This is a genomic window from Natrinema amylolyticum (assembly GCF_020515625.1).
Lineage (GTDB): Archaea > Halobacteriota > Halobacteria > Halobacteriales > Natrialbaceae > Natrinema > Natrinema amylolyticum.
Map to the genome: position 1 here is coordinate 1 of NZ_JAIWPJ010000004.1, position 57671 is coordinate 57671.

Consider the following 57671-nt stretch of genomic DNA (forward strand, 5'->3'; position numbering starts at 1 on the left):
GTTCGACACCGAACTTCTCTAATTCTCGAACGGTATTCGAAAGCGAGAGACCAGCAAGATGGAGTCGAATACCGAGTTCCATTAGCTGGCGCGGTGTCCGCTCTCGCTCCACAAAACTCAAATCGATCCAGTCGCTACACCCACTGAGGCGGCGGATTTTTGGCATGGACACCACAAAATCGTGCCGCCTCACTTTTCACGCTTAACGAAACAGCGCCGATAGCGTTCGCAGTTATTGGGATTATCTTGGTTACCCGATAGAGTAGCCTACGCGATTATTGGGCATAGGATAGTACTCTTGAAAAAAGCGAGTCAAGGCGCGTCTTCTACTCGAAAAAATAAACGAACAGCCCCAAAACGTTGTTCTTAGTAGGTATTTGAGGAAGCAAAATTCTTCTCGTTGCTGGATTATCTGTATCCACTAGTCCGGGTGGAATCATGGTGAGAACTGATCGATTCAGAATCCAATCCCACTACAAAACGGGCCGGGAACCCAATATTCTCTCGATTTGCTCTTGAGTGGGGGTATTGGCTAACTCTCACAAAGCGCTAAATTAGTTCGGATCCTACGAAATATATGGCCTAGTTGATGGTCTGTAGAAATCGGCACGGTCTAGTTCTGCACCTCCTCGACTGGCACGTTTCCATCGAGAGCTTGATGCGGTCTCTGGTGGTTATAGTACTACACGAACTGTTCAAGGCGGACGGCGAACGCCCTGAGGGGCGACGCCGTCCGCTCATTCTCCCACGATTCTTCTAAATCCGTCTCATAGCTCTCGCTGAGCAGGTCTGCGAGCACCAACCAACTCAACAGTACGACCTGCTCACTTCTCAAACTGACTCAATTAGACAGTGCCATCCAGCCAATATCACCTGGGCTCCGACATGATGATCGTCGCGCTGGGTGGAACCTACCTCTAGAAATATGGTGATTTCACTGATGATTCGATTCCACTGATTAGGGGGTTCGTTTTCCGGGGCACTGACGAGCAGCCTTGGCCTAGGATTGTCGGTCAAGGCACTCACTGAAGCCGCTCACGCCGGGTACCAGATCAGGGGCGTCCGTAATCGTTTGTGAGTCGTCGCCGCCCACTATTGGAATCTCAGGAATCATGTTCCGTAAAGGCAGCACCGGCATCCTTCGCCATCTCTTTGGCTTCAATGTGTGAGTATGACCGTCGGACTACCTCCTCGCTGTTATCCAGTAGGCGAGCGGCGGCGGTGAACCCACGCTGGCGGACCATTACCTCACCGGCACCCCGGCGGCCGCCGTGCGGCGCGAGGTAGCCGTGTCTGTCATCAAGTTCGATTTCGGCGTCTTCACAGAGTCGTCGCATGATCCGTCGCGCGCCGTCTGTGTTGATCGCCGGCGGTGACAGTTCGTACTCGCGGAGCGCGTCGAAAACAGCCGGTTGTCCTGTGAGTCCGTCGACGAACTCCTCGATCTCCGACGGTGACCAGCCGTGTTCATCTCGTAATCCCGTTCGGAGCGTCCCGTAAAGCGTCGGGAGGTGAAACGTCGGGAATACCGGCCAGTCGTCCCTAGCCGGATCGAGAAGGTTTTCGTATCGCGACATGGGATTTATAGCCTGTTTCGTCAACGATCGGTCGGACCAGTCCTGCTTTTTCGCGAGGACAGTCATCTTCCGATCCTCGAGCGAGACGTCGCCCCATCTGAGGCCGTTCCGTCGATCGTCCTTCGGGTCTGCGAAGATTTCGCCGCCACGGACGCCGGAGTAACAGAGAACGTAGACGAGCGCTCGGTCGCGGAACTCCTGAATCGCGTCGAGCCCCTTCTCGTCGGCGGCGTCGTGCGCGCGTTCGTCGACGTAACGCGTGATCTGCAGTCGATGGTCGTCGGTCCAGGCCTGTTGGTCACCGGATCGTCGCCCGTCGTTTTCGGGAAGCGGTTCCTTCGCGACGTTTCGCTGTGCGTAGTTCACCTCGAGGAGTCCCTCGCGAACGCACCAGCCGATGTAGGCGCTGACCTGCGCGTAGTACGTCTGAACCGTCCCCGGCGCGAGCTCTCGTCCGGTGAGTTCGCGGGCATAGTGTCGGAACGTTCGTTCGTCCAGGTCGTCGAACGTCCCGTTAGAGCCGGAATCTGCCTCGAGCCACTCGAGGAAGTCCTCGACGCAGCGCTCGAGGTTCCGCCGGTAGTTCCCGCTTCCCTCGCCGCCCTTCGATTTCGATCGGAGGAACGCCTCGAGCGGTTCGGCGACCGCTGTCGATCCGGAATTCACGCTCGATCACCCTCGAGAGCCGGGTTTTCGCTGTATTTCATCGCTCGTGATTCACAGAGGGCGCGGACTCTCATAAAACCACACTTGATTATTGTGCTAATCAAGTGTATCTCCGTTCGGTTCCGATTCAGCCGATATCGGAGATTTTGGAGCGGTATTCGCGGATATCCGACCTCTATAAATTATATATAGCTATACGAAATTCCACAGTAGGAGTTGCACTACTTCGGAAGATGGTACGACTCAGAACTGGCGTGAATTGAGAGTGTGTCAAGGACAATCGGCGATCTCTGCGTCCACAGATCGATAGCGTTTGGCGGCTCTCCGCGTTTGATGCGTGACAGTACCTGTTGAATCGGTCTCCGAGACAAAGCTATCGCTCACGACCAGCCAGATCGATCAGGTTCAGTATGTATCTTCAGTCCAGCGAACACGGCAGTCCCGTCACTCTCTTCTGAGCGAGTCGGTACATTACAGAACCGCATCTCGTGACTTCCGTGCTCGACATCTATCTGGACAGTTTCGACTGCCACGTCCTCGTCGTCTGCGTCCATCTGTTCGAGGACAATCCCCTCACGTTTTGACTTGCCAAATTCGGAACCACTATTAATCTTTAGGCTAGCCTAAATCGTATGGCAGACGATTCCAGCGGCCACGAGGCACCGACGCGGCGTGACTACATGAAGTACGGCGGCGTAGTCGTCGGCGGGGGACTGCTTGCCGGGTGTGCGGGCCAGTCCGATTCCGGTTCGACGCCGGAGACCAGTTATTCGGTAACGCTGTCACCCGTGGGCGAGGTGACGTTCGACACGGTCCCGGAGACAGCCTATGCATACAATCCACACTATGCTGATATGGCGGTCGCGTTCGGTCATGGAGACGCGATCGCTTCACTCGGGGCGCCAGACGCGTACACGACATCGATGAACTACTACTACGACGCCGTCGACGGGGCGTCCATCGAAAGCGAAGACCTCAGAGCAGTGTGGAACGATGGGGTTGATAAAGAGTTATTCTACGATATTGGTGCGGACGTCCACTTTCAGGACCCGTGCTGGTTGACGAGTTTCACGGAGAACTGGGACCAAGGAGACATAGAAGAGGTACGAGAGAACCTCGGCCCTTGGTTCGGAAACCGCTACAGCCGCGAGTACACACAACCACCCGAGGGATGTCGCGAGGGGTACCGACACTATACTCTGTGGGAACTCTCGGAGCAGGTCGCTGCTGTTTTTCGCGAGGAGGAACGGTTCAAGGCACTCCAAGCGGAGTCTGAGGAATTGTTCAGCACGATCCGGGCGAACCTCCCTCCCGAACCGGAGCGACCGACAGTTGGACTGGTCGTGTTCAGTGATGACTCGTTCCGGCCCTACGAACTGAACAATCCCGGGTTCGCAAAAGCCCACCTCCGACCGTTCGAGGCCCAGGATGCCTTCGCGACGAGCGACCAGACCTACGACGAGAACGAAGGCGGTCGCATCGACTACGAAGGGTTGCTGGAGGCCGATCCGGACGTGCTCCTCCACAGTCAGGGGATCAGCGGTTTCTTCGACGTGGCGGCGATCCGAGAGACGCTGGAGAACCACTCCGTCGGGAGCGAACTCACAGCCGTTAAAAACGACCGGGTGTACAGTTCCGGCACGCCGTTCCAGGGTCCCCTGATGAATCTGTTCCAACTCGAGATGACGGCGAAACAGTTGTATCCGGACGTCTTCGGGGAGTGGCCCGCCGATGGGAGTGAAGACACCTACCCGGAGATCTCGGCCGACGAACAGCTGTTTGACCGCCAACGAGTTGCGGACATCAGTAACGGCGACATCTAACAAGGAGAGACACCGATACTATTACGAGATCCGTGGCACCTCCACGTCATAAAATCAGCACGCCTACCTAACGGTCGTCCACCACTGAAGCTGCGAAACAAACAGCGATCACGCACTGGGTACATGCTCGCTATTCAATACGCTGTTTTTGGCAATAATTCGGTAGCTCGATCAGAGTTTGCTGAATTCACGACGCGAATGTAGCACAGTATTGCGTCGACGGCCGTCTCGAACACTGCTTCGCCCTGTTCGGCCGACGCGTCGGTCGCATCGCCAACCGCCGTTCTCGCTGAACTCGTCGGTGAACTGGCGAACGACGCCCCCGTCAACTGTGTCGTTCCATGCGGAGGCGTCACCGGCAACTGGCTCACCGACATCGTCTGGACAGAGGTGGAGTAGCACGGCTGTCTCGAGTTCGCCTGCGTGACCGGCGTGTTCGTCGACGGCGCGCATCCACTCCCAGCGGAACGCATCGAGTCCGAAAGCGACTTCACGACATCATGAGCGTAGTGACGGAGCGTCTCCGTCGACACTGACAGCGTCCCGGGGAACCGACTATGATAGGGCGCGACGCCGACCGGCAGCGCCGGGAGCACGACTGAGTCGCCGTCCCACGCCCGATCGGCCTCGCCGGCCATCGCTCGCAACACGGGTCGGCTTCGGTTAGTTCGATCTCGAGTTCGTGACGCGAGAGGATAATCTCTCTGTAAGATAATGTCAGAGACTAGTGTAAACTGGACTCCCGAGTTCATTCCTAATTCGCGCGACGTAGTCCACGAAATCGTGTGCCGTTCGGTCACGTGGGCGCTCTAGGTCGATAGAGACAGTCGACTGTACGGTTCCCGGGTTTGCATCCATGACGACCACGCGATCAGCTAGCGTCACCGCTTCGTCGATGTCATGCGTGACGAACACGACGGTCTGTCCGGTCTGTGTCCAGATGTCGAGCAATTCAGCGTGCAAGCGGTCGCGCGTCCGAGCATCGACACTGCCGAACGGTTCGTCCATCAACAGTATCTCCGGATCGACGGCGAGGGCACGAGCGATGCCGACGCGCTGCTTCATCCCGCCGGATAGCTCTTTTGGATACGCGTCCTCGAAGCCCTCGAGCCCCACCAGATCGATCAACTCCCGGACCCGTGCCTCGCAGTCGGGGCAATCACACGCAGGCCGGTCAAGGCCGAACCGGATATTCCCCCGGACAGTTCGCCAGGGGAATAGTGCGTACTCCTGAAAGACCATCCCCCTGTCCAGCCCAGGACCAGTAACCGGGTCTCCACCGACCAGTATCGACCCACTGTCGGGATCGTCGAGCCCAGCGATTGCCCGCAACAGCGTCGTCTTCCCACATCCCGACGGACCGACGACACAGCAGAACTCACCTTCGGCTACGGAGAACGAGATGTCTGCGAGCGCTTGCGTCGACTCATACGATCTGCTGACGTTCTGTACAGTGATCTTCTCACTTGACTCTCGATTAGTGGACGAGTCCGTACTCAGCGCCACGCGAGTACCCTCCGTTCGATGAGTCGGAACCCGACATCCATACAGAGGAACGCCAGGCTGATCAGGAACATGTACGCGACGCTGGTCGCCATCGCGAGGTTGTTCGAGGCGTTGATGATCTCGTAGCCAACGCCGGGCGCGCCGAACAGTTCGGCCCCGACGATGATCATCCAGCAGCGACCGATGCTCGTCCGGAACCCCGTCAACACCTGGGGAGCAGCACTCGGTAGTGCGACGAGTTTCAGCATCGAGCGGTCGCGCTCCACGCCAAGCGTCGACGCAGCATCGGTCAGTTCGCTCGAGACGCCCTCGACGCCACCGTACGCGCCGTAGAAGTTGATCCAGAATGCACCGACGAAGACGATGAACGCCGCACCGGTGTGGTGAATGCCGAACCAGACGATCGCGAAGACCACCCACGCCAGCGGCGGAATTGGCCGCAGCACCCGGACGAGAGGCTGCAACCAGTCGTCAAGCGCACCGTTCCAGCCCATCGCCAGCCCCAGACTGATACCACAGCCGGCACCGAGGAGGAGGCCAGGGACGTAGTGGAACAACGTCTGTGTAAGGTGCGCGAGCCCGGTCGGCAACACCAGACTCGATCCCAGAACAGGGATCACGATCGCAGTCGAGGTTGCGAATAGGTCGACAAACGCGCGCACCGAATCGAGGGGGCCCGGCACCAAATACGACGGCTGGGTCGTCATCGAGCCAACCCACCAGACGAGGAGAAACACGAGGAGCCCACCCAGCCCGCGCAGATACCGCCTCAGGTCCCGCTCGAAGCTGCCGGCGACTACCGTGTTGGAACTGGTGTCGGTATGCGTACTCATTCCTGGATGGCGTCGTAGGGGTCGAACGCGAACAGGTTCTCCGTCGCGATCGGTTCCTCGATGTTGCCGACGTTCGCGACGAACTCGCCCATCGTCGCGGCCTGATCGGTGATCGCGTGTGGGTCCGAGAGGAAATCCGATGCCTGTGAGTCCATAGCCGCCGTAGCGAGGTCCTCGCTCACGCCGGAGCCGATGACCGACGCGGCATGGGAAGCAGCCACATCCGATGACTCTGCCGTGAACTCGGTCGCCGCGGTATGCTGTTCGACTAGCGACTGTGAGACTTCGCTGTGATCGATCACTTGCTGGTTCGCGAACAACACTGTGACTGGATGATTTTCCAGAAGGTTTCCAGACCAGATGAGTTCATCAAAGCCGTCGTCTTGGCCAATGATGGTCGCGAACGGTTCCTGGATGATCGTCGCGTCGATGTCGCCCGATTGGATCATCTGGACCGCCTTCGCCGGCGGGACTTTCGACTTGTTAATTGCGGTCTCCATCTCACCGACGTTGAGATCCTCCTGGATCCAGTATCGAAGAGCGATGTCGGGGACGCTCCCATCCGGTGGGGCACCGAACCGTATCTTGCGACCATGCTCCTGCTTGAAGCGCTCGAATATGGCTGGCCCTTCCTGTTCGTAGAGCTCGGCGAGTTCGGTTGTCCCCATGATCTTGAAACCATTTCTCGAGTTCGCCGCGAGGATACCGGCGTCGGTGCCTTTGTCGACGAGAACCATCGCAGGGGTGATTCCGAAGAGCGCAGCGTCGACATCCCCACTGGCAAACGCCGTAACGACACTGGGACCGGAGCTAAATCGCTCGATAGTGACACCTGCTGGGATGTCGTCGTAGTAGCCCTCTTGTTCCATCACGTAGTGTTGCATGTTCGGATAAATCGGGACGTACGCGACCGTGAGGGCGTCGAGTAACCCATCTCCTCGACCGAGACAGCCAGCGATTCCCGTCGCCGCAATCGTGGTTACACCTGCCCTCTGGAACAGCCTTCGTCGCGAGAATTGAACCATCAGTGTTACTAAAAACGAGATCAGTTATAATGATAGCTATGGTTCAAAAAGAGAGTTTTAATATTATCGAGGGTTCAAGAACGTAGGTCTTGCTAGAGCCAACTTGGACTCAGCGAGAGGCCAGCAAGATGAAGTCGAATACCAAGTTCCATCAGCTGACGTGGTGTCCGTTCTCGCTCCACAAAACTCAAATCGATCCAGTCGCTACACCCGCTGAAGCGGTCGGTTTTTGGCATGGATACCACAAAATCTCGACCGTCACTGACGTCCGCGGCTACGAACCCCATCCGACGGAATCGGAGTACGGGCTCGAGTCGATATCCGTGGACGGCGATTGACGACGTCGACGGCACAACTGAGATTCCCCTGGTCGACGGCCGGCTGCGAGTCAGAGAACGGCCCGCTCGATTCGGACGCAATATGACGGTTTCCTGGTCGGTTTGTGCGTTCTGTGCGACAATCCTTATGTCAAAGATTCTATAGCAGTGTGCAGCTAGTACCGCTCGTTGAGTCGGATCACGGTTTCGTCGACTGCGACGTGATTCCGGGCTGTGACTATCTCTGGCTGGTAATCGGATTTCTGGACCGAATAGCCAATTGTTTCCGATTACTACCCGGATTTATCGACGATTCGAACGGTATCCGACGACGGGAATCTCGCAAGAGAACCGAGTTCTCACCGCCATCAACGGCCACGATATCGCTTCTTTTTCTACAAGACCCGGGTCTAGATGACTGATACTATCACTGAGGCGTATCGTTTCGGTCGAAATCGTCTAAAGCGCGCTATGTTTCGCTGTTCCAGTACTATACGACTCTAATTACGCATCTACATTAGTTACGTACCATATGGGAAGAAGTAGAGGGACGGAACTAACCGGTAACCGTTCTCACCTCCGTTCTCTATCACTGGTAGTTGGGTTCGCGATGTAGCGTAACGAATATCTCAAATTCCATTCAAAATGGTATCGATCCGGCTCTAACTCGAGTCGCGACCGCTTCTGTGGAACCCGGGTCGAGAGACCGAATTTAAGAATTACAATCGTATGGGTGTGAAATACGTTGCGTTGACCACGCGGTCGGCTTTCCAAAACCCGTCATACACACCGGAACACGACCGTTGTCTGACTCAGGCTTCTGTAATGTATGTAGAATACTGTTCTCTATAAGTCGGGAGCAGTGTCTTCGTCTTTCACTTCCCCTTTCGCGACTCGTTTCGTCCCGGTATCGAAAAGCGGACGGCTGTGTACCGTTTCGATCGGCTCATCGCGTTCGGCGGCCTCACCGTCTCCGAGGGAGAGCGCGTAACCGCTCGCGAATGAGAGGAAAAGAGAACAACTGGCGAGCACGCCAGACCGAGCAACGGTCCAGCGGCTAATCGTCCCCGTCAGAGTCCGCAGGTATCGTCGCGGACCAACACGGCATATCGGATCCGCGAGCAGGTCGACAGCCGATATCGCCCTTCCAGACGGGAGAATCGCCGTTCGGTCTCGAGCGCAGCGCGTCCGGCGTTACACTAAGTCGAACGTCCACCGCTGGTTCGCGCCGGCGTTCCACGGCCATTGGATGACGTCGGCGCCGTCGGCGGTCGATGCTTCGTTGACCTCGGCGACCTTGCCGCTGTTGGCGTTCTCGATTCGGTAGGTGCCGTCGCCGTTGTCGACGATGTGCCAGTCCTGGGTCGCGTTCCCGGTATCGGCGTACTGCTGGACCGTCGCGCCGTCGCTCGTGTCGGCGCCGGCCACTTCCATGAGCTTCCCACTGTTGACGTTTCGGAGGTGGAACGTCTCGTGGTCGTCCGTCTCGATCACTTCCCACTGTTGGCAGGCGTGCCCGGTGTCGGCGTACTGGCGGACATTGTCGCCGTCGCTCGTCCCGGCGTTGGCGACCTCGAGGCGCTTGCCGCTGTTGACGTTCGTGATCGCGTAGGTCCCCTCGCTGATGCCGATACCGCTGGTGACGGCGCCGCAGTCGTAGCTGCCGGTGTTCGGCATCGGGCTCTGCGTGCTCGGCGTCCCGTCGCAGGCGACGACCGGCCAGCCGTTCTCCCACTGGATTCGATCGATCATCATGATGCGGGTCTCCTGGTCCGCCGTGGCTTCGACGTGGTAGAGCATCCACCAGTCGCCGTTTTCGTCCTGAATCGCGGTGTTGTGACCCGGACCGGTGAACTCGTCCGTCCCGTTGAGGACCGACACGCCGCTCCGATGCTCGTTCAGGTCGCGCAGGTCGGTCCCGTTCTGGTTGTAGTAGGGACCGAAGAACGACTCAGAACGGCCGACCTCGAGCTCGTAGGTGCTGTCGTAGCCCTCGCAGCAGTGGCCGGTCGAGTAGAACAGGTAGTAGTAGCCGTTCTCCTCGATGACCATCGGCCCTTCGCGGTTGTCACCGGCCAGATGGAACGTCGTTCCCGAGACGTAGTCCATCCCGTCGCTCGTGAGTTCGACGCCGTAGAACCCGTAGAAACTCCCCCAGATCATGTAGGGAGTGCCGTCGACGACGCGGAACTCCGAATCGATGCAGTTGGTCATCCCGAGGTCCTCGGCCCTGAACACCGGTCCCTGATCCTCGAACGGACCGTCGGGCGTGTCCGAGGTCGCCACGCCGATCCCGGGGTTGTTCTGACTCCCCCACGTCGAGTAGGAGTAGTACAGGTAGTACTGGCCGTTGTAGTAGTTGATGTCGGGCGCCCAGACCCCTGCGTCCGGATCGTCGCGCCAGTCGGGGTAACTGTCGAACGCCGAATCGATGTACGTCCAGTTCACCAGGTCGTCCGAGGTCGCGATCGGAACGATGTCCTCCGGCGTCTCGGTCCCGTACGCGTAGTAGGTACCGTCGTCTGCCTGAATAGCGGTCACGTCACCGAATCCGAGCGGACCGACCGGATTGTGGTAATGGGTCGAACTGTCGTCTGCGGACGCCGAGCCGCTCGTCGCGATCGCACCCGCAGCGCCGAGCGCACCGGCACCGATCGTTCGCAGGACGCTTCGCCGCTCAATACTTGTGTGGTCATAACTATCAACCATACGGCTCTGGATATGGGCGTCCCTACATAATAATTCTTTGTTGGGAATACGTTCGATAGGAAACAAGATCAGCGCCGAAGTGATAGTCCGTTTTTCCCACTGATCTGTCAGTAGCAGTGTGAGTGCGTCGGTTTCTGTACCGAACGACGATACCGCTGTTAATTTGTTAGGGTACCATCAAGATAGTCGCTCGTCGCTCTCGAGTCCTCCTCAATCTTCGAACTGCTCATATATGATTTTACGACTATCAAAGAATACTTAATAATCGATAGTGAATAGCAGGTTGCATGAGACGTGGTCACAACCACCGGTCCATCATCAGTAGTACCGACGCCGATCCTGAACGCAGTCCCGTCTCCCGACGACGCTTTCTGGCGCTCCAGTCGATGGTCGTGGCCGGAGCCGCGACCGGGACAGTAGCGGGCAGTTCGAATCAGGAATCCGCTAATAGCGTCCGGAACACCGTTTCGCTGGACCTCTCGAAGCGGACGGACGAGGAAGTCTCCGATCAACTGTTCGGGCGACTTTGCGAGCACTACGAATCGGGCACGATCTACCCCGGCATCTACTCTGAGCACGTCAAGAACAACTCGTTCTACCCCAGAACGTGGTCGGAAGACGATCACTTCGGCCCGAAGACGCGCTTCGATCCCGAATCGATAGACCGACACGAGAACGTCCCGTTCCCGTGGGAGCCCGTCGACGGCTCCGGCGTCTCCTTCGAACAGCGCGAGGACGGTGTCGCCGCCGTCGAGACGACGAATTCCCAGCGGGTCTCCCTCGAGGACGCTCGCGGGGGGATCTCACAGAAAATCGTCCTCCCGGACTTCCGGACGCTGGGGTACGACCTCTCGTTCTCGGTGCGCGGCGACGGGCTCGAGACCGTCACCGCCGCGATCACGACGCTGGACGGCGAGACCCTCGCGACCACCGACGTCGACGTCACCGACGACTGGACCCGCCACGAGGTCGCACTCGAACTGGCCGAGGCGAGCGGCGATCAGTACGTCGCCGGATCGGTCGCGAACGTCGACACTCCCTATGGAGAGTACGTCCTCGAGTTCACCGCGGAGGGGAGCGGTCACGTCGACCTCGACTGGATCATGCTCGGGGCCGACGATGCGATCAACGGGAAGTTCAACCCGTCGACCGTCGAGTTGATGCGAGAGCAGAACGCGACCTGGCTGAAGTGGCCGGGCGGGAACTTCACGAGCCAGTACAACTGGCGCGACGGCATCGGCCCGCTGGACGAACGGCCGATGCGCTTCAATCACGCGTGGGGCGGCGTCGATCCGAACTACTTCGGCATCGACGAGTACCTCGAGCTGTGCGAGGTCGCCGATCTCACGCCGCGACTCACCGTCGGCTGGTGGGACAATCCGGGAGAGTGGGCGTCCGAGCGACAGATCCTCCCCGAAGACGCTGCCGACTGGGTCGAGTACTGTAACGGCTCGGCGGGAACGGAGATGGGCGCACTTCGCGCCGAGAACGGTCACCCGAAGCCGTACGACGTCGAACACTGGGAGGTCGGCAACGAGGTGTGGGGGCCGTGGCAGCGCGGCCATACGGCCGATCCTTCGGAGTACGCGAGCGGCTCCGCGGAGCGGATCGGGTTCAACGAGTACTACGACGCGATGATGGCGGTCGACGACTCCATAACGATCCTCGCGGACGGGATGGATCCGGGCTACAACGAGGCGAACACGCCGGATCCGGCCGAGTGGAACAGTACGCTGTTCGAGGAGTCCGGTGACCGCCTCGACGGGCTGGACCTGCACCGCTACAACTGGGGAATCGAGGACCAGGAGGCACGGGACGCGTGGTTCGACGAGAACGACGCGGACCCCATCGACTACAACGAGGTGCTGGTCATGTTCCCGACGCAGTTCGGGGCACTGATGGACGAACTCAGCACCGAGGCCGCCGAGGCGGGTATCGAAGACTTCCGGATCAACGTCGGCGAGTACGGACTCTTCCCATCGGTCAACGAGGGCGATCCGTACCCCGGCCCGGAGACGATGCCGGGCGGCTCCTACATCGCGGGCATGCTCAACTCGTTCATCCGGCAGAGCGAGACCGTCGTCGAGGCCTCTCAGACGTGGGTACCCGTACGCATGTTCCCACCGGAGTTCACCGAGGCGCCGTCGGACCCGAACCCACTGGCACCGGCGGGGTCGGTGTTCGGTCTCTATTCGGCGGTGTTCGAGACCAACGCCGAGTGGCACGCGATCGACCTCGACGTCGACGGTGCCAGCCGAACGATACCCGATACCGGTCCGCGCATCGACCGCATGGAGGACGTTCCCTACGTCGATGCCGCCGCCATGCAGAACGAGCGCGGGAAGGAGCTATGCGTCTTTCTGACGAACCGAAACCTCCGGGGAAGCAGCGAGGTCACCGTCGACCTTCCCGAGAAGTATGCCGGCAAGTCAGTGGCGATCACTCGTCACCGCGCGACTGCGAGCGAGCGACCGCTTCCCCACCACTTTCAGGACTCGTGGGAGGAACCGGACGTCTACGAAGTCGGTCACACCATCGAGTCCGTCGATCGTGACGGCTCGCTCACGCTCGAGGTCGGACCCGCATCGGTCGTTCGGTTGCTCGTCGACAACGATCGCGGACGTCCCGATACGGTCGGCGACGACGGCGTGTGGTCGGGTCTCAACGGGAGCGAGTGCGACTGCAATCCGGCAAAAGGAGTGGGTCACGGGCTGTCACTGTTCGACTTGTTCGATATAGACGGGTCTCGAGGCCGATAGTACCACGATCGACGAACGACATCTCGTCCCAGCGAATGACGGCGCTCGGAATCCCGTTCCGTCCCGGAGAACCGATCAGAGGATCTGGTAGCCGCCGTCGACGTACAGGAGGTGGCCGGTGACGTAGTCGGCCTCGTCGGAGGCGAGGAACAGGTACGATCCCGCGAGTTCGTCGGGCGTCCCCATCCGCCCCATCGGGATTTCGGGGTTGATCTCCTGAGCGTTGAGATCGGGGAGCTCCGCATCGGGAAGGATGAACCCATCGTCGATCTCTTGGTCGAAATCGGGGTTTCCGGCACCGAAGGTGGTCTCGATGATCCCCGGTGCGACGGCGTTGACCCGGATATCGTACCGAGCGAGTTCGAGCGCCGCGACGCGGGTGAGCATCATGACCGCTCCCTTCGAGGCGTCGTACATCGAGTGACCGACCTGTGCGTACTCGGAGCTGATCGAGGCCGTGTTCACGATCGAACCCGGCTCCTCCCTGTCGAGCATGTCTCGAGCCGCCGCGCGACAGCCGGCGAAGACGCCGCGAACGTTGATCGCGAACACCTGATCGAACGCGTCGGCGTCGGTTTCGATGAGCGACGCCTCGCGGTAGATGCCGGCGTTGTTGACCATCACGTCGACGCCGCCGAACTCCCTGGCGGCCTCGACGACCGCGCCGACGGCCTCGGGATCGGAGACGTCCGTTTCGATGAACTCCGCCCGGCCGCCCGCGTCCTCGACGAGTTCGTGCGTCGGCGCCGACGCGTCGTCCTCCTTCGGCTCTTCGCGGATGTCCGCGACGACCACCGTCGCGCCAGCCTCGCCGAATCGGCGAGCGACTTCGCGGCCGATACCGGACGTTCCGCCGGTCACGATCACGGTCTCGTCGGAGAAGTCGTACGTAATCTCTCCCATACCCTATCTGTCGCTACCAGTCACTTAATTATTGCTTCGACCGATCGGAGGGGCCCCGGACTCGAGCCCCGATACTCGGTTCCCGTCGTCTCGATCACTCGAACTTATGTAATCGGAGACGAATGCGAATGTCGTGAGCCAACTGAGTAGACGGATCGGAACCGATCCGGCAGTACCGACTGCGGAAACGCGGGTGAGAACCAGATGACGACTGACAGGAACCGGAACGGGAACGCCCTCTATACGCCACCGGAGGGCGCGCCCGGTTCCGGCGCGATGTATCCCCGCGTCGTTCGCCTCGAGCACGACGACTCCGAGGGTGAGACGCTGCTCGCGACCTTCGAGCGGTACGGGAGCGGCGACGACGAGGCGGAGCAGCCGTTCTTCCCGCTTTACCGCAGTCTCGACGGAGGTGAAACATGGTCGCGATTCTCCGAAATCCGCGACACGCGGAACGGCTGGGGGCTCCGGTATCAACCGACGCTGTTCGAACTATCCGAATCGATCGGCTCCTGGTCGGCCGGGACGATACTGGCCGCGGGGAACTCCATTCCGGACGACCGATCGAGGACGAAAATAGACGTCTACGCCAGCGAGGACGGCGGCCGGAACTGGTCGTTCGTCAGCACGGTCGCCACCGGTGGAAAGGCCGTTCCTCAAGTCGGTGCAACGCCGGTCTGGGAGCCCGAGTTCGCGATCGACGCCGACGGGAACCTCGTCTGTTACTTCGCCGACGAACGCCACCGCGAGGAGGGGTACAACCAGCTCGTCGGCCACCGCGTCTCCAGCGACGGCGGTCGAACGTGGGACGAGCAGGTCTTCGACGTCGCGATACCCGGCGGCGAAGAGCGACCGGGGATGCCCGTCGTGACGAAACTCCCCGACGGCAGCTACGCGATGGCCTTCGAAATCGTCGGGCCGACGTACGACGGCGGGATCTTCGTCAAGACCTCGCCGGACGGTCGGTCGTGGGGGGAGCCGGCGGATATCGGGTCTCCGGTACGGACGGCGGAGGGATACCAGCTCACGAACGGCCCCTACATCACGTGGACGGCAGCCGGCGGCGAGGAGGGAACCGTGCTCGTCTCGGGAAAGACACTGCGCGATCGAGAGGGCCAACAAGCCCCCGGAAGCGGGCAGACGCTCCTCGCCACGACTGATCTCTCGGGGTTCGACTCGTGGACGGCCGTTTCAGCGCCGCTCCAGTTCGACGACGCGATCGACGTCGGTCACCAGGCGGTCGGGTGGACGACACCCTTGCTCCCGTCGCGGGACGGCGAACGGCTGCTCGAGCTGACCTCGACGTCCGTCGGCGACGAGGAACGCTGTGCGATCAGCTACGCCACCGAACCGCTCGATCTGTGCTGAGTAAGCGGATGCGGGATGAACGGGAACGCGATAGCGCAACGATGCGGCGGACATATGGGGGGAACGTTTAATGGTAACCTCTCTGAAGAGCCACTAATGACGACACGAGAGCATACTGTCGAACAGGTGTATCGATGTCCGAACTGTGACGGCGGCCTGAAATTCGTCCAGCGATCGTGGTGCTGCGTAGACTGTGGTTACGTCCCGAACCACGCCGCCGATTGACGCCGGTAGCTCGCTAAAACGAGACGCATCCGCACCGAGTTCGTCCGTCCGCGTACCGAGTTCGCCCGTGCGTGGGCGACCGCGACCGGACGAAGAGACGGGTCCGGGACCGACGCTGACTCGAGGTTGACGATCGAGCGTGATGGGGATCGATGTTCGGACTGTTGCGTTCCGTCCGCGTTCGCCTTTCAGGCGGGGCGGTTCGTCGGAGACCATCATCCGCTTCTGCTCATCGACGGGGCGACTTTCTCCCGTCTGCGTATCGAACGCGTGAACGGCCGACGGATCGCGCGTTCCGTATCCGCAATAGTTTATTAGACGCCCCTCGTTGCGAGGGATATGACGGCGGTACGCGACCAGAAACTGACGCGTCTAGACGAGTACATGGCCGAACGCGAGTTGACCGAACTGTGGTTCCTCAGGCCGGAGAACTTCGCGTGGCTCACCGGCGGTGGCAACTCGACCGTCGACCGTGCGGCGGACGTCGGCGTCGCGGCGCTGGGCTACGACGGTACCGACGTCCGAGCGCTTACGTCGAACAACGAGGCGGATCGATTCCGCGAGGATGAACTCCCGTCGGGAGTACCCGTCGAGACGTTCGACTGGCACGAGTCCTCGCTCGGCGAGGCAGTGGCGCGTGCGAGCGTCGACCGAGCCGGCGCGGACGTTCCGACGGTACCGGGCCTCGAGCCGGTAGACGCCTCCCAACTACGGCTTCCGTTCACCGAGCACGACCGGCAGGTGCTCGAGCGGGCCGGCCGAGCAACCGCCGACGCGGTCGAAACGGTCGCGCGGGAGGTCTCTCCGGACGACACCGAGCGCGCCGCGGCGGGACGCCTTCGTGATGAACTCTGGCAGCGAGGCCTCGAGTCGCCCGTCGTTCTCGTCGGCGGCGCCGAACGCTCGCAGCGACATCGACACTTCACGCCGACCGACGAGCCGCTGGGCGACTACGCGCTGCTCACCGTCGTCGCGGTCGAACGCGGCGTCAACATCGCCGTCACGCGGACCGTCGACTTCGACGCCCCCTCGTGGCTGCGCGAGCGCCACGACGACGCGAGCCGCGTCGCGGCGACGGCGATTGCGGCGACACGGGACGCTGCGACGACCGACGGCGGCACCGCCGCCGACGTCTTCGCCGAGATCGAGCGAGCGTACGCGGCCGTCGGCTGGGAGGACGAATGGCGACTGCACCATCAGGGCGGGGCTATCGGATTCGAGAGTCGAGAGTGGACCGCGACGCCGTCGGCCGAGTCTCCCATCGAAGTGCCCGCGCCGTACGCCTGGAACCCGACGGTTCAGGGGGCGAAGACGGAGGATACCGTCCTGATCTCGCCGACCGACGTCGACGTGGTCACCGATACCGGCTCGTGGCCCACCGCGGAGTACGCGGCCGTCGATTCCGAGCTGCGTCTCGAGCTGCCGACGCCGCTCTCGAGATAGCCGCGGTGCTGGCTCTGTTGAAGCCCCGGCGGAGGGACACGTTTGCCGAGGAGTCTGCCTGCGGACTCTTCCCTCGAGCGGAGTTCCCGCCGTCGGATTTCGGACGCCGCATCGGTTGGGAGAACCAATAGCTTATGAGGTGCCCAGACGGTGATAGCCGTATGGTACGGCAGCAAACGTCACACGCGGAACCGTTGGATCTCAGCGACGTGGCCGTCGATGACGAGTTCTGGAACCACTACGTCGAGCGGGTCCGTGAACGGATGTTGGAGTACCAGTACGAGCAACTCGAGGACAGCGGGTGTCTCGACAACTTCCGGATCGCCGCCGGCGATGCCGACGGCGAGTTCGAGGGGTTCTGGTTCGCTGATACCGACGCCTACAAATGGATCGAGGCGGCCAGCTACGTGCTCACGACCGCTGACGAGCCAGATCTCGAGGATCGCGTCGATGAGGTGATCTCGCTGATCGAGGCCGCCCAGGCCGAGGACGGCTACCTCAATACGTGGATCGCGATCGAGTTCCCGGGAAAGCGGTGGACGAACCTCTCGATCGGTCACGAACTCTACTGCGCCGGCCACCTCATTGAGGCCGCAGTCGCCCACCACCGCGCGACGGGCGAGGACTCGCTTCTCGACGTCGCTCGGGCGTTTGCCGACCTGATCGACGAGGTGTTCGGCCCCGATGGGCGTCAGGGCGTCCCCGGCCACGAGGAGATCGAGCTCGCACTCGTGAAACTCTACCGGGTCACTGACGAGGATCGGTACCTCGATCTCGCGTCGTTCTTCGTGGAGGGACGCGGCGAGGCGCTCGAATACGAATTCGAGGACACCGAGGACCGTGCAGGGAGCGAGGAGATGTGGAGCGCCATAGAGAGCGCTCTCTTCGACGATGAAGCGTACGACGGGACGTACGCTCAGGACCACGCGCCGATCCGAGAGCAGGAGACCGTCGAGGGACATTCGGTCCGCGCGATGTATTACTTCGCCGCTGCTGCCGATCTCGTCCTCGAAACCGGAGACGCCGAACTGTACGAAACGCTGACGGAACTGTGGCGGAACATGACCCAGCGCCGGATGTACGTCACGGGCGGGATCGGGTCTACCCACCACGGCGAGCGATTCACCGAGGACTACGACCTCCCGAACAGGACTTCGTACGCCGAGACATGCGCCGCAGTCGGGAGCGTCTTCTGGAATCACCGGATGTTCCAGCTTTCCGGCGATGTGCAGTATCCCGAGCTCGTGGAGCGCACGCTCTACAACGGATTCCTCGCCGGGCTTTCCCGAGACGCGACCGAGTTCTTCTACGCCAACCCGCTCGAAGTCGGTCCGGACGGTCACGCCCTCGCGGACGAAAACCCCGACCGGTTCTCGAACCAGCGACAAGGGTGGTTCGACTGCGCGTGTTGTCCGCCGAACGCCGCCCGTCTGATCGCCTCGCTCGGGCGCTACATCTACGCTCGCGCGACCGATGAACCCGCCGTCTACGTCAATCAGTTCGTCGGGAGTGAGGCCGCTCTCACCGTCGACGACGCGGACGTCCGGCTGCGACAGGAGTCCGCCCTCCCGTGGTCCGGCGACGTGACGCTGACCGTCGACGCGGCCAAACCGACTGATTTCGCGCTCCGTGTCCGCGTCCCCGAGTGGTGTACCGACGTGACGGCGACAGTGGCGGGCGAGTCGCGCGCTGTTGATCCCGAGGATGGCTATATCGAGGTCGACCGGGAATGGGACGAGGCGGTGGAACTCACGGTCACCTTCGGAATGGCCCCTGAACAGCTAGTGGCCCACCCGGCGGTCGACGCTGCCAGCGGGAACGTCGCGCTACGGCGTGGCCCGGTCGTGTACTGTCTCGAAGGCGTCGACCACGACCGGCCGCTCGCTCAGTACACGGTGCCCGAGGACGCGGCGATCGAGGCCTCGCATCGATCCGACCTCTTGGGCGGGGTTACGGTCCTAGAGGGCGAGGCTCGAGTGCCCGACCGAGGTGAGTGGTCTGACGTGCTCTACCGTCGGGCAGCGGAGACTGAACGCCTCGATACGTCGTTCACCGCGGTTCCGTACTACGCGTGGGCGAACCGCGACCCGGGCGAGATGCGGGTCTGGCTCGAAACCGAGTGAGTATCGGTCCTCGATCGCTTCGGTAGAAGCGGAGGCGGTACCGCTAGTAACCGTGAGCGAACGCAGTGAGCGAGCGGGCCACGGAACCCTCGAGGCCGCGCCAACGGCGCGGCTGAGGTGGTGACACGGTTCGAAAGAAGCGAAGCGTCGTCCGAACGACAGCACAAAAGTTCGGTCTACAGGTGTCCCGTCCAGTAGCGTCGCGAGGGAACGTATCTAAAGAAGACGGTTTCAACAGAGCCCGGTGCTCGCAAAGTGGAGCAGCGACGTTCGTCGTGAAAAGAGCGGGCGACGTTCGAGCGCGTCAATCTAGATCGGGGAGATACTCGGCGTTCGCGGCCAGCAGATCGTCGACCAGCTCGTCGATGGTCTCGAGATCGAGTTCGGCCGCCGTGAGCGGATCGAGTTTCACGGCCTGGCGCAGCGCGGTCTCGTCTCGCTCGAGTATCGCGGTCACCGCGCGTTCCTGGACGGCGACGTTCGACCGGTTCAACGCCGCGAGCTGCGGCGGTAGCTCGCCGACGGAACAGGGGTGAATCCCCCGGCCGTCGACCAGACACGGCACCTCCACGCACGAATCGTCGGGGAGGTTCTCGATCGCATCGGTGTCGTTCCGGAGGTTGATGTTCATGCGCCGCTCCTCGTCTGTCTCGATCGAGTGGACGATCCGCGAGCCGTACTCGGGGGAGCGCTCGAGCGCGACGTCGTCCTCGGTGACCTCGAACTCGCCCTCGAGATCCGGCTGGTAGGAGCGCCAGTGGTCCAGGTACCGTCCCGTCGGCATCCACTCGATCGTGTAGTGGCCGAACTCCTCCTCGGGGGTCAGTTCGTCGATGACGTCCTGGTCCGTCCGGAAGTACGGGAGGTACTCGCTCAGGTGGTGACTCGATTCCGTGATGAACGCCCCGAAGTGGTCCATCACGTCGAACCGGACCGGATCCTGCGCGTAGACGTCGGGATCGTCCGCGGCCTCGCGGAGCGCCGGGTAACAGTCCTCGCCGTCGTGTTCCAGTTCGAGGTACCACGCCATGTGGTTGATACCGGCCACCCAGTGCTGGAGTTCCTCGCTCGGGACGTCGAGATACCGACCGATGGCCGCGGTGGTGTGCTGGACGCTGTGACAGAGGCCTACCACGTCGACGTCGGTCGCTTCGTCGACCGCCCAGCAGAGGATCGCCATCGGGTTCGTGTAGTTCAGCAGGAGCGCGTCGGGGCACAGCTCCTCCATGTCGCGGGCGATATCGATCACCGTCGGGGCGGTTCGCAGCGCGCGGAAGACGCCCCCGGGACCGAGCGTGTCGCCGACAGCCTGTTTCACGCCGTACTCCTCGGGGATCCGGATCTCGTTCTCGAACGGTTCCGCGCCGCCGACGTTGATCATGTTGAAGACGTAGTCGGCGCCCTCGAGGGCCTCGCGCCGATCGGTCGTGGCGCGGATCTCTCCGGGAAGGTCGTGATAGTCGACGATTGTTTCGCCCACCTCAGCGGCCCGATCCAACCGTTGCGGATCGATATCCATCAACGTGATCGTGCTGTCTCGCAGATGCTCGAACGAGAAGAGATCCGTCATCAGGTTCTTCGCGAATACGACACTCCCGGCGCCGACGAATGTTATGTTTGGCATTATTCGAAATAGCGTTCAATATGTTCGATATCGGCTATACGCGGTGTCCCTCCGGCTTCGTTCGAATTTCGTCGAAGGGTTTTGCGAGCGTCCTCTCGTCGCGACTCACACTTCGACGACCGTGTTCACGAGTTCGCCGATCTGGTCGATGGCGATACGCACCTCGTCATCCGGGCGGAGCGTGAACCCTTCGTCCGGAACGAGCGATGTTCCAGTGAGAAGAACGCCGTTCCCCGGGACTGCATTGTGATCGCGCCAGTACTCGACCAGTTCCTCACATGAGCGGTCCATCTCGCCGGTCGAGGTTTCGCCCTCGTAGAGTGTCTCCCCATCGCGGCTGATCTCCATCGTCATCGTCAGTTCGTGGGGGTTGCCGACGCTTTCGGCCGACGCGACACAGGGGCCGATCGAACAACACTTGTCGTATACCTTCGCCTGCGGAAGATAGAGCGGATTCTCGCCCTCAATCGAGCGGCTGCTCATGTCGTTACCGATCGTGTAGCCGACGATCTCGCCATCGTAGAGGACGATCCCGAGTTCCGGCTCCGGGACGTCCCACGCCGAGTCCGCACGGATCCCGACCGAGTCGTCGGGGCCGACGGTCCGATTCGGCGTCGCTTTGAAGAAAATCTCGGGCCGTTCGGCCTCGTAGACGTCCAGATACATTTCCGGCATGCCGCTTTCGGCCTCGCGGGCTTCCTCACTGATCTCGTAGGTAACGCCGGCCGCCCAGACCTCGTCGGGGATCAGCGGCAGCGCGCTGTCGTCCAGCGCTCCGCGCTCGATGGTCGGCGCGTCGTCCGCGAGCGACTCGGCTAACTCGTCGACGGTCGCGTCTGCGATGTCCGCCGCCGCGGCGAGATCCGCAAAGGTATCGAGTCGTGGTTTGACTGCCGTGAGATCGTAGATAGCGTCACCGTCATCGGCGACCAATCTATACCCGTCTCCGCTGTGTAGTCGGTGATACCGCATGACGGGACAAAGTAACTTATTGATAATAAATGTCCCGTCCGCGGCGAACATCAGTTGACCCCCGTGTGGCTTCCCGATTGACTCGAACCTGACGACGGTACGGTCGCTCTCACGTCCGAATTGGCGGCTCCGAGGGTCGATCAGATGGTGACGAATCGTCCCGCGCTATACAGCGACCCGCGAACGTTCGTGAGCGTGACGTCGGCTCACACCTCGTCGACCAATCCGACGCTCTGCTCCTGAGTTCGATGACGTTACGCTTCGTCGAACATCTCGGCACCGTCGGCCAGGTGCTCCTCGACGGCGTCGAAGTCGAGCGTGAGGCCCAGCCCCGGTTTTTCCGGCACTTCCGCGTAGCCTTCGTGGATGATGTCCTCTTCGACGAGGTCCGACCACCAGCCCAGTTCGTAGGAGTGGTACTCCACCGCCAGCGAGTTCGGAATCGCCGCGCCGACGTGGATGCTGGCCATCGTGCCGATCGGCGAGGAGACGTTGTGCATCGCGACCGGCACGTAGTACATGTCCGCCAGATCCGCGATCTTCCGGGTCTGGCGCATCCCGCCGACGCGGGGGACGTCCGGCGCGACGATGTCGGCGGCCTGGTTCTCGAGGAGGCGACGGTTGCCGTGGTTGCGGTAGACGTTCTCGCCGACGGTGATCGGCGTCGAGGTCCGCTTGGTGACCTCCTCTTGGACGTCGTGGTTCTCCGGCGGGATCGGGTCCTCGAGCCACCAGACGTCGTAGTCCTCTAAGCGCTCGGCGAGGCGGTGTGCGCTGCCGGAGCTGAACGACCAGTGGCAGTCGAAGGCGACGTCGGCGCGGTCGCCGATGCGCTCGGTGACTTTCTCGACGATTTCGGCCTTGTGTTCGATCTCGGGGCCCCGGAGGTGACGGTTCGCGCGGTCTTTCTCGTGTCCCGAGGGGACGTCGAGGTCGAACTTCAGCGCGTCGTAGCCCAGATCCTCGACGACGCGCTCGGCCTCGTCGGCGCAGGCGTCGGGGTCGGCCTCGTCCTCGGTGTGGCAGTCGCAGTACATCCGCATCTCGTCGCGGTACTTGCCACCGATGAGCTGGTAGGCCGGCACGTCCAGAATCTTCCCGGCGACGTCGTGAAGCGCGAGTTCGATCCCGGAAATCGCCGAAATCGCTTTCCCGGCGATCGACCCCTCGCCGGAGAGCTTCTGGACGAGGTGCTCGTAGAGCCGGTCGATATCGAGCGGGTTCTCTCCCTCGAGGAAGGGTGCCATGCGCTCGATGATCTCGCGGTCGCCGGCGCCCCAGTAGGACTCACCGTTACCGACGAGACCGGCGTCGGTGTAGACGCGAACCAGCGTCCAGGGGTAGTTGCCGTCGACGATCGTGGTCTGAACGTCCGTGATCTCGACGTCGCGCGGTCCTCGGTCGGCAGAAACGCCCATCGTCTCCGCGGAGAGGTCGCGCATCGTATACTCTGCGTTCGGGTCAGATAACTGTCTGTAATCCATCGACAGGTCGTGAATTACGGCAGGTGCTACTAAAACTTCCGTCTGCGATGGGATCGGCGTTCGACGATAGTCCTCGGAGACGGCGTCGCTCCCGCGGGCCGACACGTCGAGACGGGGTTCAGGGTCGTCCTCGAGAGCGGTGACGCGGTCGACACAGTGGAAGCGAACGATCGAGCGACCGTTCGGGACTCGTACGGCGAGGCGTCGGAACGCCGGCTCTCGGTGGTCGAGCGGCCGTTCGGGAGCCGACTACGAGTAGTTGTGCTCGAGTTCGATGACGTTTGCAGTCCCGAGCACGGCGTCGGGCAGTTCCTCGTAGAACCGCTCCTCGCTGATACGATGGACCGGGCAGGCGACGCTGATGGCACCGATACTCCGCTCCTGTCCGTCCGTAATCGGGGCGGCGACACAACACAGGCCGGCGAGGCGCTCCTCGCGGTCGATCGAGTACTTTCGCTCCCGAATCTGCTCGAGTTCGTCGAACAGTTGTTCGCGGTCCGTAATCGTCTTGTCCGTCATCTCGGGCATGCCGTGCTTGTCGAGCATTTCGGAGACCTCCTCTTCGGGGCGAAACGCGAGGATGGATTTGCCGAGCCCCGTACAGTGAAGCCTGACCTGCTTGCCCTCGTGGGTGTCCAACTCGACGGCGTTCTGGCCTTGCGCCTGATAGAGGTAGATCCCCATCCCGTTTTTCTCGACGAGGAGGTTCGCCAACTCGCCGGTTTCGGTGGCGAGTTTGTCGATTTCGGATCGAGCCGTCTCGTAAATCTCGGTCCGGTCTCGAGCGTACGCGCCGAGTCCGAGGAAGGAGAGGCCGATGTGGTACTCGTCGCCTTCCTTGACGAGGTACTCCCTGTTGACGAGCGTGTTCAGATGGTTGTGGACCGCGCTCTTGCCGATATCGACCTGTTCGGCGATCTCGGAGACGCCCGCACCGTCGAGTTCCTGGATGATCTCGACGATCTCCATCGCTCTGTCGACCGTCCGGACCGGGTGTTTCGGTTCTGCCATACCACTCCTCTCATTCGAGATCATATAATGTTTGTTCTGTTTGAGTCCCCTCGCGTTCTCTAAGACGTCTCCGCTCTCCCCTATCATTGAACAGTACCGGAGGCGTCGGCCGCGTTGAGAGAGACAACACATCGTTCTATAGAAGTGGGACATAGTCCATCTATACTACACCCGATTTTGTCGAAGAGAACGGGAGGGATGGCACATGAATTACTACCATATGCTTGTAAATCAATTCGCGGTATTCCGTTCGAATCCGCCCTCGAATCCCATCTGAGAGGATATACGGCGATAGCAGCGGACGGTCGTGAAGCGAGTTCTCGGTACCGAGCGGTCCTCGTTCTGGAGATGGGCTGTTATAACAAGAATGCTATTCTCTATAATAGAATATTATCGGCACGGGACGAGCGGTGTGGCACCTCGACGTCGGATGGAACGATATCGCGCTAGGTCACTGGAGCCGTCGGTTCGGGGACTCCCCCGGTCGATCACGGGACGTGAGGGACCTCTCTACGGGCCGCTCGGCGGCTAACGGATACGATTGAGACTCACGACCGCGCCGGTGAGACGCTCCACGACCCCCTGTGACGGGCTTCTCGGTAACCCTTATTACTCGATAGCCGAGATGAGCGATCGGAACACACTCATGAGTTCATACGGAGCGCCGACGAACGCGATCACGCTCTCGGACGTCGAGATCGACGACGGATTTTGGTCGCTCCGACGGGAACGAAACAGGGACGTAACGATCAAATACCAGTACGAACAACTCGAGGAGTCGGGCACGCTCGAGAACTTTCGGCGCGTCGCCGCCGGGGAGTCCGGCGGCTTTCAGGGGATGTGGTTTCAGGACTCGGACGCTTACAAGTGGATCGAAGGGGCCTCGTACGTGCTCGCCCAGCGCGACGATCCGGAACTCGAGGCGAACGTCGACGAGGTGATTTCGCTGATCGCCGACGCACAGCAGCCCGACGGCTACCTGAACACGTACTTCTCGCTGGTCGAACCCGAGAATCGGTGGACGAACCTTCACATGATGCACGAGCTCTACTGTGCCGGCCATCTGATCGAGGCCGCGGTCGCCCACTACCGGGCGACGGAGAAGGAGACGCTGCTCGACGTGGCGATCGACTTCGCGGATCTCGTCGACGACGTCTTCGGCGACGAAATCGAGGGCGTTCCGGGCCATGAAGAGATCGAACTGGCGCTCCTGAAGCTCTACCGAGTCACCGGTACGGATCGGTATCTCGACCTCGCGAAGTACTTCATCGATCTCCGCGGGAAGGACGACCGACTCGCGTGGGAAATCGACAATCCGGAGACGCTCGGCGGCGCCGAGTATGACGACGGTGGGGTCATTTCTGCCGCACGGGACGTCTTCACCCACGAAGACGGAACGTACGACGGACGGTACGCTCAGGCCCACGAGCCGCTCCGGGAACAGGAAACCGTCGAGGGCCACTCCGTCAGGGCGATGTACCTGTTCGCGGCAGCGACGGATCTCGCCATCGAGACGGGCGAAGACGAGTTGATCGAGGCCCTCGAAGGCCTCTGGACGAACATGACCACCAAGCGGATGTACGTCACCGGCGGCCTCGGCCCCGAGGAGGCCCACGAAGGGTTCACGACGGACTACGACCTCAGAAACGATGCCTACGCCGAGACCTGTGCCGCGATCGGGAGCATCTACTGGAACCAGCGGCTGTTCGAACTCACCGGCGAGGCGAAGTACGCCGACCTCATCGAGCGGACGCTGTACAACGGCTTCCTCGCTGGCGTCTCGCTCGACGGGACCGAGTTCTTCTACGAGAACCCTCTCGAGAGCGACGGCCATCACCACCGCAAGGGATGGTTCACGTGCGCATGCTGTCCGCCGAACGCGGCCCGGCTGCTCGCGTCGCTGGGCAAGTACGTCTACAGCCAGCGGGGACCAGCGCTGTACGTCAATCAGTACGTCGGCGGTAGCGTCACGACGACGGTCGACGGCGCGACCGTCGAGCTGTCACAGGACAGTTCCCTCCCGTGGTCGAGCGAGGTTACCATCGACGTCGACGCCGACGGGGCGTCGGTACCGCTTCGCCTTCGAATTCCGAAGTGGGCCGAGTCGTCGACGGTGACGGTAAACGGCGATTCGGTCGACGTGCCGTCCGAGGGTTACCTCGAGGTCGAACGGGAGTGGGACGACGGCCGGATCGAGCTGACCTTCGAGCAGACGGTCACGCAGCTAGAGGCCCATCCCGAGGTGGCGGCCGACGCCGGACGCGTTGCACTCAAACGCGGCCCGCTCGTCTACTGCCTCGAGGCAGTCGACAACGACCGGCCGCTCCACCAGTACGAGGACCCGTCCGCTTCGGTCTCGACGGAGCATCGGTCGGACCTGCTCGAGGGAGTCACGGTCATCGAGGGCGAAGCGAGCGTCCCGGATCGGGAGGGCTGGGACGGCGAACTGTATCGTCCCGCGAACGAGACGGCTCGAGAACGGACCGAGTTCACCGCGGTGCCGTACTACGCCTGGGACAACCGTGATCCCGGTGCCATGCAGGTCTGGATCCGGTCGTAGCGGCGTTCGATTCTTCCTTCGAACTGCCGAGACCGCTCCGGCGCGGCCCGACGGGGACGAGCAGTATACCGCGTTCTATGGGAACAGGATGCGTACCACATCGAACGACAGTGATCGGTGCCGGAACTGAGCAGCGGATTCCGGCAGCGACGAACGCTGGCGAGCACGTCGAGAAACGGTAGTGAAATCGGATCTGAGATCGACCGCAGTCCAGCGGCCCGGCTCAGTTGTTCTGTGTAATGCGCTCGACGAACGTCTCCGGGAGATCGTTGATCTCGCCGGCCTGTACCTTCCAGAGGTTCGCGTAGAGGCCGTCCGCCTCGAGCAACGCGTCGTGGCTCCCCCGCTCGACGATCTCACCGTCGTCGAGGACGAGGATGGTGTCGGCGTCGCGGACGGTCGACAGTCGGTGGGCGATGACGAACGTCGTTCTGTCGGCGGTGATCTCCTCGATCGAGCGCTGGATGAGCATCTCCGTCTCGGTGTCGACGTCGCTGGTCGCCTCGTCCAACACGAGGATCTCCGGATCCGAGATGATGATGCGCGCGAGCGCGATGCGCTGGCGTTGCCCGCCGGAGAGTTTGACCCCCTCCTCGCCGACCTCAGTGTCGTACCCGTCCGGAAGCTCCTCGATGAACGCGTGGGCCTGTGCGGCCTCGGCGGCCGCGACGACTTCCTCGTCGGTCGCGTCGAACGTCCCGTAGGCGATGTTCTCCCTGACGGTCCCGCCGAAGAGGTAGTTGTCCTGACTGACGTAGCCGATCGCCTCCCGAAGACTCGACAGCGTCACGTCGCGGACGTCGTGGCCGTCGATCCGGACCTCCCCCTCGTCGGTCTCGTACATTCGCATGAGGAGTCGGACCACCGTGGACTTGCCCGCACCGGTCGGGCCGACGAACGCGACCGTCTCGCCCGGGTCGGCCTCGAACGAGACGTCCTCGAGGACATACTCCTCGTCGGGATCGTAGGCGAAGCTCACGTCGTCGTACTCGACGCGGCCGTCAACGTCGGTCAGTTCCGTCGCGTCCTCGCGGTCCTCGATGGCGACGGGCATGTCCATGAGGCCGACGACGCGCTTGCCGGACGCGCGCGCGTTCTCGTACTGCTCGATGATGACCGCGATCTGTTTGAGCGGACCGGTGAACCGCTGGCTCATGAACAGGAACGTGACGAGCGAGCCGACGGTGAGCGTCCCGCTGAACAGCGGCGGCGGTCCGACGACGACCCAGTAGCCACCGATGATGAACGTCGCCGCGAACGACGCGTTCGTGACGAAGTTACTCCCCGGATGGTACAACGTGTTGAGCTTGATCCGTTCCCAGTTCGTATCGAAGTAGCGGTAGGAGACGTCGGTGACGCGGTCGGACTCGTAGGACTCCGTCGTCATCGTCTTGATGAGGTGGATTCCGCCGAGGTTGTTCTCGAGGCGGGTGTTCATGCCGCCGACGCTCGATCTGATCCGGTCGTAGACCGGCTCGACCCGGCGCATGAACCACAGCGTGAACGCGGTGAGCAGGGGGACCGCTCCCAGCGTTACGATCGCGAGCTGCCAGTTCAGATAGACGAGAAGCACGGTGATGCCGACGAGCACCGTCCCGATCCGAACTGCTCTGGTGAGCGCGTCGTCGAAGAACTGCTCGAAGTTGGAGATGTCGTTGTTCAGGATGCTCATGAGTTCGCCTTTCTCGTGGCCATCGAAGAAGCGAACGTCCAGCTGTTGCATCTTGTCGTACGTCGACGTGCGAACGACGTGCATCAGGTGGTGCGAGAAGTAGTCGACGGAGAGCATCCGCACCGTCGCCAGCAGCGCCGTGAGCACGTAACACCCGAAGATGATCCCGAACGAGAACCAGAGTTGTCCCTCCGTCGTCGACGGGACGATATCTGCAGGAACGAGCGGCAGTTCGTACGCCGTCGTTTGGTTGAACACGGCGTCGATCGCGACGCCGAGGACGAACGGCGGGATCAGCGACGCCAGCCGCTCGAACAAGCCGGCGAGGAGTCCGATCGAGAACCAGTGGCGACGCTCCCGACTAAATTGGGCGAAGAGACGGACCAGCGGCCATTCGACTGCATCACGATACCCCTCTAATCGGTGTTCTCTGTTGGACACTGTCTCGGTGACTGTCGGATCCGGTCGCTCAAATAGGTTGGTACTCCGTGACGACAGCGGTCGTCCGAAAAAATCGGTTGCCGCTCGCTTCGTCGCGCCGTCTCTGCTCTTTCGACGGAATATCGGACGGGAATAAAGCGACGATCGTTCGAAGTGTCGTTCATTAACGTTGGTAGAATGAGTGGTCGGCGACCCCGTTCTTTCGGGTTTAACAGGTGCAGAGTGACAGAAACCGAGGAACTTATAACACTTTATCAGAAAGAGAGGTGTGGATGGCTAACGCACGTATTACGGTTCATACTGCAGCGGATATCGACCGCATCGAACCCGAAGTCCACGGTCACTTCTCCGAACACCTCGGGCGGTGTGTCTACGAGGGTCTCTGGACCAGCGACAGCACCGATGAAGACGGGTACCGAGAGGAGGTCGTCTCGCTCCTGTCCGACCTTGAGATTCCCGTTCTCCGCTGGCCCGGCGGCTGTTTCGCCGACGACTACCACTGGGAAGACGGCATCGGTCCACAGGAGGACCGACCGCGACGCCGGAACCTCTTCTGGGCGCAGGGCCCGGAGGAGCTCCCCGAGGAGTCCAACGCCTTCGGTACCGACGAGTTCCTGGAACTCTGTGAGCGAATCGGTACGGAGCCGTATCTCGCGGCCAACGTCGGCTCGGGCGACCCACAGGAGGCTACCGACTGGGTCGAGTACTGCAACTACGACGGCGACACCGAACTCGCCGACCGACGACGCGAGAACGGCCGAGAGGAGCCCTACGGCGTTAAGTACTGGGGACTCGGCAACGAGAACTGGGGCTGTGGCGGCCAGATGACCCCCGAGCAGTACGCCCGCGAGTACCGGCGGTACGCGACCTACGTCGGGACCATGGACAACCTGATGCTCGATCACGAACTCGAGCTCATCGCCTGTGGCTTCGAGGGCCACGAGTGGAACCGACGATTCATGGAGGAGATCGCGAGCGAGGCCTGGGGCGCGGAGTTCCCGCTCGACCACCTCACGCTGCACCACTACTACGGGCGGACGATGAACGTCTCCGAGGCCGACGAGGACCAGTACGACCAGCTCCTCGTCGAGGCCCTCGAGATGGAAGACCACATCGAGCGAATCGCCGCGGCGATCAACGCGGTGGCGACGACCCGCGACATCGGCGTCATCATCGACGAGTGGGGCACCTGGCATCCCGAAGCGACGGCCGACAACGGGCTCGAACAGCCGGGGACCGTCCTCGACGCGCTCTCGGCAGCGGCCGTCCTCGACATCTTCAACCACCACAGCGACGTTGTCACGATGTCGAACATCGCACAGACGGTCAACGTCCTGCAGTGTCTCGTCGAGACCGACGAGGACGACGCCTGGGCGCGTCCGACCTACCGCGTCTTCGACCTGTACGCACCCCACAAGGGTAGCGAGGCCGTGCAGACGTCGGTCGAGGCCCCGTCGCGCGAACTCGCCGACGACGCCGAGGACCGCGAACTGCCCCTCGTCGGCGCGTCCGCATCGGTCGACGACGACGAGACCTACGTCACCGTTACGAACCTCGACTGCCGCGAGACCCAGACGATCGACGTCACCCTCGAGGGAATCGACCTCGAGTCCTCGTCCATCGAGGCCGAGCTGCTGTTCGCGGACCAGGATCCCGACCTGGAAGTCGACGCCGACAACGCCGACGAGTTCACCGCCGAGGAACTCGACGTGTCGGTCGACAGCGGTTCCCTGATCGCCGAGCTGCCGGCGTCGACGGTGGCCGGAATCTCGATCGAATAACTCGCCGATCCGCTCTCGAGATTTTTCACCCGTTCCGAACGATACTGCGTGTTTTCGGCGAAAAAGTAGAATTCGCGGAGATCAGTCCATTTTGAGCGTCACGGTGCCGTCGAAGTTGAGGAGGATGTGCTGGGCGAAGTCACCGAACAGCGCCTTCCCGGTCGGCGAGCGCCGTCGACCGACGACGAAGAGATGGTCACAGCCGAGTTCCGCCGCGGTAGCGATGACCGCGTCGGCGCGGTCGCTCTCGTCGACGACGATTCCCTCGGTGGTGAACTCGATCGACTCATCGAACGAGTCGAACACGTCTTCAGCGAACCGTTGTGCGAACTGCTCCGCAGTGGAGGTCGAATCGGGTTCGCTGTACGATGTCCCCTCCATCTGCTCGATCACTTCCAAGTTATCGGCCGTCTTGTCGACCTGATCCGGCGTGATCCACGCGAGCACGGTCAGCGTCGCGCCAGTGTCGTGAGCGAGTCGGCCGGCTTCCGCGAGCAGTTCTCGGTGGGCGTCCGTGTCGTCGATGACGACGAGTGCGTTATCCATATCACCGCTATAATCAGTTACCCAAATAAGTGTACTGCCCGTGTCAATCTATGACAATGAACTGTCTCCGATAGCGGTATCCGGCCGTCTCTCGAATCGCTTCGGCGGAGTCGGTCGGAATCGTTGACCGACGCGAACGGCGTACGCGTCCCACACTCGGCTACGCCGTCGACTCCCGACTGCCGTCTCGGCTGACTGTCGGTTCCGGTTTCGCTGCGAGTTCTCCGTCGTCGCTCACTCGAGGCGAGGGAGGGACGCCTCGTTAGCGTCGATGAGATCCTCGACCATCTCGTGGATCTCGTCCAAACTGAGGGCGGCGCCCGTAAGCGGATCCAGTTTCACGGCCTGGTGGACCTTCCGTCGGTCGTTTTCCAGCGCTCCCTCGACCGCGAGTTCGTAGACGGCCGCGTGCCGGCGATCCAGCGCCGCGAGTTGCGTCGGCAGTTCACCGACCGAACAGGGGTGGAGGCCGGTTCCGTCGACGAGCACCGGCACCTCGACGCACGCGTCGGTCGGGAGGTTCGCGATGGCGTTCGTCTCGTTGCTCACGTTGAGGTTGAACCGGCGGGGCGTGTCGGTCTCCAGCGAGTGGATGAGTCGAGAGGCGTACTCCTCGGAGCGCTCGGCGCCGACCGTCTCGAGGTCGTCCGATAACTCGGCGTCGTTGCGCTCGGCCGATCGTTCTTTCCAGCCCTCGAGATAGGTGGCGGTCTCCATCCGCTCGGCGTAGTCCGTTCCAGTCATCTCCTCAATGGTCTCCTCGGACGTCCGAACGTAGGGGACGTACTCGCTCATGTGGTGGCTCGACTCGGTCGGAAACGCGCCGAAGTGCTCCATCATCTCGAAGCGCACGGTGTCGCGCCGGTACGTCTCGGGGTCGTCCATCGCGTCGCGGAGCGCGGGATAGACGGACTCGCCGTCGCGTTCGACCTCGAGGAACCAGGCCATGTGGTTGATGCCCGCGACCCAGTACTCGAGTTCATCCGCGGGGACGTCGACGTAGTCGGCGATCGCCTCGACGGTGTGGGGAACGCTGTGACAGAGCCCGACGGTCTGTACGTCCGTCGCGTCGAACAGCGCCTTACAGAGGATCGCCATCGGGTTCGTGTAGTTCAGCAGGAGCGCGTCGGGGCACAGCTCCTCCATATCGGCGGCGATATCGAGCAGCGTCGGGATCGTCCGCAGCGCCCGAAAGATCCCGCCGGGCCCGGTCGTGTCGCCGATCGCCTGCTCGACGCCGTACTCCTCGGGGATCCGGATCTCGTTTTCGAACGGTTCCGTGCCACCGACGTTGATCATGTTGAGGACGTAGTCAGCACCCTCGAGCGCGGCCCGACGGTCGGTGGTCGCTTCCACCGTCGCCTCGAGGCTGTCGTTGTCCACCATCGCTTGGGCCACCGTTCGGGTCTGCTCGAGCCGGTGCTCGTCGATATCCATGAGGACGATTTCGCTGTCGGCGAGCGCGTCGAACGAGAGGACGTCTCCGACGAGATTCTTGGCGAACACCATACTTCCCGCTCCGATGAAGGTAATCTGTGTCATACGACGGGATTCGTTCAGAACGAGTAATTAGTTTCGTATGTCCGTTTGATGACCGCTTTCTCAGAGTCCCGTCCATCAGTACAGTGAGAAATGAGGGACAGCGGACACCGACTTCACCGACCGCGCCGAGTCTCAGTCGTCACCGACTGCAACGTCGGGACGGTACGCTTCGCTGATGGCCTTCCACTTATCGGTTCGAAACCGCCAGTAGTTGATCGCAGCTGGAATCGTCGTCTCCGCTGTGAACGCGAGGTACAGGCCCCAATATCCGAGTCCGGTCGTCGCACCGAGGTACGCGAGCGGGATCGAGCCGAAGAACATCCCGATGAACTGGCTCACGAACGGAATCCGCGTATCACCGCTCGCGTCGAGCGGCCCGGCAGCGGCGCCGGAGACCCCTTGGAAGACGACCGCGGCACAGGCGGCGTAGACGAGGTGGATGGCGATCGGGATCTCCGGACTCGTCGGATCGCTCGCGAACAGCACGACGATTTGCTCGGCGAACAGGGCGATGAGAACCGCGGAGACGGCGTACGTCGCCACCGCGAACCGGATGATGTCGCGTCCGTACGCTTCGGCCGTCGCTTCGTCGTTTCGGCCGAGTGCCTGACCCACGAGGCTGGACGAGGCGAGCCCGAACCCCCAGCCGGGCGCGTTCATCACACCCCAGATGCGACGGGCGATGACGAACGCGGCGACGGTGTTCTCCCCGAAGATGTCGAGGATGGAGAGCATCGGGAACTCGGCGACGGTCCAGACGAGGTTCCGAGCGCCGATCGGGAGCCCGATCCTGATCAAATCGCGAATCGTCTCGGGATCGAGATACGTTCCCAGCGGATCCACCTGGACGGGGAACTCGCCGATACCCGGGAAGCGACCGCGGCTGATCCCGATCGCGAACGTCGCCGTCACGACGACGTTCGAGAGAACTGTCCCGAGTGCCGCTCCAGCGACGCCCCAGCCGAAGCCGAAGATGAACACGGCGTTCAAGCCGATGTTGGCAAGGGCTCCACCGGCACGGACCTGCATCGCGATGTAGGAGTTGTCGGCACCGACGAGCGTCCGACTTCCGACGAGGTTCAGCCCCGCGAAGGGGATCCCGAATCCGACGACCTGGAGGTACGTCGCACCGTACTCGATCGCCCGCTCGTTGCTGCTCAACACCGAGATGAGTTCATGTGGAACGAACCAGAACGCGACCGTGACCGGAACGCTGAGCACGATGATGAGTACCGTACTCGAGCGGACGGCGAGTCCCAGTTCGTCGGTAGCGTCCGCACCGTAGCGCTGAGAGACCAGTGCGATAGCGCCGCCGGCGACGCCGCCACCGATCGCGAACGCGAGTCCCCAGAACGGTCCCGCGAACCCGACGCCGGCGACGGCCGCAGTGCCGACCGCGACGCCGACCATCGCGACGTCGACGGCATTTTTCGACATCCGAGCGATCCCGGTAACGATTCGGGGCCATGCGAGGATAGTCGTCTGAACGGCGCGTTCGCGGTCGATGAGTCCGACGCGAGCGAGCGCGAGACCGATCCACAGAATGAGCAGACGTAGCGGGTTCGGGAACCGGGTCACGGGTGATATCAGTCCCTCACGTATTCAATGATATTTAGCGGTACGATGTCCGAGCGAGACGAGACCAGTGGCGACCAGAGCCACTGGCTGAGACGAAAATAGAACGACGAGTTACTGTTACAGAACAATACTCGCGTTTCCGTACGCTCGGATCCACAATCTCCGCACCCGAGCTGTCGTCCTGCTCGTTAGAATTACAAACATACGGTCGTTATAATCGCGGAATCGATCAGTGCCCATTACTCGCTCGAGAGTAACCTCGCCGAGAGAGTAGTCCACCCTCGGTAGCATGAACAGTTCATCACTCCCAGAGGAATCGGCGTCAGACATCGGATCAACGCCGCTCGAGACGGAGTCAACTGAAGCAGTTCGGACCGCCCACCGTATCGATCCGTCTGGAACGAGTGATACGCTCATCTCTCATTCACTTTTCGACCACTCTCGTATAGCCATACAGAACACTGGTCAGATATGGGTCCCAGTCTGGATCCGATCAGTTGAACCCGGGGTGAGACTATCCGATCTCGGCTCGCCACGAGACACCGCACAGGAGGAGTCGACAACACTATTCGCAGAAGACGGGCGTTGGAAACCGGTCAAACCAACTATTGGTACCTCTTGTGGCCTCCGAATAGGCCCGCTCAACGGTCCATCTATTGAGAGCTATTATTCATCCAAAACGTTTTTTACCCCCTATTGATAACAAGAGTCTATGCCATCACCTGGCAAGGGATCCGTGGGTAAGTCGAATCGACAGTCTATCTCGCGCAGACATCTCCTTCGCGGCAGCGCAATGGGGGGTGCAATGGCGCTGGCCGGTTGTATGGGAGGTAGCTCGGGGAACACGAACGCGTTCATTGAGCCGATAACGGTCGATCCGACGAACTATCAGTTCAACCATCTCAATCTGCAGAATCCGTTCTCGCACGCGATGCAGAGCGACCAGCTCCAGCGGTACTTCATCGACGATGGGGAGTTCGAGTCGTACGCGATCTCCATCGAAGAGTTTGAGGGCGAGACCGCTGTTCTGAAGGTTCGAGACGGCCTCACGTGGCACAACGGCGATCCGGGCGATCCGGTCAACGCCGACGACCTTTACACGAAACTCGTCACCGACGCGATTATCGGGGACACGATGTCGACCCTCTGGACGGATATCCAGCGGGCCGGCGACAAGTCCGTCGAACTCACCCTCGACGGAACGATCAACAGGCAGCTGTTCCAAGACGGACTGAACTACTACTGGCTCGAGACGCCACACCGGCTGTACAAGGACTACGTCGAGCGGTGGGAGGACGCGACGACCGACGACGAGATCGCCGACATTCGGAGCGACCTCCGTAACGACTCGTTCGACGAGTCGAAGGTGAAAGGGAACGGCCCCTTCCAGTTCGAGGAGCGGGACAACCGTCACCTGAAGATGAGCCTGTACGAACACCACCCCGACGCGGAGAACATTAACTGGGAGAGCTGGGAGCTCCACAAGGTTTCGACCGACACCGCGAGTGTGCTGCTCGGCGGCGAAGTCGACGGGATCCGGAACTACTCCGCACCGGAATCGGTCTTCAACGAAGCTCCCGACGAGCTCCTGCACGCGCAACTCCCCGCGCTGTGGGGACTCTCGCTTCCCTTCAACCACGAGGACGATGACTTCGGTAACATTCGGGTTCGACAGGCCATCAGCGAGTTCGTCGACAGACAGGCCTGTGCGGACAACTACGGTCGACTCGGACAGCCGGTCGAGGCGCCGAGCGGACTCGTCGGAAACATCGACGGCCAGAACGAGCAGACCAGCCGGTGGGAGGACAAGGTCTCCGACGAGATGGCCGACCAGCTCTACCGCTACGACGATCCGGAGCGCGGTCGAGAACTGCTCCGCAACGAAGGGTACCAGAAGGACGACGGTACGTGGTACCGTCCCAACGGTGACCCGTTCGAGATGACGATCAAGGTCCCTGCGGGATACAACGACTGGCATCCGGTCTACCAGACGGTCGTCGATAACCTCGAGAACGAGGGTATCAGCACCGAAATGCAGCGGATCGAGGAATCGACGTACTGGGCCGACCACTACACCGCGGCGAACTACAAGGTGGCGTCGACGGGATGGACGCTCCAGCGATCCAGTCCGTACTACGTCTTCGATATGTACTACAACATCGACACGGAGTTCATGAATCTCGATCCCGAGAACCTCGAAGCTCCGCCGATGGGCGACCCCGACGGCGACCTCGAGTCGGTCGATCCGCGCGGACTGATGGACGAGTTGCTCGTCGCACAGGACGAGGAGAGAGCGACCGAGCTCACCGACCAGCTCGCGTGGATTACTAACCAGACGATCCCCATGCTCCAGATCAACGAGATCAACGACCCGGTCTGGTTCTATACGGACGACTGGGAGGTCCCGGAACCGGACTCCCCGAAGTATCAGTCGAAGTGGCCCCTCTGGTGGTTCCCGCGAAACGGTGACCTGCAGGCGAAGAACTGATCGGTCTCCTTTTTAACCAGCCAATCAGCTAAAGCGGAATTATTATAAGGTAACACGAGCCACAGATACACAAATTAATGTACATAATAAAGCGACTGGGACAAGCATTTGTTACGTTCATCGCGGTAATCACGGTGACGTTTGGACTGATACGGGCGATACCGGGCGGACCGGCGGACCACATCAGAGCACAAGTCATGCGGAACCGCGGGGCGGACGGCGTGAGCATGGCCGAAATCAACTCGCTGACCGAGGCGTACACGAACTACGATCCCTCGACTCCGGTGTACGTTCAGTACTTCGATTACGTTACGAACATCCTGCAAGGGGATCTGGGCCAATCGATGTCGTTCGCCGGCAAGAGCGTCAGCGAACTCATCATCAAGGCCGCCCCGTGGACGATCTTCCTGCTCACGATGGCGATCCTGCTCACGTTCGCGATCGGTATCGTGCTCGGCGCGGTCATGGCGTACCGAGAAGGGAGCCGATTCGACACCGGGTCGACGGTCTTCGCGATGTTCCTGAACTCGGTCCCCTACTACGTCGCGGCGATCTTCCTGGTGTACCTCCTCTCTATTCAGTTGAGTATCTTCCCGCAGTCGGGGAACTACGCCATCGGGATAGAGCCGGGACTGACGCCCATCTTTATCTCCGACGTATTCTACCACGCGACGCTTCCGATCGCGTCCCTCGTTCTCACCGGATTCGGCGGGGTCGCGATTACGATGCGAGGGAACTCGATCCAAGAGATCGGGGAGGACTACATCCGGGTAGCACACCTCCGAGGCGTCCCCGGACGCCGGATCGCGGTCCGGTACGTCGGTCGGAACGCGCTGCTGCCGATGTACACCAACCTGATGATCTCCGTCGGATTCATGTTCGGTGGCTCGGTCATCCTCGAAGAGATCTTCGCCTACCCCGGCCTGGGAAGCTACCTCCTGCAAGCGATCCACGCCCGCGATTACCCGCTCATGATGGGGATCTTCCTCGTCATCACCGCTGCCGTTCTGCTCTGTATCCTGATCGCGGATCTCACCTACGGGATGATCGATCCGCGAGTCAGCGAGGGCGAAGGCAAGGAGGCCTACTGAGAGGTGACATTCGATGGCTGAAACCAATTCAACGTTCGACGCGACCGACGACCGCGACAGCACGAGTGACGGATCGACGGCCACCCGTTCGGAACTATACAAGGAATGGATCGACGTGGCCGTCCTCGCCCCGCTACGGATCGCCTGGAACGACTGGCGAACGAAGGCCGGTTCGCTCATCGTCCTGTTCTACGTACTGATGGGAACGGTCGGCCTCTATCTCGTTCCCGCTCCGTCGCAAGGACAGGGACCGCGACTGGCAGGCCCCTTCGAGAGTATGTCGTATCCGCTTGGAACGACCCAACTCGGGACGAGCCTCCTCTCGGAGCTCGTCTACTCGACACCGCCAGTGCTGAAGATGATTCTGGCCGGCGCGGTGTTCTCAACGATCATGGCGACGATCGTCGGGACCATCTCGGGATACAAGGGTGGGGCCGTCGATACTGTCCTCACAACGTTCACGGACATCGCCATGACCATTCCCGGTCTGCCCCTGATCATCCTCCTGATCGCCGTCTTCGAACCGGAGAGTCCGTATCTGATCGGCATCTTCCTCACGATCAACGCGTGGGCCGGTCTCGCGCGGTCGATCAGGTCACAGGTGCTCTCGATCAGGGACCACTCCTACGTCGAAGTCTCTCGAATCATGGGTGCATCCACGCCGAAAATCATCGTGGATGACGTCCTGCCGAACATCATGCCCTACGTGCTGATCAACTTCGTCAACTCCGCACGTGGGGTCATCTTCGGTGCAGTCGCGCTGTTCTACCTCGGGCTCCTCAGTGGCTTCTCGTCCAACTGGGGGATCACACTCAACGAGGCGTATACCAACGCAGCGATCTACTCGTTAGACGCCGTTCACTGGCTACTCTTCCCAATGATAGCGATCGTCGGCCTCTCGTTCGGGCTGGTACTGTTCGCACAGGGAACGGAGAAACTGTTCAATCCGCGTATCCGGGCGCGCCACGCGGACACGGTCGATGACACTGCGCACTACGAGGAATAACAATGCAGCGAAAACACACGAAAACCGTCGACGATCCGATCTTCGAGGTACGGGACACGACCGTCTCGTTCGACATGGAACGAGGGGAATCGAAAGTACTGAACGAAGTAGACATCGACGTGGAACGGGGTGAGGTCCTCGGTGTCGTCGGCGAAAGCGGCAGCGGGAAATCGATGTTCGCTTCCGCGTTGCTCAACGCGGTCGTCGATCCCGGACAGCTCACCGGCGACATCACCTTCTACCCCGAGTCGGGGGCGGCTATCGATCTTCTCAGTCTCTCCCAAGACGAGATCAAACAGGTTCGCTGGGAGGAGATCTCGATGGTGTTCCAGGGCGCGATGAGTTCGTTCAACCCGACGATGTCGATCCGGGACCACTTCCGGGAGACGCTGGCCGTCCACGACTACGACGTCGAGGAGGGGATGGAACGCGCTGAAGACCTGCTCGCGGATCTCTACCTCGAGTCGGATCAGGTGTTAGACTCCTATCCCCACGAACTCTCGGGCGGGATGAGCCAGCGAGCACTCATCGCATTGAGTCTGGTGCTCGAGCCGGAAGTGCTGGTGATGGACGAGCCGACGGCCGCGCTGGACCTGCTCATGCAGCGCAGCATCATCCGATTGATCAAGGAGATCGCGGAGGAGCGCGATCTGACGATCGTCTTCATTACGCACGATCTACCGCTGGTCGCAAACCTCGCCGACCGGATCGCGGTCCTCTACGCCTTCGAGTTCGTCGAGGTCGGCCCCGCGTACGAGGTGTTGACGGAAGCGAAACACCCCTATACGCGGGCGCTGCTCAACTCGACGCCGAATCTGGAGACGCCCCGCGAGCAGATGAAACCGATCGAGGGCGCGGCACCCGATCCGGTGTCGGTGCCAAACGGGTGTTCGTACCACCCGCGCTGTCCATTGTCCGACGCGACCTGCGAGCGGGACGATCCGCCACTCGAGTCGGAGACGCCGGAGGACGGTCACGTCGCTGCGTGTCACTACGTCGACAAGGTACCAGAGACGGTTCCGCTGACCCTTCAGGAGGTGAAGGTCAATGAGTGAAGACCACGTTGTCTCGCTGCGGGATGTGGAAGTGCACTTCGAGTCCGAGCAGTCGCTCCTCTCCAAGCTCAGGGGGGAGAGCGAGATCGTCAAAGCCGTCGACGGCATCTCACTGGACATTCCCGAGAACGACGTCGTCGCGCTGGTCGGCGAGAGTGGCTGCGGGAAGTCGACCCTCGGAAAGACCTCGATCGGCGTCCAGCGTCCGACCAGCGGCACGGTGACGTACAGAGGCCAGGACATCTGGAAGGCCAAGGACAAAGAAGGGACCGTCGAGATTCCGCACGACGAGATCCGTCAGTCCCTCCAGATCGTTCCCCAGGATCCGGGTGCGTCGCTCAATCCGAACAAGACGGTGCAACACTCGCTCTCGAAGCCGCTCAAGCTTCGGCATCCGGAGATGGACTCGTTCGAGCGACGGGAGCGGATCCACGAAATGATCTCGCGGGTCGGCATGTCGCCCCCGGAGGACTACGCCAAGCGGTACCCCCACCAGCTTTCGGGCGGCGAGAAGCAGCGCGTCGCGCTGATCCGGGCGCTGCTGATGAACCCCGACCTCATCCTCGCCGACGAGGCGGTGAGCGCACTCGACGTCTCCCTGCGGATCGACATGATGGATCTCATGCTCGAGTTGCAAGAGGAGTTCGACACGTCGTTCCTGTTCATCAGCCACAACCTCTCGAACGCCAGCTACGTCGCCGGGAAGTCCGACGGCCGGATCGGTATCATGTATCTCGGCGAGCTCGTCGAGATCGGTCCCATCGACGAAGTCCTGGCGAACCCGAAACATCCCTACACCAAGGCGCTGGTGTGGGCGACGCCGAACCTGGATCCCGACGCCGACGCGAAGAGCGAATCGCCGCTCCGGAAGATCGACGTTCCGGACCCGCGGAACCCGCCGTCGGGCTGTCGGTTCCACACGCGATGTCCCAAGGCGCGCGAGGCCTGTAAGGGGAACACGCCCGAAGCGGTGTCGGTCGACGGCGACGAGGACCACACGGTGACCTGCTTCCGGGAGCTCGACGATCACGAGTACTGGGACAGCCCGAAACTCGAGGACGGGCCGACTGAAACCGAGAGCGAACGGACCGCACTCGAGGACGAACCGGTTCAGTAGCGGTCTCTCCCGTTCTGCCCCGTTCCAGTACTTCTATTACGACGTCGCCGAAACAGGAGGCCAATGGATACGAGCGAAGCCGTCTTTCGGGCGCTCCTCTCGATTACCCTGACGCTGGCGATCATCCTGCTGGCGTTGTTCCCCTTCCAAGAGCCCGGATCGGAGGGTCGCGTGATATCGATCATGGCGCTGAGCGTGCAGGGCGTCATGATCGTCATCGCTACGGCGGGACTCTACTTCGGCTGGAAGCCGTTCACCTTTCTCGACGAGATCTAGTTCGTCGCAGCGCAGTCGGGCGAATCTCAGTCCCCGGTCAGTCGGATTACCGAGTACGGCGGGAGCGACACCGTGACGCTCCCGTCGTCGACCGCCGCACTGTCGGTCGTCGGCGTGATCCGCTGGGGGTCCTCGAGCGTGTTCGTGTCGTACATCGTCTCCGCCGAGAGCCGATCGACCGTCACTTCGTCGAGCGATTCCAGCGGCTCGCCCGAGAGCGTGACGTCGATGGCGTCCGCCCCGGCGTCGCGGTGGACCAGCACGACCGCGATATCGTGGTCGTCGGCGTCGGTCACCGCCATCGCATCGACGGCCGGCTCGTCGGTCACCGGCTCGAGTTCGCCGAACCACTGGCCCGTGTCCGACCCCCACGTCGTCTCCGTCGAGAAGGTGTGACACGTCACGTCGACGCCGATCGGGGTGCCGCCGATCAGTCCCGTCCCGAGCTGCTGGCCGTAGTAGCAGGGGTCTGCCCACACCCGTCCCTGTGACTTCCGGAGTCCGCCGCCGTGGTTCCCGACGCCGGAGTGAGTGACCATGTCAACGGTCCCGCTCCGGATACACTCGTGGATGATCGTGGCATCGAAGACGGCCTCGGTGATGCTCTTGTTCGTCGGGAGCGTCTCCCGGCTCATCCGGCGCTCCTCTCTCTCCTCGCCCGTCGCCTCACTCTCATCCGCCTCGTCGTCCTCGTCCCCGTCGAACCGGGTGAACAGCTGCAGTTCCGTGATCGCCTGTCTGACGCCCTCGAGTCCGGCGTCCCGGCAGTCGTCCGCGACCGCGTCGTACTCCGCGCGCAACTGGCTCGCGAAGCCCGAGTGCGCGTTGAACAGTTCGACCGGATCGGTCTCCGAATCGGCGTGACACTCGACGAGGACGTGGTCGGTGAGCCAGTCGGTCGACTCGAGTTCCGCGAGGAGCGGCTCGTTCCAGTCAGTGTGGCGGTTCCCGCAGGCCATCACCTCGATCGAGTCGTCGACGGCCTCCATTGCCGTCTTAAACCGCCGGTATCGGTCTGCGTTGCCGGCCGGCGTCGTCCAGCCGATCTGCCACGAGCCGTAGAGCTCGTTGCCGACCTCCCAGTAGGTGACGTCGTACGGTTCGGGGTGGCCGTGTTCGGCCCGTAAGGCGCCCATTTCGGTGTCGGTCGAACCGTTACAGTACTCTACCCACCGCGCCGCTTCCTCGGGCGTCCCGCTCCCGGCGTTGAGACAGATCATCGGCTCACAGCCGACCGCCTCGCAGAGCGCGACGAACTCGTCGGTCCCGAAGAGGTTCGTCTCGAGGGCGTCCCACGCCGGGTTCGGCTTCGTCGGTCGCTCCTCGATCGGGCCGACACCGTCTCGCCAGTGATAGCCCGAGACGAAGTTGCCGCCGGGCCATCGGAGCACGGAGAGGTTCAGCTCGGAGAGCAGGTCGACGATCTCGGGGTCGGCCGTGGCGACGTGGTCGTCGGGATAACAACACACCCGGTCGACGACGACGTTCGCGTCGGGAACTCGCGTGGTCACGCTGAACCCGAACAGCCGCTCGGACTCCTTGAGTTCGTCCGAGGGTAGTTCCAGCGAGAACGAGACGGTTCGGTTCTCGTCCCGAGCGGTCACACTGGTTTCCGCGAGTACCGATCCGAGGGTTCCGTCGTCGGGATCGACGTCGTGGACTGCGAGCCGAACCGGCGTCTCCGCGGCGGCGCGCAGCGTTACCTGCCCTTCGAACGCGTTCGTTCGGTGGACCGGCAGGTGACACCACTGCGCGAGGCCAGCGTGGCCGTCCGCCGACCCGGTCTCGAACCGCTGTGCACGGTCGTCGGCCGTCCCGGTGTCGGGACTCGTCCGTACCGCGTCCGTGGTTCCATACGGGAACCACCACAGCGCCGTTCCGTCGCGATAGGCCTCCCGGAGCCGGTCGACGTCCGGCATCCCGTGCGTCTCGGCGTACGTCTCGATCCGGTCGTCCATCTCCTCGGGATCGCTGACGGCGCTGTTGCCGCCGTCCGGACCGTACTGTTGCTGCCCGAACTTCCAGGAGCCGAACGTGGGGTTGAACAGCGCCTGTGCCTCGAGGACGTTCGTCACGTTCCGGGGCGTGTAGAGGTGTTCGCCGAATTTCGAGTACAGTTCGGGGCTGACCGTCTCTCCCCGCCTCGAGGGATCGAGACGAACGGTCGCCTGCGATTCGGAGTCGTCGCTGGTATGCGTATAGAGATCCGCCATGCTCGTACGTGTGTTGTTCTTCCGTGCGTCTCATAAACGTGAGGATTGCTCCCAGAGGACATTCAGGTTCGAGAAACGGTATCTTGCCCACGGGTGTCCACTGCCCGAACGAAGCAGCAATATACTTTGATGGATTAGTAGGGGAAGTGTGCCGAGTAGAGGATTTCAGAGATCGATAAACTCAGTCGAGGATCGATATTTGCCAGGCTAATCACTGTCACATACTATCCAGTTTCCGAACAGGATGGGTTTGCCGAACTCGAGGAGACGGACAGTCGATCGACAGTCGACGGATAGAAGCGACACGGACACGTTGTAGTCGACGAGACGGCAATTCAGTTCGACGGTCGGCGCTATCGGCCGGCCGTAGCCGTCGATCCGAATCGATCGAATCTCCCGTATAGGGGTAGAGAGCGAACGTTCGACGCAGTGTCTCTTAACGGATACCACGGAAAAATTCGATACCGGAGCCGTCGCTTTCTCCGCCGAGCCGACGCCGTGGCCTGAAGCGACGCGCCGTCCACACCGACTCCGATTTCGAGACGGAACTCGCGGAAACCGCCACGCTATCGAACCTCTCTTTCGGGATACATAATCGTAGACGTCCCGGTTCGGAAACCAGTCCGAATCCACCGATCCAGCGACTGCGGAAATGCGATCCCGGAGCGATGGTGATGACGACGGACAGTTTATGAGGGCGGCTCAAGCACCGAATCGATACGTCGCCGCTCGAGGGGATCCGCGGAACACGCTGTGTCGCCAACTCGATTACGGAGCGGTACCACTTTATACCAATAATGATGTTATAACCGATTGGCCTATTTAATTAGCCTAAGTGGTTATGCCGACGCAGCTGTCGGGATATCGATGAATCGAGGCTCGGTTTCCGATCTTTTCCTCCCGTCTGTTTTATGATAGAAAGGTCGGACGAACGTATTCGTCGGATCCGTCAACGCACCGTCGGACGAACTACAGAAGATCCAGAGATGAGTTCCGGTTCACTGCCGATATCGCTGGAGACCGGACGTTTTTCTCTATCGGCGTAGAGAACGTATCCGATGGATCCGTTCACGATTACGGACTCGAACCCGTTCGCACAGCTCCTTGGGATCGAACTAGTCGAAGCGGCGGACGGGCATGCCGAAGCTCGGCTCCCGTTTCGCCGCGAACTCTCGTCGAACGCCCACACCGAAATCGCACACGGCGGTGTGACCTACGCGCTGGCGGACCACGTCGGCGGGATGGCGATCATCTCCGCCGCCGAAGAGATCTGCCCGACGATCGATATGCGCATCGACTACCTCGCACCGGCCCGCAGCGATCTCCGGGCGACTGCGACCGTCGTTCGAAACGGAGGGCAGGTCGCACCGGTCGATATCGACGTCTACGATGCGGACGATACTCACGTTGCGACGGCCCGCGGCGTTTACAAGGTCGGCCGGTCGTCGGCGGGTTCGACCGACGAGAATCCCTGGGTACGCGACCAGAGCGACGATAGCGAATGACGAGCCCGGGGTCGGAGCCGTACCCATGGACAGCGGGGGCCCCGATCATGATACGGCGATTTCGCTCGGCAACGGCGGTCCGAGTCGTATCGGTCCGCGGATTAGCTGAAGTAGAGGGTGCTAATCCCCGTCTTCAAGGAGTGAACGGAGAATATCAGAGTGAGCGAGTAGAGCGGGGATACAGCACCCGCACGACCCTCAACCAACTCCACATCGATCAGTATCGCGTGAGGAACCGATACCACAATCAGAGTACCAGTCGACGGGCGGGTCATCGATCTTTATTCACGGCACATGAACCAACGTTCTTATCTACAATGGGTGAAAAGAGAACGCCGATGAGCGAGTACGGCTGTAAAGTCTGCCGAGTATTAGACGAGTACGGTATGGAGCGATACGAGGAGCGGCTACTCGAGCAGTGGCAGGCAGACCCCTCTCAGCGGAAGGGGTATCGGCAACTCGCTGAGTGGTTCAATACGCTCATGCTACGTCGCGAAATGGACCGCGCGGGACTGTCGACCCTCGGCGACGAAGCCGAATCCAAGTACGAGCGGCTACAGTCGGACGAAGCGGTCGCGGCGGAGGTCGCGACGGAGTTAGAAAATGCAGGGATTCCGATCAATACGTTACGGGACGATTTCGTCTCGTACGGCGTGATTCGAACCCATCTGAAGGAGTGTCTCGAATCCGATGTCGACCTCTCGAGCGGGGACTGGGAGCGAAACGCGATCGAGATCTCACGGGACCACGCGTCCACGAAAATCGAAGAGGCGGTCCGATCGCTCCGGAACAAGGGACGACTCACCGCCGGCGGTGACGTGAGCGTCTCCGTCACCGTCGAACTCGAGTGTGAGAACTGTCACGCTCGCGTCCCGAGCGATCGAGCGATCCGTCGCGAATACGTTTGTCGGTGTGATAACTGATTATGGTTGACCGAACACTGCATCTCGAACTCGAGAATATCGGTGGTATCGAACGCGAAGAACTGTCGATCACCCCGGGACCGACGTTCATTCAGGGCCCGAACGCTGCGAATAAGAGCTCGTTCCTTAAGGGACTGCTCTTCGCGCTCGGGAGCACGACGGTTCCGATCCGAAGCGGGGCCGACGAGGCTCGCGCAGTGCTCTCGTCCGGCGAGAAGCGCGTCGAGCGGATCGCTCGACGGACCGACGCCGGTATCGAGACGACCGGCGAGGCGTGGATCACGGACCCCGACGACGTCACGCTTCTCGAGCGGTTCGCGGGACTACTGGAGACGAATTCGCTCAGAAGCGCCGTAGCTCGAAACGAGGACGTCGAGTCGCTCCTGAAAGAGCCGATGGACATCGAGGCGCTCGAGGCGGAGCGATCGACGAAGATGGCGCGAAAGCGGGAGCTAACAACGGAGATCGAGTCGGCCGGTGACGTCGACGATCGGCTCGAGGACCGAAAACGCGAACTCGCGACGAAACGCGACCGACTCGACGAACTCGAGTCGACCCTCGAGGAGCTGTACGACGAGCAGGACGACGCCGATACCGACACCGACGGTGTCCTACAGGAGCTGCGCGACGAACGTGCCGATCTGCGGTCGGACGAGACCGAGTGTGAGACTCAGATCGAACAGCTCGAAGCCGCTATCGACCGTCTCGAGGAGCGGAGGGACGAAATCGAAGCCGACCTCGAGGACGCGCGAGACGCCGTTGAAGAGACCGATATCGAGGCCCTCGAACGGAAACGCGAGTCCGCGCGGGCCGAACTCGACGACGTAACGGAGCGGCTCGACGTGTTGCAGTCGGTCCTGACTGCGAATCGCGAGATGGTCGATTCCGAGTTCACGGGCGTACTCGGCAGCGAGACGGGACTGATGGGCGACGAAGTGACCTGCTGGACCTGTGGCCGATCGGCGCCGGTCGAGGAGCTTGAAGGGACGATCGAGGAACTGACGGAACTCGTCAAAGCGGACAAACGCCGAAAGCGCGAACGCGAGCCGGAGATCGAGGAGCTCACCGAGCAGATCGAGCGGGTTCGGCGGTCGGAAACGGAGATCCAGCAGCTCGAGGCGGAGAAAGGGGACGTCGAGCAGACCCTGGCGAGCCGCCGCGACTCCCTCGAGGAACGACGCGACCAGCGAGAGACGATTCGCGATCGGCTCTCCGAACTCGACGACGAAATCGCCGATCGGGCGGCCGATCAGCGCTCCGAACAGTCGGAGCTCACAGACGAGATCGAAGAGACGCGAGTCGAGAAAGAGACGCTTCGACGGGAGATCGAGCGACTCGAGGAGACCTGTGAGTCCCTCCGCGAAACGCGGGCGGAGCTGGAACGCAAACGCGAGGAAGTCGATCGGCTCTCCGACGAGATCACGGCGTTGACGGATCGAATCGAGAACCTCGAGAGCGAGCTCCGAGCGGTGTTCAACGAGACGATGGACGAACTGTTGGACGTCCTCGAGTTCGAGCGGATCGAGCGTGTCTGGCTCGACGGCGAGTTCGAACTCGTGATCGCCCGCGAGATCGACGGCCGGACGCAATCGGACTCCATCGAACACCTCGCCGAGAGCGAACGGGAGATGATCGGGCTCGTCCTCGCACTTGCCGGGTTCGTCACGTACGACGTCGACGACGTGACACCGGTACTCGTTCTCGACTCGCTGGGTGCGTTCGACGCGGAACGGACCCGCCGATTGGTCGATTACTTCGCCGACGAAACCGACTATCTGGTCGCGACGGTCCACCCGGAATCCACCGTCGATACCGCGTTCGATACCGTGACGTTCGAGCCGCCGGTACGGAACTGACGCGCCCTCGGAACTCTCGTAGCGTTTTGATGGTGAAAACCAAAACAGACAGTGTGGTCTCTTTCAGGATAAATTGCGGTGTTCTGGAACCGATCAGTAAACGGGAAGGTAGTTCCCGATATCCACGGCACGGTCAGTTTCGATGAAGTAATCGATGTCAGTCACCGAGTCGAGCGCCCGCATCTGGACGAGGAGGTCGTCGATCTCGGCGTTCGATTTCGCGGTGGCGATGCCGTACAGGTCGACGGTCCCGAACCCTTCGGCGACGAACCAGAAGTCCATATTCGACATCGCCTCGAAGACGTCCTGTTTCGCGTTCGCTTCGTCGGCGGTTCTGGCCGTGATGAGGACGATTTCCCAGCTATTGCGTTTCGGGCGCGGTAAGAAGAAACTCGTCATGTTCTCGAGCAGCGACGTGACGCGGCGGCGGACGCCTTCGCTGCTCAGGTCGATATCGTACTCGGCTAGCTCGGCGGCGATATCCGCGTACGGACTCCGCGGATCGTTCGCGAGTATCTCGAGGATCCGTCGATCGATCTCGTCTATTTCGAGGACATCGTCGTCGGAATGGTCCGCCATATCCGGGTACTATGTCTACCACCTATTAAAATCTCTAGATGGTCGTGGAGCGTATCGGCTACAGGGCCGTTATCGGTCGATATCTCGACCGATCACGGCGCTAGCGCGGTCATCGTCTCGTGTATCTCGTCGGGTTCGGCTCCCCGCGGGAAGGAGACGTTGACGGCGTCCAGTCCGTCGATATCGAGGAACTGCTGCAGTTGTTCGCGCGCCTCTGCCGGCGTCCCCGCGGCCCCCATCTGGTCGCGCAACTCCTCCCGAACGATCGTCGTGGCGCGGTCCTTGTCGCCCTCCTGCCACAGATCGTGAATCTCGTGGGCGACCTCCTCGTACCCCTGACGGGCGAGGTTATCGCGGTAAAACGTTCCCATCCCGCCGATGTAGAATGCGGTGTGTTGGGCGACGAGTTCGCGGGCGCGCTCGCCGTCCGCGAGGGCACAGCAGCCCACGGCGAGCGTCACACGGAGGTCGTTGGGATCCCTGTCACCTAACTCGGCGCCGCGCCGGAGGTCCTCGAGTCGTTCCCTGAGGCCGTCTCTGGTGTAGTTGACGGCGTGCCAGCCGTCGGCGAAGCGACCGGCGAGTTCGACGGCCTTCGGACCGAGTCCCGCAGCGTCGACCGGTGGTGCCGGCTCCGGCGGGTCACAGCGCAGCCGAAACCCGTCCAGCGAGAAGTACTCGCCGTCGTAGGAGACCGTCTGGCCGGAGAGGACCTGCTGGACGATCTCGACCGTCTCTCGCGTTCGACGCAACGGGTTGCCGAAGTCCATCCCGTGCCAGTTCTCGATGACGATGGGGCCACTAGGGCCGACGCCGAGTCGGAAGCGGCCGTCGCTGGCCTCCTGCAGCGTGGCGGCTGTCTGCCCGAGCAGCGCCGGTGATCTGGAGTAGATGTTGGCGATGCTCGTTCCGATCCCGATCTCGTCGGTCCGTTCGGCGGTGGTCGCCATCGCGGTGACGGCGTCCCGTCCCCAGGTCTCCGGAAACCAGACGCGGTCGTAACCCAACTCCTCGGCGGTGACCGCTTGATCCACGAGATCCTCGAGCGTGGGCTGTGCACCGACCGGCAGAAAGACGTCCCTATCGGTCATGTCCGTCTCGTATTTCGCATTCATAATAAAAGTATACGACGGACTCGAGAATCGATCGCGACTCGGATCCGAACGGGTTCGACCGAACACGCTCGCCCCGTGTCGATCACGGCCCGCGTAGCGGAGGGTCAGCGATGGGATTTATACGCATACGCTACGCAGTGGGAGTCGATGGCACGAGCGAGTGTCGTGGGTGCCGGCATGACGACGTTCGGCCCCCACGAACGGACGCTTGCGGAACTGTTCGCCGACGCCGCACTCGAGGCGCTAGACGATGCGGGGACGACGAACGATAGCATCGACGCGTTCTATCTCGGGAACACGCTCGGCGGAATGACCGAAAACGAAACCCACCTCGCGCCGAAACTGGCGACGCACGTGGGGATCAACGGCGTGCCCGCACAGCGCTTCGAAGACGCCTGCGCGACGTCCTCGAACGCGTTCAAGCACGCGGTTCAGGCGGTCGAGAACGGCGTCCACGACGTCGTCCTCGTCGGCGGGGTGGAGCGATGTACGCCGGAGACGGGACTCGATACGCCGCGAATGACCGAGATATTCGCCAGCGCGTCGGACAGACAGTACGAGCAGCCGGCGGGGATCACCTTCCCCGGCGTGTTCGCGTTGCTGACCAAACGGCACATGCACGAGTACGGAACGACCGAGGAGCAACTCGCCAGCGTCGCCGTGAAGAACCACGCCAACGGCCAGCACAATCCCCACGCCCACTTCGGGAAGGAGGCGACCGTCGAGGAGGTGTTAGAGTCGCCGCTGATCGCGGATCCGTTCCGCCTGATGGACTGCTGTCCCTTCTCGGACGGAGCGAGCGCGGTCGTCGTCGTCGGCCCTGACGCGGCCGATTCGTTCGACTCGCCGGTCGACGTGAACGGAGTCGGCCACGCAACGGGAACCGTTCCGGCCGCGGACAAGGAGTCACTGACAGCGACCCAGCCGGCCCGCGACGCGGCGGCATCGGCGTACGAGCAGGCCGGTCGCAGTGCCGCCGACGTCGACTTCGCCGAAGTCCACGACTGTTTCACCGGTGCCGAGATACTCGCGACGGAAGCGCTCGGATTCTTCGACGACGGCGAGGGCGGTCCCGCCGCCGAAGCGGGGCGAACCGCTCTCGACGGTGAGATACCGATCAACCCCAGCGGCGGGTTGAAAGCGAAAGGCCACCCGATCGGGGCGACCGGAACCGCACAGATCGTCGAACTGACGACGCAGCTCCGCGGCGAGGCCGGCGATCGGCAGATCGCCGACGCGGAAACGGGGCTCGCGCACAATCTCGGCGGCGACGCCGGAACGACCCTCGTAACGCTCATGGAGGCGCGAGCATGAGCGCCGACGAACTGATCGACGGCGATCTGACGTACGCGTCCTGGAAACGAGCGCTCCGGGACGGCGTCCTCCTCGGACAGGAGTGTCGCGATTGCGGTCACGCCACCGCGGCACCGAAGGCGGCGTGTGCACGCTGTGGCTCCCGCGAACTCGAGACGGTCGAACTACCGGCGACGGGGACCGTCTATTCTGAGACCACGATCACCGTCCCGCCGCGACGGTTCAGTGACGAGGATCCCTATCAGGTGGCGATCGTCGAACTGGACGAGGCGCGCGTGATGGCACATATCGACGGTTCGGCCGAGATCGGCGACGAGGTCCGCCTCCGGGGAACGATCGAAGCGGACGACGCGCCGGCACCGCTTTTCGGATAGCGTATACGACGGTCGCGATACCCGTATCGCGATCCCCGGAGTCCGTCCGGCGACAGTAATTATATTACCGAGGGGCCGGATGGTAGTGGTGAGGTTTGACCTAGCATGAATGTTGCAGTCCTAGGAGCTGGCTCCATGGGTCACGGTATCGCCCACGTCAGCGCTCTCGGTGGACACTCGGTTATCGTTCGCGATGTCGAACAGGAACTCGTCGAAGACGGTCTCGGACAGATCGAGGCGAATCTCGAGGAAGGGATCGAACGCGAGAAGATTACCCCGGCAGAGAAAGAGGACGCGATTGAGCGGGTCACGGGAACGGTCTCGCTCGAGGCGGCCGTCGAGGACGCCGATCTCGTCATCGAAGCGGTTCCGGAACAACTCGAGATCAAGCAGGACGTCTTCTCGGAGGCCGAGGAGTTCGCGCCCGACGACGCGATCATGGCCACGAACACCTCGTCGCTGTCGGTCACGGAAATCGCCAGCGTGTTCGAGGAGCCGTCCCGCTGTATCGGCCTTCACTTCTTCAACCCCGCTCACATCATGCCGCTCGTGGAGATCGTCGTCGCGGAGCAGACGAGCGAGGAGACGAAGGAGTTCGCCGACCACTACGTCGAGAGCATCCAGAAAACGCCGACGACGGTCACCGACGTTCCCGGCTTCGCTTCGTCCCGACTCGGCGCGATGTTCAGTCTCGAGGCGATCCGAATGGCACAGGAGGGTGTCGCCAGCATCGAGGATATCGACGAGACGATGCGACTGGGGTACAATCTCCCGATGGGACCGATCGAGCTCGTCGACCACACTGGGGTCGACGTCAACGTCGAAGTGATGGAGTACCTCCGGGAAGAACTGGGCGAACGGTTCAAGCCGCCGCAGTTGCTGAAACGGAAGCTCCGTGCTGGAAAGCTGGGACGAAAGACCGGTGAAGGATTCTACGTTTGGGAAGACGGAGAGATCGTCGGCGTCAGCGGTGGCGAGGAGTAACCGAGTCGACTTCGGTCGCCGTCCTCTTCTTACAACGACGATTTCGTATTTTCGAGCCCGTAGCTGTCCCCGACAATTCATAATCTTTATTCACATACCCTGGAAATGGATGGGTGGATTCAATATGGTAGCACTTGACGTAATGATAGCACTCCTGCATCCGTTAGCCGCGATCGCCCTCTCAACGCTCTGGACGCTCAAGATACTACGGACGGAGTACCGCGAACACCTCTTGGAAGCGAACGTCGCATCGGAGGACGAACCGCGGACCGCAGAGCCGTCCACGGAGGTGTGAGTACATGGTCTTTGGTCTCGGGATGGTCGAAGTCGTGTTCTTCGCGGTACTGGCACTGTACGTCCTCGTCGGATTCATCCTCTTTCAGGTGATCGATATTCCGGAGGACTTCTACGTGATGGACAGGCAAGCTGGTGGCATCCTCATCGCCGGGACGCTGTTCGCATCCTTCATGAGCGCAAGTACGATGATGGGAATCGCCGGCATCGTGTACACGGAGGGCGCGGTGATGTGGCTGGCCATCTACGGCAGCTGGCCCGGACTAGTCGTCGGCATGTTGTACGTCGGCCGCCGGCTCCGCATGTTAGAAGACGTGACCGTACCGGATTTCATCGGCGATCGCTATCAGAGCGAATCTGTTCGCGTCACGGCGACGCTGATCATGATGGTCGGGCTCGTCGGCTACGGCGTGATCCAGCTGATCGGGGCCGGCTATCTTCTCTCGGGCGTCCTCAACGTCGTCGGATATCAGCAGATCGTACTCCTGTTCGGTGCGGCACTGCTCGTGTTCACCGTCGCCGGCGGGATGTACAGTGTCGTCGTGACGGACACACTCATGGCGGTGGCGATGGTCATTACCGGTCTCGTCCTCGCACCCATCGCTATCGGGCAAGCCGGCGGACTGGAGGCGTTGACGACGACACTTCCGGCCGAGAATCCAGGCGTTCTGACCGTCGGTGGTGCGAACATGGACATGCCGCTGGGATGGCTCGTCGGACAATGGATGCTGTGGTTCGCGTTCTTCATGGTCGCACCGTGGATCATCTCGCGAGCATTCCCTGCGAACAACGACTTCGATCTCATGACGGGGACGAACATCGCTACGCTCCTGTCGACCGTCGTCGTCACCGTGTTGTTCCTCGGCGTCTCCGCGACGTATCTGCTGAACTCGAGCATCGAGCCCGTCGACCTCGTCGTGATCTGGATGTCTCGAGAGCTGGTTGGCCCGATCACCGGCGGGCTGGCCATCGCCGGTATCATGGCGGGAATCCTGTCGACGACGTCGACGATCTTCATCTACGCCGGCTTCGGACTCTCGCGCGACCTCTTCGAACGGGCCGGCGGACGCGTCCTCTCCGAATCGCAGCGGCTCCTCGCCGCTCGCATCGCACAGATCGCTGTCGTCGCCGTCGTCACCCTCATCGCGCTGTTCGAGCCGCTCGGAATCTACTGGCTCGGCGCGTGGGCGGGCGCCCTGTTCGCCGTCGCGTGGGCCCCGATGATCATCGCCGGACTCGAGTGGGAAGGTGCGAACAAGTACGGTGCGCTCGCGTCGATGATCGGCGGCTTCGGATCGTACGTTCTCCTCTACCAGCTTTCCCAAGTCTGGGGGACGATTACGATCCCGTTCATGCTCGATCCCGTCATTCCGGCACTGGCTATCTCGAGCGCGCTGATGATCGGCGTCTCGTTGGTGACTGAGACCACCAGCGAGGAGGTCGAATTCTTCCGCGATGTGAGCGATCGGGCCGTGAGCGAAGCGACCGTCGAACAGCTCTCTCAGTCGGAACTTCGCAAGAAGTACAACCGGGCGAAGTACTTCGCGATCGGCATCCTCGTCGTCGGCGTCGTGATCTACGCCTATCTCTTCCTAACCGTCTTCCTCCCGCTTCTCTGAGGGGTGGTCCGTTTTTCCATCATTCGCCCTGTTGCTGGTCGAACGGACGCGGCCACCGCTCGAGTCAAAGCAGGGAAAATGATGATCGCGGAACGCACCTAGAAGTGCTTATCTGCCAGATAGTGCAGTTGTGAGTCGGTCAGTCGCCGCTCAGCGCGCCGCGCATCTCGGTGAACCGTTCCCGAAGCGTCTTCTTATCGAATTTCCCGGTGCTTGTGCGAGGGATTTCGGAGACGATCTCGACCTCATCCGGGAGCCACCAACTGGGAAATCGGTCGTCGAGGTGGTCGCGCAACGCCTCCGAGGAGACGTCCGCGTCGTCGTGTAGGACGACGTAGCTCAACGGCCGTTCCTGCCAGCGCTCGTGCGGAACACCGACGACCGCCGCTTCCTTGACCGCATCGTGGGCCATCAGTTCGTTCTCGAGTTCGACCGACGAAATCCATTCGCCGCCGCTTTTGATGATGTCGCTCGTCCGATCGACGATGTCGATGTAGCCGTGTTCGTCCCAGGTCGCCACGTCGCCAGTCTTGAGCCAGCCGTCGTCGGTGAACGACTCCTCGTTGGCTTCCGGCCGATCGTGGTAGCGGTCGGCGACCCACGGGCCGCGTACCTGCACCTCGCCGAACGCTTCGCCGTCGCGAGCCACGTCCTCACCGTCCTCGTTCCGAACACGCATCTCGATACCGGGAACCGGAATCCCGGCCTTGGCCCGATACTCGTATCGCTCTTCGGAGGGGAGCGCCGCCGTCTCCGAGGTCAGCGTACTGATCGTCTGCAGCGGCGATGTCTCGGTCATACCATACCCCTGCAACAGCGGCGCGTCGTACTCCTCGTCGTACGTCCGAATGAGCGATTCCGGCGGCGCACTCCCCCCGACGGTAATTCGATCGATGCTCGAGATGTCCGCCTCGGGATGATCGTCTAAGTACTCCGCGAGGTCGATCCAGATCGTCGGGACGCCGGCGGACGCCGTCACTCCTTCCGACTCGATGAGCGTTGCGACGTTTTCCGGTGAGAGGTCGCCGCCGGGGAAGACGAGCTTGCTCCCGCTGAATGCGGCTGCGTACGGGAACCCCCACGCGTTCGCGTGGAACATCGGCACCGCGACGAGGATCGTATCCCGTTGGCTGACGCGGTTCGTGTCGACGTGGCTGCACATCATACTGTGAAGATAGACCGCCCGGTGGGTGTACTGCACGCCCTTCGGTTTTCCCGTCGTCCCCGACGTGTAACAGATTCCGCACTCGGTCTCCTCGTCGATCTCCGGCCAGTCGTAGTCGGTCGGATGGCCCTCGAGGAGGTCCTCGTACGTGCAGATGGGATCGAGCGACGTCTCCGGGAGTTCGTCGTCGAGTACTACGTACTGCTCGACCGAATCTAGGTCATCGGCCAGGGGTTCGACGATCTGGACGAAATCCGGATCGAGGAAGACGACGCGATCCTTGGCGTCGGTGAAGAGATACTCGAGGTGTTCCTCCGGCAGGCGGTGATTGACCATGTGCATACTTCGGCCGCTGCACGCCGGTCCGTAGTAGAGCTCGAAGTGGCGGTAGTGGTTCGCCGCCATCGTCGCTACGCGGTCTCCCTGTTCAACGCCGAGTTCGTCGAGGGCGTGTGCGAGCTGACAGATCCGCTCGTACGCATCCCGATACGTGTAGCGATGAGAGGATCCGTCTGCTCTGCTCGTCACGAGATCTCTGTCCGGAAAGAGCGTGACAGCGCGCTCGAGCAACTGTTGCACCGTCAGTTCAGTGTCCATCATAGGCGTGCTATCGATTGTCTATACCACACTAAAAAACCCTATCACTTCTGATCTCTGTGAGAGCGAGTGGGGAATCGTCTCGAGAGCAACTGTATCGATCGTTGCTAGGTACGAAAACAGAGTCGGAAAAGGCAGGCGGGAAGTACGGTAGTAATGGGCTATGTTCGTTATTATTTCGGACGATAGCGAGTGACGATCTGAACTTGCAAATAGTATGCGTGGGTCAGTCAGCAACGATGGGAGTGGTGAGTGAGACGGTACGCCGCCCGCACTGTCGAGAGCATTTGCTCTTCTGACGCAGAAATCGAGATTCGGATCGGTATACGAACTGGCGATCCAACGAACGTTCCTTCAACCGAGAACGACCGTGAGGGAGTACTGAAACGAACGAATTCCGTGCTGGCAATACGACGCGTCGAGACGGACTACTTCAGGTCTTCTTTGACGATCTTTCCGGTCGGATTGCGCGGCAGTTCGTCGTGGAATTCGACCTCGCGGGGTTTCTTGAAGTCGGCGATACGGTTTCCGACGTACTCCGTGACCTCCTCGGCGGTCATCGTCTCTCCATCGTGGAGGACCACGGCCGCTTTCACCCGTTCGGTCCACTCTTCGTCCGGAACGCCGACGACGGCTGCCTCGGAAATGCTCGCGTGTTCGTGAAGCACTTCTTCGATTTCCGCGGGGTGGATGTTCTCTCCACCGGAAATAATCATATCATCGTGTCGTCCAACGAAATACAGGAACCCGTCCTCGTCCCGGCGTACGAGATCTGACGAGACGAAATACCCCTCATCGTCGAACACCTCCTCGGTCTTTTCGGGCATTCCGAGGTACTTTTTGAACGTTGTCGGTCCGCGGTACGCGATCCGCCCGATTTCACCGGGTTCGACCTCCTCGCCCGCATCGTCGACGACTTTGACCGCGACGTTGACGATCGGCTTTCCGATGCTCTCGGGCTTTTCGAGCGCGTTCTGTGGATCGAGGAGACAGGTGACCGGGGACATCTCGGTCTGACCGAACACCTCGTAGAGGTTCGCGTCGAACGAATCGATAATTTCCTCCTTGAGTTCCTCTCCGGACGGTGCCGCACCGGTCATGTAATGGTCGAACGAACTGAGATCGTAGTCGTCGAACCCGTCGACGTTCAGCAGTGCGCGGCTCATCATCGGAACGAAGAACGAGCCGGTGATGTCCTCGGCGTCGATAACGTCCATCACCCGAACCGGATCGAAATCGTTCATCAGATACGTCGTCGACCCACAGTAGAAGGTGTTGTTGAACAGTGCGAACGCCGCGATATGGAAGAGCGGTGTGACGACGAGGAACCTGTCCTCGTTCTCACCGAAGTTACAGCTGTACACCGTGTTCACCGAGTTCTGAATGACGTTATCGTGCGTGAGAACGCAGCCCTTCGGCTTTCCCGTCGTTCCACTGGTGTACATGAGTGCAGCGTCGTCGAGACGGTTCGGAACGACTTCGACCCGGTCGTCGGAGACGCCTTCACAGGCGGCGCGGAACCCGTCAGCGAAGTCGGGCACGTCCGCACCGAGGTACAGGTACTCCTCGATTCGCGTCTCTGACTGCGACGCGACCGCCGAGATCGTCCCTT

Annotated in this window: 40 protein-coding genes and 6 pseudogenes (1 of these 46 running past the window's edge); 21 read left to right on the forward strand and 25 right to left on the reverse strand. The window is 61.6% G+C overall.

The annotated features are described in order from the left end of the window. The 3 genes and pseudogenes from LDH66_RS18860 to LDH66_RS18875 all read right to left on the reverse strand — a co-directional run. Positions 1 to 166, reverse strand: a pseudogene (locus tag LDH66_RS18860) (IS6 family transposase); the annotation flags it as partial. Between the two features lie 531 nt (positions 167 to 697). Further along, a pseudogene (locus tag LDH66_RS18870) lies at positions 698 to 799 on the reverse strand (IS6 family transposase); the annotation flags it as partial. A 304-nt stretch (positions 800 to 1103) separates the two neighbouring features. Continuing rightward, a complete protein-coding gene (locus tag LDH66_RS18875) occupies positions 1104 to 2243 on the reverse strand; it encodes a tyrosine-type recombinase/integrase (RefSeq protein ID WP_226482635.1) in 1140 nt (379 codons plus the stop codon). A gap of 632 nt (positions 2244 to 2875) precedes the next feature. On the opposite strand from LDH66_RS18875, the gene LDH66_RS18880 reads away from it, so the two are divergent. Then, on the forward strand, positions 2876 to 4066 hold the full coding sequence (locus LDH66_RS18880) for an ABC transporter substrate-binding protein (protein ID WP_425492969.1): 1191 nt from the start codon (positions 2876 to 2878) through the stop codon (positions 4064 to 4066). A 171-nt stretch (positions 4067 to 4237) separates the two neighbouring features. Here the strand turns inward: LDH66_RS18880 and LDH66_RS23180 are convergent, their stop codons facing one another. From LDH66_RS23180 to LDH66_RS18920, 8 genes and pseudogenes are all read right to left on the reverse strand, one after another. Next, positions 4238 to 4519 (reverse strand): creatininase family protein, encoded by a 282-nt coding sequence (locus LDH66_RS23180; protein ID WP_226482637.1) that lies wholly within the window; start codon positions 4517 to 4519, stop codon positions 4238 to 4240. Positions 4520 to 4554: 35 nt separating this feature from the next. Then, positions 4555 to 4818, reverse strand: a pseudogene (locus LDH66_RS23185) (creatininase family protein); the annotation flags it as partial. Further along, positions 4784 to 5572, reverse strand: a complete 789-nt coding sequence (locus tag LDH66_RS18895; protein WP_226482638.1) for an ABC transporter ATP-binding protein — start codon at positions 5570 to 5572, stop codon at positions 4784 to 4786. The pseudogene LDH66_RS23185 and the gene LDH66_RS18895, both read right to left, overlap by 35 nt. Further along, positions 5563 to 6405, reverse strand: a complete 843-nt coding sequence (locus LDH66_RS18900) for an ABC transporter permease (RefSeq protein ID WP_226482639.1) — start codon at positions 6403 to 6405, stop codon at positions 5563 to 5565. Before LDH66_RS18900 ends, LDH66_RS18895 begins: the two co-directional genes overlap by 10 nt. Beyond that, positions 6402 to 7430 carry an ABC transporter substrate-binding protein gene (locus LDH66_RS18905; RefSeq protein WP_226482640.1) on the reverse strand — a complete coding sequence of 343 codons (1029 nt, stop codon included), beginning with the start codon at positions 7428 to 7430 and terminating at the stop codon, positions 6402 to 6404. The genes LDH66_RS18900 and LDH66_RS18905 overlap by 4 nt, the downstream gene beginning before the upstream one ends. A 107-nt stretch (positions 7431 to 7537) precedes the next feature. Next, a pseudogene (locus tag LDH66_RS18910) lies at positions 7538 to 7666 on the reverse strand (IS6 family transposase); the annotation flags it as partial. 266 nt (positions 7667 to 7932) lie between these two features. Beyond that, a pseudogene (locus tag LDH66_RS18915) lies at positions 7933 to 8031 on the reverse strand (IS6 family transposase); the annotation flags it as partial. 910 nt (positions 8032 to 8941) lie between these two features. Then, positions 8942 to 10456: a family 43 glycosylhydrolase gene (locus LDH66_RS18920; protein ID WP_226482641.1), complete on the reverse strand. Its 1515-nt coding sequence runs from the start codon at positions 10454 to 10456 to the stop codon at positions 8942 to 8944. Positions 10457 to 10743: 287 nt separating this feature from the next. Between LDH66_RS18920 and LDH66_RS18925 the strand changes: the two genes are divergently transcribed. Then, positions 10744 to 13215: an alpha-L-arabinofuranosidase gene (locus LDH66_RS18925; RefSeq protein ID WP_226482642.1), complete on the forward strand. Its 2472-nt coding sequence runs from the start codon at positions 10744 to 10746 to the stop codon at positions 13213 to 13215. A 75-nt stretch (positions 13216 to 13290) separates the two neighbouring features. Here the strand turns inward: LDH66_RS18925 and LDH66_RS18930 are convergent, their stop codons facing one another. Next, positions 13291 to 14118 carry an SDR family NAD(P)-dependent oxidoreductase gene (locus tag LDH66_RS18930; protein WP_226482643.1) on the reverse strand — a complete coding sequence of 276 codons (828 nt, stop codon included), beginning with the start codon at positions 14116 to 14118 and terminating at the stop codon, positions 13291 to 13293. 204 nt (positions 14119 to 14322) lie between these two features. Between LDH66_RS18930 and LDH66_RS18935 the strand changes: the two genes are divergently transcribed. The 3 genes from LDH66_RS18935 to LDH66_RS18945 all read left to right on the forward strand — a co-directional run bounded on the left by LDH66_RS18935 (position 14323) and on the right by LDH66_RS18945 (position 19277). Next, positions 14323 to 15486, forward strand: a complete 1164-nt coding sequence (locus LDH66_RS18935) for a sialidase family protein (protein ID WP_226482644.1) — start codon at positions 14323 to 14325, stop codon at positions 15484 to 15486. Positions 15487 to 16050: 564 nt separating this feature from the next. Next, on the forward strand, positions 16051 to 17154 hold the full coding sequence (locus LDH66_RS18940) for a M24 family metallopeptidase (RefSeq protein ID WP_226482645.1): 1104 nt from the start codon (positions 16051 to 16053) through the stop codon (positions 17152 to 17154). 161 nt (positions 17155 to 17315) lie between these two features. Further along, positions 17316 to 19277: a glycoside hydrolase family 127 protein gene (locus tag LDH66_RS18945; RefSeq protein ID WP_226482646.1), complete on the forward strand. Its 1962-nt coding sequence runs from the start codon at positions 17316 to 17318 to the stop codon at positions 19275 to 19277. A 304-nt stretch (positions 19278 to 19581) separates the two neighbouring features. Here LDH66_RS18945 and melA (LDH66_RS18950) read toward each other — a convergent pair whose 3' ends face one another. The 4 genes from melA (LDH66_RS18950) to LDH66_RS18965 all read right to left on the reverse strand — a co-directional run bounded on the left by melA (LDH66_RS18950) (position 19582) and on the right by LDH66_RS18965 (position 24368). Continuing rightward, positions 19582 to 20901: an alpha-galactosidase gene (gene melA / locus LDH66_RS18950; protein ID WP_226482647.1), complete on the reverse strand. Its 1320-nt coding sequence runs from the start codon at positions 20899 to 20901 to the stop codon at positions 19582 to 19584. Positions 20902 to 21006: 105 nt separating this feature from the next. Beyond that, positions 21007 to 21873, reverse strand: coding sequence for a fumarylacetoacetate hydrolase family protein (locus LDH66_RS18955; protein ID WP_226482648.1), 867 nt, complete (start codon positions 21871 to 21873; stop codon positions 21007 to 21009). Positions 21874 to 22127: 254 nt separating this feature from the next. Continuing rightward, positions 22128 to 23363, reverse strand: a complete 1236-nt coding sequence (locus LDH66_RS18960; RefSeq protein ID WP_319004373.1) for a mandelate racemase/muconate lactonizing enzyme family protein — start codon at positions 23361 to 23363, stop codon at positions 22128 to 22130. Positions 23364 to 23606: 243 nt separating this feature from the next. Further along, entirely contained in the window at positions 23607 to 24368 is a 762-nt protein-coding gene (locus LDH66_RS18965) for an IclR family transcriptional regulator (RefSeq protein WP_226482650.1), read from the reverse strand. 646 nt (positions 24369 to 25014) lie between these two features. Here LDH66_RS18965 and LDH66_RS18970 point away from each other — a divergent pair. Then, the gene (locus LDH66_RS18970) at positions 25015 to 26928 is read left to right on the forward strand and encodes a glycoside hydrolase family 127 protein (RefSeq protein WP_226482651.1); all 1914 of its coding nucleotides are present in this window, start codon (positions 25015 to 25017) and stop codon (positions 26926 to 26928) included. Positions 26929 to 27151: 223 nt separating this feature from the next. Here LDH66_RS18970 and LDH66_RS18975 read toward each other — a convergent pair whose 3' ends face one another. After that, positions 27152 to 29041 (reverse strand): ABC transporter ATP-binding protein, encoded by a 1890-nt coding sequence (locus LDH66_RS18975; RefSeq protein WP_226482652.1) that lies wholly within the window; start codon positions 29039 to 29041, stop codon positions 27152 to 27154. Positions 29042 to 29313: 272 nt separating this feature from the next. On the opposite strand from LDH66_RS18975, the gene LDH66_RS18980 reads away from it, so the two are divergent. Further along, positions 29314 to 30822, forward strand: coding sequence for an alpha-N-arabinofuranosidase (locus LDH66_RS18980; RefSeq protein ID WP_226482653.1), 1509 nt, complete (start codon positions 29314 to 29316; stop codon positions 30820 to 30822). An 81-nt stretch (positions 30823 to 30903) separates the two neighbouring features. On the opposite strand, the gene LDH66_RS18985 is transcribed toward LDH66_RS18980, so the two are convergent. From LDH66_RS18985 to LDH66_RS18995, 3 genes are all read right to left on the reverse strand, one after another. Continuing rightward, complete coding sequence (locus tag LDH66_RS18985) at positions 30904 to 31368, reverse strand: universal stress protein (protein ID WP_226482654.1); 465 nt, start codon at positions 31366 to 31368, stop codon at positions 30904 to 30906. 234 nt (positions 31369 to 31602) lie between these two features. Beyond that, positions 31603 to 32910, reverse strand: coding sequence for an alpha-galactosidase (gene melA / locus LDH66_RS18990; protein WP_226482655.1), 1308 nt, complete (start codon positions 32908 to 32910; stop codon positions 31603 to 31605). Positions 32911 to 33042: 132 nt separating this feature from the next. Beyond that, the gene (locus tag LDH66_RS18995) at positions 33043 to 34488 is read right to left on the reverse strand and encodes an MATE family efflux transporter (protein WP_226482656.1); all 1446 of its coding nucleotides are present in this window, start codon (positions 34486 to 34488) and stop codon (positions 33043 to 33045) included. A 793-nt stretch (positions 34489 to 35281) separates the two neighbouring features. On the opposite strand from LDH66_RS18995, the gene LDH66_RS19000 reads away from it, so the two are divergent. The 6 genes from LDH66_RS19000 to LDH66_RS19025 all read left to right on the forward strand — a co-directional run bounded on the left by LDH66_RS19000 (position 35282) and on the right by LDH66_RS19025 (position 41521). Then, positions 35282 to 36976, forward strand: a complete 1695-nt coding sequence (locus LDH66_RS19000) for an ABC transporter substrate-binding protein (protein WP_226482657.1) — start codon at positions 35282 to 35284, stop codon at positions 36974 to 36976. Between the two features lie 77 nt (positions 36977 to 37053). Next, entirely contained in the window at positions 37054 to 38067 is a 1014-nt protein-coding gene (locus LDH66_RS19005) for an ABC transporter permease (protein ID WP_226482658.1), read from the forward strand. 13 nt (positions 38068 to 38080) lie between these two features. Continuing rightward, positions 38081 to 39073 (forward strand): ABC transporter permease, encoded by a 993-nt coding sequence (locus tag LDH66_RS19010; RefSeq protein ID WP_226482659.1) that lies wholly within the window; start codon positions 38081 to 38083, stop codon positions 39071 to 39073. A gap of 2 nt (positions 39074 to 39075) precedes the next feature. Next, complete coding sequence (locus tag LDH66_RS19015; protein WP_226482660.1) at positions 39076 to 40128, forward strand: ABC transporter ATP-binding protein; 1053 nt, start codon at positions 39076 to 39078, stop codon at positions 40126 to 40128. Next, on the forward strand, positions 40121 to 41245 hold the full coding sequence (locus LDH66_RS19020) for an ABC transporter ATP-binding protein (RefSeq protein ID WP_226482661.1): 1125 nt from the start codon (positions 40121 to 40123) through the stop codon (positions 41243 to 41245). The genes LDH66_RS19015 and LDH66_RS19020 overlap by 8 nt, the downstream gene beginning before the upstream one ends. A 63-nt stretch (positions 41246 to 41308) precedes the next feature. Beyond that, the gene (locus LDH66_RS19025; RefSeq protein ID WP_226482662.1) at positions 41309 to 41521 is read left to right on the forward strand and encodes a hypothetical protein; all 213 of its coding nucleotides are present in this window, start codon (positions 41309 to 41311) and stop codon (positions 41519 to 41521) included. Between the two features lie 26 nt (positions 41522 to 41547). Here LDH66_RS19025 and LDH66_RS19030 read toward each other — a convergent pair whose 3' ends face one another. Further along, positions 41548 to 43734: an alpha-L-arabinofuranosidase C-terminal domain-containing protein gene (locus LDH66_RS19030; protein ID WP_226482663.1), complete on the reverse strand. Its 2187-nt coding sequence runs from the start codon at positions 43732 to 43734 to the stop codon at positions 41548 to 41550. A 1058-nt stretch (positions 43735 to 44792) separates the two neighbouring features. On the opposite strand from LDH66_RS19030, the pseudogene LDH66_RS19035 reads away from it, so the two are divergent. From LDH66_RS19035 to LDH66_RS19045, 3 genes and pseudogenes are all read left to right on the forward strand, one after another. After that, positions 44793 to 45173, forward strand: a pseudogene (locus tag LDH66_RS19035) (PaaI family thioesterase); the annotation flags it as partial. A gap of 404 nt (positions 45174 to 45577) precedes the next feature. After that, on the forward strand, positions 45578 to 46162 hold the full coding sequence (rdfA, locus tag LDH66_RS19040) for a rod-determining factor RdfA (RefSeq protein WP_226482665.1): 585 nt from the start codon (positions 45578 to 45580) through the stop codon (positions 46160 to 46162). A 2-nt stretch (positions 46163 to 46164) separates the two neighbouring features. Next, entirely contained in the window at positions 46165 to 48018 is a 1854-nt protein-coding gene (locus tag LDH66_RS19045) for an archaea-specific SMC-related protein (RefSeq protein WP_226482666.1), read from the forward strand. Positions 48019 to 48111: 93 nt separating this feature from the next. Here the strand turns inward: LDH66_RS19045 and LDH66_RS19050 are convergent, their stop codons facing one another. Together LDH66_RS19050 and LDH66_RS19055 are read right to left on the reverse strand one after the other, a co-directional pair. Next, a complete protein-coding gene (locus LDH66_RS19050; protein ID WP_226482667.1) occupies positions 48112 to 48597 on the reverse strand; it encodes an Lrp/AsnC family transcriptional regulator in 486 nt (161 codons plus the stop codon). 92 nt (positions 48598 to 48689) lie between these two features. Further along, positions 48690 to 49688, reverse strand: a complete 999-nt coding sequence (locus LDH66_RS19055; protein ID WP_226482668.1) for a TIGR04024 family LLM class F420-dependent oxidoreductase — start codon at positions 49686 to 49688, stop codon at positions 48690 to 48692. A 171-nt stretch (positions 49689 to 49859) separates the two neighbouring features. Here LDH66_RS19055 and LDH66_RS19060 point away from each other — a divergent pair, with 171 nt between their 5' ends. The 5 genes from LDH66_RS19060 to LDH66_RS19080 all read left to right on the forward strand — a co-directional run bounded on the left by LDH66_RS19060 (position 49860) and on the right by LDH66_RS19080 (position 54297). Continuing rightward, positions 49860 to 51026, forward strand: coding sequence for a thiolase domain-containing protein (locus LDH66_RS19060; RefSeq protein WP_226482669.1), 1167 nt, complete (start codon positions 49860 to 49862; stop codon positions 51024 to 51026). Then, entirely contained in the window at positions 51023 to 51400 is a 378-nt protein-coding gene (locus LDH66_RS19065) for a Zn-ribbon domain-containing OB-fold protein (protein WP_226482670.1), read from the forward strand. The genes LDH66_RS19060 and LDH66_RS19065 overlap by 4 nt, the downstream gene beginning before the upstream one ends. A 105-nt stretch (positions 51401 to 51505) precedes the next feature. Then, positions 51506 to 52384 (forward strand): 3-hydroxyacyl-CoA dehydrogenase family protein, encoded by an 879-nt coding sequence (locus tag LDH66_RS19070; RefSeq protein ID WP_226482671.1) that lies wholly within the window; start codon positions 51506 to 51508, stop codon positions 52382 to 52384. A gap of 124 nt (positions 52385 to 52508) precedes the next feature. Next, positions 52509 to 52679 (forward strand): hypothetical protein, encoded by a 171-nt coding sequence (locus tag LDH66_RS19075; protein ID WP_226482672.1) that lies wholly within the window; start codon positions 52509 to 52511, stop codon positions 52677 to 52679. A gap of 4 nt (positions 52680 to 52683) precedes the next feature. Beyond that, complete coding sequence (locus tag LDH66_RS19080) at positions 52684 to 54297, forward strand: sodium:solute symporter family protein (RefSeq protein ID WP_226482673.1); 1614 nt, start codon at positions 52684 to 52686, stop codon at positions 54295 to 54297. A 139-nt stretch (positions 54298 to 54436) separates the two neighbouring features. Here the strand turns inward: LDH66_RS19080 and LDH66_RS19085 are convergent, their stop codons facing one another. After that, positions 54437 to 56059 (reverse strand): long-chain fatty acid--CoA ligase, encoded by a 1623-nt coding sequence (locus tag LDH66_RS19085; RefSeq protein ID WP_425492975.1) that lies wholly within the window; start codon positions 56057 to 56059, stop codon positions 54437 to 54439. A 428-nt stretch (positions 56060 to 56487) separates the two neighbouring features. Further along, positions 56488 to 57671 carry the 3' portion of a class I adenylate-forming enzyme family protein gene (locus tag LDH66_RS19090; protein ID WP_226482675.1) on the reverse strand. The gene runs 346 nt beyond the window's last position, so only the last 1184 of its 1530 coding nucleotides appear in the window; the start codon falls outside the window, past its right edge — the gene reads right to left on this strand; it ends in the stop codon at positions 56488 to 56490.

Bases quoted from the DNA above. Each gene is read 5' to 3' on its own strand.
- rdfA (WP_226482665.1), top strand. From the start codon at position 45,578: ATGAGCGAGTACGGCTGTAAAGTCTGCCGAGTATTAGACGAGTACGGT.
- LDH66_RS19015 (WP_226482660.1), top strand. From the start codon at position 39,076: ATGCAGCGAAAACACACGAAAACCGTCGACGATCCGATCTTCGAGGTA.
- LDH66_RS19000 (WP_226482657.1), top strand. From the start codon at position 35,282: ATGGGGGGTGCAATGGCGCTGGCCGGTTGTATGGGAGGTAGCTCGGGG.
- LDH66_RS18945 (WP_226482646.1), top strand. From the start codon at position 17,316: ATGGTACGGCAGCAAACGTCACACGCGGAACCGTTGGATCTCAGCGAC.
- LDH66_RS18985 (WP_226482654.1), bottom strand. From the start codon at position 31,368: ATGGATAACGCACTCGTCGTCATCGACGACACGGACGCCCACCGAGAA.
- LDH66_RS18980 (WP_226482653.1), top strand. From the start codon at position 29,314: ATGGCTAACGCACGTATTACGGTTCATACTGCAGCGGATATCGACCGC.
- LDH66_RS18920 (WP_226482641.1), bottom strand. From the start codon at position 10,456: ATGGTTGATAGTTATGACCACACAAGTATTGAGCGGCGAAGCGTCCTG.
- LDH66_RS18925 (WP_226482642.1), top strand. From the start codon at position 10,744: ATGAGACGTGGTCACAACCACCGGTCCATCATCAGTAGTACCGACGCC.
- LDH66_RS19065 (WP_226482670.1), top strand. From the start codon at position 51,023: ATGAGCGCCGACGAACTGATCGACGGCGATCTGACGTACGCGTCCTGG.
- LDH66_RS18905 (WP_226482640.1), bottom strand. From the start codon at position 7,430: ATGGTTCAATTCTCGCGACGAAGGCTGTTCCAGAGGGCAGGTGTAACC.
- LDH66_RS18965 (WP_226482650.1), bottom strand. From the start codon at position 24,368: ATGGCAGAACCGAAACACCCGGTCCGGACGGTCGACAGAGCGATGGAG.
- LDH66_RS19010 (WP_226482659.1), top strand. From the start codon at position 38,081: ATGGCTGAAACCAATTCAACGTTCGACGCGACCGACGACCGCGACAGC.
- LDH66_RS19080 (WP_226482673.1), top strand. From the start codon at position 52,684: ATGGTCTTTGGTCTCGGGATGGTCGAAGTCGTGTTCTTCGCGGTACTG.
- LDH66_RS19050 (WP_226482667.1), bottom strand. From the start codon at position 48,597: ATGGCGGACCATTCCGACGACGATGTCCTCGAAATAGACGAGATCGAT.
- LDH66_RS19070 (WP_226482671.1), top strand. From the start codon at position 51,506: ATGAATGTTGCAGTCCTAGGAGCTGGCTCCATGGGTCACGGTATCGCC.
- melA (WP_226482655.1), bottom strand. From the start codon at position 32,910: ATGACACAGATTACCTTCATCGGAGCGGGAAGTATGGTGTTCGCCAAG.
- LDH66_RS19005 (WP_226482658.1), top strand. From the start codon at position 37,054: ATGTACATAATAAAGCGACTGGGACAAGCATTTGTTACGTTCATCGCG.
- LDH66_RS19075 (WP_226482672.1), top strand. From the start codon at position 52,509: ATGGTAGCACTTGACGTAATGATAGCACTCCTGCATCCGTTAGCCGCG.
- LDH66_RS19045 (WP_226482666.1), top strand. From the start codon at position 46,165: ATGGTTGACCGAACACTGCATCTCGAACTCGAGAATATCGGTGGTATC.
- LDH66_RS23180 (WP_226482637.1), bottom strand. From the start codon at position 4,519: ATGCGCGCCGTCGACGAACACGCCGGTCACGCAGGCGAACTCGAGACA.
- LDH66_RS19025 (WP_226482662.1), top strand. From the start codon at position 41,309: ATGGATACGAGCGAAGCCGTCTTTCGGGCGCTCCTCTCGATTACCCTG.
- LDH66_RS18880 (WP_425492969.1), top strand. From the start codon at position 2,876: ATGGCAGACGATTCCAGCGGCCACGAGGCACCGACGCGGCGTGACTAC.
- LDH66_RS18900 (WP_226482639.1), bottom strand. From the start codon at position 6,405: ATGAGTACGCATACCGACACCAGTTCCAACACGGTAGTCGCCGGCAGC.
- LDH66_RS18955 (WP_226482648.1), bottom strand. From the start codon at position 21,873: ATGCGGTATCACCGACTACACAGCGGAGACGGGTATAGATTGGTCGCC.
- melA (WP_226482647.1), bottom strand. From the start codon at position 20,901: ATGCCAAACATAACATTCGTCGGCGCCGGGAGTGTCGTATTCGCGAAG.
- LDH66_RS18940 (WP_226482645.1), top strand. From the start codon at position 16,051: ATGACGGCGGTACGCGACCAGAAACTGACGCGTCTAGACGAGTACATG.
- LDH66_RS18930 (WP_226482643.1), bottom strand. From the start codon at position 14,118: ATGGGAGAGATTACGTACGACTTCTCCGACGAGACCGTGATCGTGACC.
- LDH66_RS19020 (WP_226482661.1), top strand. From the start codon at position 40,121: ATGAGTGAAGACCACGTTGTCTCGCTGCGGGATGTGGAAGTGCACTTC.
- LDH66_RS18935 (WP_226482644.1), top strand. From the start codon at position 14,323: ATGACGACTGACAGGAACCGGAACGGGAACGCCCTCTATACGCCACCG.
- LDH66_RS19060 (WP_226482669.1), top strand. From the start codon at position 49,860: ATGGCACGAGCGAGTGTCGTGGGTGCCGGCATGACGACGTTCGGCCCC.
- LDH66_RS18970 (WP_226482651.1), top strand. From the start codon at position 25,015: ATGAGTTCATACGGAGCGCCGACGAACGCGATCACGCTCTCGGACGTC.
- LDH66_RS19085 (WP_425492975.1), bottom strand. From the start codon at position 56,059: ATGGACACTGAACTGACGGTGCAACAGTTGCTCGAGCGCGCTGTCACG.
- LDH66_RS19030 (WP_226482663.1), bottom strand. From the start codon at position 43,734: ATGGCGGATCTCTATACGCATACCAGCGACGACTCCGAATCGCAGGCG.
- LDH66_RS19055 (WP_226482668.1), bottom strand. From the start codon at position 49,688: ATGACCGATAGGGACGTCTTTCTGCCGGTCGGTGCACAGCCCACGCTC.